We start from the raw sequence: 56,128 nt of genomic DNA, 5'->3' as shown, positions 1-56,128 counted from the left end.
CCGACCTTCCCCTGATCGAAAGACGACACCATGCCCGATGCACTGTCCGCCCGTCGCCTCTCTCGTCGTGGCCTGCTGGCCGCTGGCGGCGCCGCCACGCTGGCCGCGCTGCTCGCCGGATGCGGCAAGGACGATGCCGCCAAGCCCGCTGGCAGCGGAAATGCCGGTGGCCCCTGGTCGTTCACCGACGACCGCAACAAGAAGATCGAGGCGGCGGCCCGCCCGGCGCGCGTGGTGGCCTTCACCGGAGTGGCGGCAGCACTGGTCGATTTCGGTCTCGACAAGCAGCTCGTCGGCGTGTTCGGGGAGACCAAGCGCGCCGACGGCACGGCCGACCCGCAGGCGGGCGACCTGAACGTCGAGGGCGTCGAGATCCTCGGCAACGTGTGGGGCGAGTTCAGCCTGGAGAAGTACGCGGCCCTGCGCCCCGAACTGCTCGTCACCCACATGTACGACCCGGACGCCCTCTGGTACGTGCCGGACGAGAGCAAGGACAAGATCCTGCCGCTCGCGCCCAGCGTGGCGATCACCACCGCCCGGGTGCCGATGACCAAGCCCATCGAGCGGTACGCCGCGCTGGCCCAGTCGCTCGGCGCGGACCTCTCGGCCAAGAAGGTCACCGACGCGAAGACCCGCTTCGACGCCGCCGCCGACGCCGTCCGCCAGGCCGTCAAGGCCAACCCGGGCATCAAGGTGATGGCCTGCTCCGGCAGCCCCGACCTGTTCTACGTCTCCAACCCCAAGGTCAGCACCGACCTCATGTACTTCGCCGAGCTGGGCGTCGACATCGTGGTGCCCACCAAGCTCGAGGCCGGCGACTACTTCGAGGCGCTCAGCTGGGAGAACGCCGGCAAGTTCCCCGCCGACCTGATCCTGCTGGACAACCGCAGCACCGCCCTGCAACCCAAGGACCTCACCGCCAAGCCGACCTGGCAGCAGCTGCCCGCCGTGCGGGCCAACCAGGTGACCCCGTGGGACGCGGTGCCCCGCTTCTCGTACGCCGGCGCCGCGCCGCTGCTGGAGAACCTCGCCACCGCCATCCGGAACGCGAAGAAGGTCAGCTGACGCCATGAGCACCAGCACCCGCGAACCCGTCGCCCTGCAGTACCGCTTCTTCGCCGCGCACGTCCTGCGGGCCCGGCGGGTCGGCGCCTCGCTGATCCGGGTCACCTTCGGCGGCGCGGAGCTGACCGACTTCGCCGGCGGCGGCCGGGACCAGAGCGTCTCGCTGTTCCTGCCGCACCCCGGGCAGGACGCCCCGGTCGTCCCGGTCGAGCGGGGCGAGGACTGGTTCGGCGCCTGGCGGGCCCTTGCGCCGGACGTCCGCGCGGTCATGCGCTCGTACACCATCCGGGCGCACCGCCAGGCGGCCGGCGAGGTGGACATCGACTTCGTCGGCCACGGGGGCACCGGTCCCGCCTCGCGGTGGGCCAGCCTGGCGGGGCTCGGCGACCGGGTGCTGCTGCTCGGCCCGGCGGTGTACGACAACCGCAGCGTCTGCTTCCGCCCGCCGGACGACACCGACCTCGTGGTGCTGGTCGCCGACGAGACCGCGCTGCCGGCCACCGCCGGAATCCTGGCCTGGCTGCCCGCCGGCACCCGGGTCCGCGCCTGGATCGAGGTCCCGGACGCCGCGGACATCACCGAGCTGCCCACCGAGGCCGCCGCGGAGATCCGCTGGATCGTGCGCGGCAGCACCACACCCGGCAGTGACCTGCTGGTCAGCGCGCTCCGCGCCGCCCGGCTGCCCGCCGGTAACCCGTACGCCTGGATCGCCGGCGAGTCCGGCGTGGTGCGGGCGCTGCGCCGGCACCTGGTCGGCGAGCGCGGCTTCGACCGTCGACGGGTGACCTTCGCCGGCTACTGGCGGCGCGGGCTGTCCGAGGAGGACCTGCGCGCCGCGGCGCTGGCCGGCGCCACCGCCTGAGTAGCGACCCACCACACCCGCAGCACGGCCCCCGGCGCGCGGACGCGCCGGGGGAGGGTTCCGGCTGCCCATCGTCGAGAACGTGGAGGACATCCCGTGACCGTGCCGACGTACCCCGTCGAGACCGACCCGCCCGTGCCGACCGGCGCGCAGGCCGCTCCACCACCGGTGTCGACAAGCGCGTTGCCCGCGGCGCGGGCGCAGCTGCTGCACGGCGGCTCGGTCGAGCAGTACCGGCGGGCGATCGCCGACGGTGTCGACCGGGTCGCCCGCCGGGTCGCCACGGTGGACCGGCCCGCCACCGGCGTCGCTCCGGCCGAGCTGGCCCCCCTCGTGAACACCGTCGACCTGGACCGGCCCCTGGGCGACGCCTGCGCGGCCCTGGACGAGCTGGAGGACGTCTACCTGCGCGACGCCGTCTGGTTCCACCACCCCCGCTACCTGGCGCACCTCAACTGCCCGGTGGTCATCCCGGCGCTGCTCGGCGAGGCGGTGCTGAGCGCGGTGAACTCCTCTCTGGACACCTGGGACCAGAGCGCCGGCGCCACGCTCATCGAGCGTCGACTGATCGACTGGACCGCCGCTCGGGTCGGCCTCGGCCCGGACGCCGACGGCGTGTTCACCAGCGGGGGCAGCCAGTCCAACCTCCAGGCGCTGCTGCTGGCCCGGGAGGAGGCGTGCGCCGCGGCGACCACCCCGGCGGCCCGCATGGAGCTGCTGCCCCGGCTGCGCGTGCTCACGTCCGCCGCCGGGCACTTCAGCGTGCAGAAGTCCGCCAAGCTCCTCGGCCTCGCCCCGGACGCCGTGATCGCGGTGCCCACCGACGCGCAGCGGCGGATCCGGCCCGCCGCCGTCCGCGACGAGATCACCCGGTGCCGGCAGGCCGGACTGGTCGTGATGGCGGTCGTCGGCACCGCCGGCACCACGGACTTCGGCTCCATCGACCCGCTCGCGGAGCTGGCCGGGATCTGCGCGGCGGCGGGCGTCTGGCTGCACGTCGACGCCGCGTACGGCTGCGGGCTGCTCGTCTCGCCGACACGCCGGCACCTGCTCGACGGCATCGAGCGGGCCGACTCGGTGACCGTCGACTACCACAAGTCGTTCTTCCAGCCGGTCAGCTCCAGCGCCCTGCTGGTCCGCGACCGGCGGGCACTGCGGCACGCCACGTACCACGCCGACTACCTCAACCCGGCGCGGATGGTGCAGCAGCAGATCCCCAACCAGGTCGACAAGAGCCTGCAGACCACCCGCCGGTTCGACGCGCTGAAGCTCTGGCTGACCCTGCGGGTGATGGGCCCGGACGCGCTCGGTGCGCTCTTCGACGAGGTGGTCGACCGGGCGGCCGAGGCCTGGCAGCTCGTCAGTGAGGACCCGCGTTTCGAGGTGGTGACCCGCTCGCAGTTGAGCACCGTCGTCTTCCGCTACCTGCCCACCGGCCCGGGTCGCGAGCTGGCCGACGCCGCCAACCTGTACGCCCGGGAGGCGCTGGCCGCCTCCGGCCTCGCCGTGGTCGCCGGCACCCGGGTGGACGGCCGGCACTTCCTCAAGTTCACGCTGCTCAACCCCGCCACGACCGGCGACGACGTCGGCCACGTGCTCGAACTGATCGCCGGCCACGCCGGCCGGTACGTGCGCGACAACACCGCCGCCGACCTGACCTGCCCCGTCGGCTGACCCCGAATCCGCGCCTGGAGAAGAAGATGTCCACCCACGACTTCGTCGCCATCGGGCTCGGCCCGTACAACCTGGGTCTGGCCTGCCTCACCGCGCCGATCGACGAGCTGGACGGGGTGTTCCTGGAGGCCCGGCCGAGCCTCGCCTGGCACCCCGGCATGCTGCTGGAGTCGGCCCGGTTGCAGACCCCGTTCATCGCCGACCTGGTGAGCCTCGCCGACCCGACCTCGCCGTACTCGTTCCTCAACTACCTCAAGGAGATCGGCCGGCTCTACCCGTTCTACATCCGGGAGAGCTTCTACCCGCTGCGCAGCGAGTACGACGCGTACTGCCGGTGGGCGGCGGCGAAGCTGCCGAACCTGCGCTTCGGCCAGACGGTGACCACAGTGGAGTACGACAGCGCCGACGAGCGGTACGTGGTGCGGGCCACCACCGGCGGGTCCGAGAGCGTCACCTACCGGGCCCGGCACCTGGTGCTCGGCACCGGCACTCCGCCGCACCTGCCGGCAGCCGTCGCCGGGCTGAGCGGGGACGCCGTGCACAACTCGCGCTACCTGGAGCACCGGGACGCGCTGCGCACCAAGCGCAGCATCACGGTGGTGGGCAGCGGGCAGAGCGCCGCCGAGATCTACCACGATCTGCTCGGCGACCTCGACCGGTACGGCTACCAGCTGAACTGGGTCACCCGCTCGCCCCGGTTCTTTCCGCTCGAATACACCAAGCTGACGCTGGAGATGACCTCACCGGACTACGTGGACTACTTCCACGCGCTGCCCGAGGCGACCCGCTACCGGCTGGAGGCCGAGCAGAAGGGCCTGTTCAAGGGAATCAACGCCGACCTGATCAACGACATCTTCGACCTGCTCTACGCGCACAGCGTCGACGGGCCGGCGCGCACCCGGCTGCTGACCAACACCGAGCTGGTCGACGCCGCGCACCGCGACGGGGCGTACACGCTCGGGTTGCGGCACGTGGAGCAGGAGCGGGACTTCACCCTGCGCACCGAGGGACTCGTGCTGGCCACTGGCTACCACTACCGGGTGCCGGAGTTCCTGGCCCCGGTGCGCGAACGGATCCGCTGGGACGCGCACGGCCGCTTCGACGTGGCCCGCAACTACAGCATCGACCACAGCGGGCGGGGCATCTTCCTGCAGAACGCGGGCACCCACACGCACAGCATCACCTCGCCGGATCTGGGCATGGGCGCGTACCGCAACTCCTGGATCATCCGCGAGCTGCTCGGCCGGGAGCACTACCCGATCGAGAAGAGCATCACCTTCCAGGAGTTCGGGGTGATCTCGTGAGCGTGGTCTTCACCCGCGTCGACGACCGGCTCGGCGCGTTCGCCCTGCGTACCCTCGATCCGGAGGCCGACGCCGCGCTGCTGCACGGCTGGGTGACCCACCCGAAGGCGGCGTTCTGGCTGATGCAGGACGCCGACGAGGCCCAGGTGATCGAGGAGTACCGGCGCATCGCCGCGCACCCGCACCACGACGCGTACCTCGGCCTGTGGCGGGGGGGTCCCGCCTTCCTGGCCGAGCGTTACGATCCGGCCCACGTCGAACTGGTCGGCCTCTACGACCACCAGCCCGGTGACGTGGGCATGCACTTCCTGTGCGCGCCCGCCGGCGCTCCCGTGCACGGTTTCACCCGCGCGGTGATCCGTACCGTCATGGCCTGGCTCTTCGCCGACCCGGCGACCCGGCGGGTGGTGGTCGAGCCGGACGTGCGCAACACCGCCGTGCACGCGCTGAACGCCGCAGTCGGCTTCGAGGTCGTCGGCCCGATCGCCAAGCCGGAGAAGGACGCGCTGCTCAGCGTCTGCACCCGCGCCCAGTTCGAGGCCGCCGCCGAGCACGCCGGACACACCGCCGCCGCCGAGTCCGCTGCCGCCACCCGAACCGAAGGAGCCCCGGCGTGACCACCACCGCCGTCCCCACCCCGCCGACCGTCGCCGGCCAGGCCGCGCCCGGCGACCCGGTCGCGCACCTCACCCCGACGCGCTGGGCGCGGGCCAACCGGATGCTGGTCCGCAAGGCGCTCGCCGAGTTCACCCACGAACGGCTGCTCACCCCGGCGCCCGTGCCCGGCCCCGACGACCGGCAGTGGTACGAGGTCCGCAGCGACGACGGCGCCGTCACGTACCGGTTCGTCGCCCGGGTGCTCGCCCTGGCCCACTGGCAGGTCGACGCCGACAGCATCACCCGGCACCGGGACGGCGTCGCGCTGCCGCCGGACGCCGTGGACCTGATCGTCGAGCTGCGCGGCACCCTCGGGCTGTCCGCGCGGGTGCTCCCGGTCTACCTGGAGGAGATCACCTCCACCCTCGCCGGTACCGCGTACAAGCTGGCCCAGTCCCTGCCGAGCGCCGCCGAGCTGGCCGGGGCGGACTTCCAGACCATCGAGACGTCGATGACCGAGGGCCACCCCTGCTTCGTGGCCAACAACGGCCGGCTCGGCTTCGGCGTCGACGAGTACCACCGCTACGCCCCCGAGGCCGCCACGCCCGTACGCCTGGAGTGGCTGGCCGCGCACCGGGACCACTCGACGTTCAGCAGCGCCACCGACCTGGACTACGACACGCTCATCTCCGGCGAGCTGGACGCCGAGACCCGGGCCCGTTTCGCCGCCACGATGGCCGACCTCGGCCTGGACCTCGCCGACTACCACCTCATCCCGGCGCACCCGTGGCAGTGGTGGAACAAGTTGGCCGTGACGTTCGCGGGGGAGCTGGCCCAGCGTCGGCTGGTGCACCTGGGTCCCGGGCCGGACTCGTACCTCGCGCAGCAGTCCATCCGGACCTTCTTCAACGTCACCGAGCCGGGCCGGCACTACGTCAAGACCGCTCTGTCGGTGCTGAACATGGGCTTCATGCGGGGGCTGTCGGCCGCGTACATGGCCGCGACCCCGGCCATCAACGACTGGCTGGCCGACCTGATCGCCGGCGACGAGGTGTTGACCGGCACCGGGCTGACCGTCATCCGGGAGCGGGCCGCGGTCGGCTACCGGCACCGGCAGTACGAGGCGGCCACCGAGCGCACCTCCCCGTACCGCAAGATGCTGGCCGCGCTGTGGCGGGAGAGCCCGGTGCCCGGCCTGGCCCCGGGGCAGCGACTGTCCACGATGGCCGCGCTGCTGCACGTCGACGACGACGGCGGCTCACTGGCGGCGGCCCTGATCGACCGGTCCGGCCTGGCGCCCGAGGTGTGGCTGCGCCGTTACCTGGACGCCTACCTGACCCCGCTGCTGCACAGCTTCTACGCCCACGACCTGGCCTTCATGCCGCACGGCGAGAACGTCATCCTGGTCCTCGACGAGCACGACACCGTCCAGCGGGTGATCTTCAAGGACATCGCCGAGGAGATCGCGGTGCTGAGCGCCGACGTCGAGCTGCCGGCGGAGGTGCAGCGGATCCGGGTCGAGGTGCCCGACGACACCAAGCTGCTGACCATCTTCACCGACGTGGTCGACTGCTTCCTGCGCCACCTCAACGCGGTGCTCGTCGAGGCCGGCGTGCTCACCGAGGACGCCTTCTGGGGCACGGTCGCGGCCTGCGCCGCCGACTACTTCGAGCGGGTGCCGCACCTGGCCGAGCGGGTCCGCCACTACGACCTGTTCGCCCCCGAGTTCGCGCTGTCCTGCCTCAACCGCCTCCAGTTGCGCGACAACCAGCAGATGATCGACCTGGCCGACCCGTCGGCCGCCCTGCAGTTCGTCGGCACCCTCACCAATCCGCTGGCCGCCCACGCTCCGGCCCGCTGACGCCGTCCGCGTCCCGGCAGGCTCCGAGAGTCCGTCCGCCGGCCGGGACGCGGACGTGCGGCATACCTCAGCGATAGTCGGCGAAGATCCGACGTTCCACACCGTCGACGGTGATCGGGCCGCCGTGGGGGAGGATCCACTGCGGCTTGGTGTGGCCGAACGGGACGCCGACGCAGACGACCGCCTCCGGGTTGTAGCGGTTCATCACGTCGACGACCGTGTCGCGCTGCTGCTCGCGTAGGCGCGCCCTCTCCTCGGCGGCGGGTCGGCGGGTGTGGTCGGAGACCGGCGGACGGGCGACCAGGACCGCGTCGACGGCGTCGAGAAGACCGCGTTCACCCAGCGACCGCACGATCCAACCGACCTCGCGGGCGGGAAGGAGCTTCTCCGACGTCTCGATGATCAGCACGCCGCCGCGCAGAACCTCCGGAGGAAACGGGAAGCGTCCCGCCGTGAGGGTCCACTGGAGGACTTCGAGACACCCACCCCAGCTGGGGCCGGTGACCGTGCGGCGCGGCCCGTACCAGGTCCACGGCGCCGTCGGTTCGCGTTCTCCGAACGACTGCAACGCCCGTGGGTCGGCCCAGTCGACCCCGATGTCCTCGGACTCGCCCGGATCGGTGATCTCCAACCGCTCGCCGGTGCGGAGCGCGGCCCGCAGCGACCGGGCGTGGATGTCGTCCACGGCGGGCCCGGGGCCGAGGTGCACCTGGGAGGACCCGCCGTAGAAGCTCGCGATGCCGAGTCCCCAGAGCCACTGGTGCAGGTTGGTGTTGTCGCTGGTGCCCAGGAAGGGCTTCGGGTCGGCGCGGGCGAGGTCGGCGTCCAGGTGGGGGATGACCGTGATCTGGTCCTCGCCTCCGACGACGGCGAGGATGGCGCGTACCCGGGGATCGGCGAAGGCGGCGTTGATGTCCGCCGCGCGCGCCTGCGCGCTCGCGCCGACCGTGCGGGTGCTCGGGTACTCGACCGGGACGAGGCCGGTCAGGTCGGCGAGCCGCCGCATGGCCTGCTCGTGGATCTCGGGATAGGCGCCGGCCGCGGCGAAGGACGGCGACAGGACCGCGATGTGGTCACCCGGTCGTGCCTTCGGGGGACGCACCAGATCATGCTTCATCCCGAGATTCCACCAGCGGCGCCCGTCGGCGCGCATCCCGTTTTGGGGTGCGCCGACCCGGGACCGATCTTGCAGTATTCCTTCGGTGTTATCGATAACACGAGGTGACACGCCATACCGCATCCCCTTCACCGCGCCGGTTCCCCAAGCTCGCGCACAGGTGTACGGCGTACGAATACAGTTACCATCTTGAATTCGTGGGTCAGTGGGCCGTAACATGCCGGACACGGATGTGAACGCTAACGTTCGGACCCCTGCATCCCACCGAGCCCGTCCCGCCCGGTTGTCGCCCCGTCGCCGGTAGCGCTCATCTGGAGGTCCCATGTCGTCCCTGCCCCTCAGCCGACGCCGCGTGCTGCAGGCGGCCGGCGCCACCGCCGTGCTCTCCGCGACCGGAGCCACGACGCTCGGCGCGGGCCCCGCCGCCGCTGCCGTGGTCCCGCCAGCGCGGTCGGACATCGGCGTCGGTGCCTACCCCTTCGAGTTCGGTCAGGTGCGACTGACCGCCGGCCGCTGGCTGGACAACCAGACCCGCACCCTGAACTACCTGCGCGTCGTCGACGTCGACCGGATGCTCTACAACTTCCGCGCCAACCACCGGCTCTCCACCAACGGCGCCGCCACCAACGGCGGCTGGGACGCGCCGAACTTCCCGTTCCGGACCCACATGCAGGGGCACTTCCTGACCGCGTGGGCCCAGGCGTACGCGGTGCTGGGCGACACCACCTGCCGGGACAAGGCGAACTACATGGTCGCCGAGATGGCCAAGTGCCAGGCGAACAACGGCGCGGCCGGGTTCGGGTCGGGATACCTCTCCGGTTTCCCGGAGTCCGACTTCACCGCGCTCGGGGCACGGACGCTGTCCAACGGCAACGTGCCCTACTACTGCATCCACAAGACGCTCGCCGGTCTGCTCGACGTCTGGCGCTACACCGGCAACACCCAGGCCCGTACGGTGCTGCTGGCCCTCGCCGGCTGGGTCGACACCCGCACGTCCCGGCTCAGCTCCAGCCAGATGCAGTCGATGCTCGGCACCGAGTTCGGTGGCATGAACGAGGTGCTGACCGACATCTACCAGCAGACCGGTGACACCCGGTGGCTCACCACCGCCCAGCGGTTCGACCATGCCGCCGTGTTCAACCCCCTGGCCTCCAACCAGGACCAGCTCAACGGACTGCACGCCAACACGCAGGTGCCCAAGTGGGTGGGCGCCGCCCGCGAGTTCAAGGCCACCGGGACGACCCGCTACCGGGACATCGCCAGCAACGCGTGGAACATCACCGTCGGCGCGCACTCCTACGTCATTGGCGGCAACAGCCAGGCCGAGCACTTCCGGGCGCCCAACGCGATCGCCGGGTACCTCAGCAACGACACCTGCGAGCAGTGCAACACCTACAACATGCTCAAGCTGACGCGGGAGCTGTGGCTGCTCGACCCGAACCGCACCGACTACTTCGACTACTACGAGCGCGCCACGATCAACCACCTGATCGGCGCGCAGAACCCGGCCGACAGCCACGGGCACATCACCTACTTCACCCCGCTCAAGCCGGGTGGCCGGCGGGGCGTGGGCCCGGCGTGGGGCGGCGGCACCTGGAGCACCGACTACAACTCGTTCTGGTGCTGCCAGGGCACCGGCGTGGAGATCAACACGAAGTTGATGGACTCCATCTACTTCTACAGCGGCACGACGCTGACCGTGAACCTGTTCGTGCCCTCGGAGCTGACCTGGTCGCAGCGGGGCATCACGGTCACGCAGAGCACCACGTACCCGGTCAGCGACACCACCACGCTCACCCTCGGCGGCACGATGAGCGGCTCGTGGAGCGTCCGCGTCCGCATTCCGGCGTGGACCAGCGGCGCGACGATCAGCGTCAACGGTGTGGCGCAGTCCGTCGCCACGACGCCCGGCAGCTACGCCACGGTCACGCGTACCTGGGCGGCCGGAGACACCATCACCGTGCGTCTGCCGATGCGTGTCGTCGTGCAGCCGACCAACGACAACCCCAGCGTCGCCGCCGTCACCTACGGCCCGAGCGTGCTCTGCGGCAACTACGGCAACACCACGCTGAGCGCGCCGCCGGCACTCAACGTCTCGTCCATCGCCCGGACCAGCACCAGCTCGCTGGCGTTCACCGCCACCGCGAACGGGTCCACCGTCAACCTCGGGCCGTTCCAGGACGCCCACGGCTTCAACTACACCGTCTACTGGAACACCAGCGGCAGCAGCGGTGGGGGCAGCCACCGGCTGGTCAACGTCGGCAGCGGGATGGTGCTCGGCATCCAGAACATGTCCACCGCCGACGGTGGGCTGGCTCTGCAGTGGGACGACAGCGGCACCGCCGACCACAACTGGGTGGTGGTGACCGACGGCAACGCCGTCCGGTTCCGCAACGTCAACAGCGGGAAGGTCCTCGGTGTGGAGAACATGTCCACCGCCGACAACGCCCGCGTCCTGCAGTGGGCTGACAACGGCACCGCCGACCACCGGTGGACCCTGGTGGACAACGGCGACGGCACCTACAAGATCCGCAACGTCAACAGCGGCAAGCTGCTCGGCATCCTCAACGGCTCCACCGCGCGTGGCGCGCAGGCCGTACAGGACTCCGACAACGGCAGCGCGGACAACCGCTGGCGGCTGGTGGCCAACGCCTAGCGGTGGTCGCCACGTCGAGGGCTCGGCCTCGCTCAGTCGGCCGTTCCCACGCGCCCGACCCTCGACCAGGTCGTGGCCTGGAGCACCGCGCTCGCGCCGCTGCGCCAGGGCTGACCCCCTTCGCGTACGCCTCAAGACGGCCTCGGGAGCCCTTCCCGGGGCCGTCTCACTTCGACCAGACGTGGTGGGCGGCGCCGGTGTGACGGTCAGCATGGCGCTACGAGGGCCACTACCCTCGGCGGGATGAGCCGAGCTGCCAGCCCTCAGCGGGCTCCGCTGTGGCGGGACCGCTCCTTCGGCACGTACTGGATCGCGCAATCGCTCTCCGCGGCCGGTGACGCGTTCGCCTACCTGGCGGTGCCGCTGCTGGTGTTGCAGGCGACCGGGTCGGTGGCGCAGATGGGCCTGCTCACCGCCGTCGCGGGCGCGGCGTCCGTGGTCGCGGGGATCTTCGGCGGGGTGCTGGTCGACCGGTACGACCGCCGTACGCTGATGATCGTCGCGGACCTGGCCCGTCTGGTCCTCTACGCCCTGGTGCCGCTGGCCTGGCTCGCGGGCCCGCAGGTCTGGCTGCTCTTCGTCGTGCTGCCGATCTGCGAGGCGGCCGGGATGCTGTTCCAGGTCGCGGCGGTGACCGCGGTGCGCAACCTCGTCGACTCCGACCGGCTCACCGAGGCCAACGGCCGGCTCCAGGCGACGTTCGCGGCGGCCGCCGTTCTCGGGCCGCTGCTCGCCGGTGTGGTGTCGGCCCGCTTCGGCCCGGCGGTCGCCATCGCCGTCAACGCGGCGAGCTTCGCGCTCTCGGCCGCCGGCCTCCGGCTGGTCCGGCTGCGCCGGGCTCAGGCCGCCGACGTCGCGCCGGTGCCCCGGGAGCGCCCGCTGGCCGAGTTCCTGGCCGGGGCGCGGTTCCTGTGGCGACAGCCCGTGCTCCGCGCGCTGACCGTCCTGCTGTCGGTGTTCATCTTCCTGACCTACGGCTTCACCGATGTGCTGATCTACCACGTGACGCACGACCTCGGCGGCACCGAGCGCACGGTCGGCACGGTGCTCGGCCTGGCGGCGCTGGGCACGGTCGCCGGGGCGCTGCTGGTGGCCCCGCTGCGTCGTCGGCGCGGCTTCGGCGCCACCTGGATCGGCGCGCACGCCGTCTGCGGGTTCGCGGTGGCGGGCGCCGGCATGGCGACGAGCGTGCCGGCGGTCACCGCGCTGACCGCCGTCTACCTGTGCTGTCTCAGCGTCAGCGGGATCTGCTCGATGTCACTGCGCCAGGAGATCACCCCCGACCATCTGCTCGGCCGGGTCACCTCGGCGTTCTGGAGCACGCACTACGCCCTCGGACCGGCCGGCGCCGCCATCCTGACCTGGACCGCCGGCCGGTACGGCGTCGCGGCTGTCGCGTTCGTGGCCGGAGCGGGCTGCCTGCTGGTCGCGGTCGGCGGGCTGTTCACCCCGATCCGCACAGCTGGCGCGCAGCCCTGTCTGTCGCCTCCGGCCGTCCCGGTGGGTCAGGCCGGCTGACCACCGGCGGGGCGGTCAGAACTCCTGGTACATGACGTGCAGGCCGACCCGGCCGAGGGTGGGGTGGCGGAACGCGCCCGGCACCGTGCCGACCACGTCGAAGCCCTCCCTGCGGTACAGCTCGACCGCCGATCGGTTGGTCTCCACCACGGCGTTGAACTGCATGCCGGCGTACCCCCGTCGCCGTGCCCAGGTCAGGGCGTCGCGGCACAGCGCGGTGCCCACGCCCCGGCCGCGCGCGTCGGCGGCGACCAGGAAACTGGCGGTGGACACGTGGGCGCCCGGCCCGGGCCGGTTGGTGCCCATCTTCGCGGTGCCGAGGACCCGCTCGCCGTCGACCGCGACGACGGTCCGCCCGGGCGGGGCCTCCACCCAGATGCGGTACGCCGTGTCCGCCGTCATGTCCGGGTCGTAGGGGAAGGTCTCCTGTGCCCGGACCACCTCCTCGATGATCGGCCACACCTGCGACCAGTCCTGGTCGTCGAACTCGCGGATCAGCACCGGCGCAGGCTACGCGCGGCGCTCCGGGTGGGGACAGCGGATTTCGACTGTCGAACTTTCCCGGCGGTGGCTGCATCCGGGCGGTGTGCAGGCCGCGAAGCATGTGTCGTGACGAGACGTCACGGATCCGTCGCTTCGACGAAAGGCCCGTTGATGAAGATCGCACGATTCGCCGCCCGGATGGCGGTGGGCGCCGTGGCCACCGCGCTGGCCACCACCGCCGTGGCCGTGCCGGCCCAGGCGACCGGTAAGGCCAAGCCGCTCGGCACGAAGTCGCTCGCCCAGGTGCTCACGAAGGACACGAGCGGCTTCGACCGCAACTCGCGGGACTTCGACGTACTGACCGCGGCCGTGCTGGCGGTGCTCGAGGCCAAGCCGAACTCGCCGGTGAAGGTGCTCACGGACGGCACCGTCGCACTGACCGCGTTCCTGCCCAACGACGCCGCGTTCCAGCAGCTGGTGCGCGAGCTGACCCACGCCCGGAAGCTGCCCGGTGAGAGCGCCGCGTTCGCGGCGGTCGCCGGTCTGGGCATCGACACCGTGGAGACGGTGCTGCTCTACCACGTCGTGCCGGGCGCGACCATCGACCGCCGGGCGGCCCTCAAGGCCGACGGCGCGGAGCTGACCACCGCCCTCGGCCCGACCGTCGAGGTCGACGTCCGCACCTACTGGCACATCTTCCGCCAGCTGCGGCTGGTCGACGCCGACACCAACGACCGTGACGCACGCGTGGTCGCGTTCGACGTCAACAAGGGCAACCGGCAGATCGCGCACACCGTGGACCGGGTGCTGCGCCCGATCGACCTGCCCTGACCCACCCGGGTGGCGGCCGACCCCGCGTCGGCCGCCACCCGCGCGGCCCGCGCCGTGCGTGGTCAGTTCCGGCCGAGCGCGGTGATCTCCTCGTCGAGCAGCGCCGCCGGGTGCTCCCGCTCGTCCTCCATCCGCGGACCGGTACGCCCCGTCGACCGTCGTGACGGGACGCCGCGGGGCTGACCCGGGTCACGAGGCGGCGTCGGCCCGCCGGGCGCGGGGCGCCGACCCTGCCGTCTCGCGCCGATGCTCCGGCGCCGGCCCGGACGTGTCGCGGCGGATCAGCTCGGCGGGGAGCACCTCGACCCGGGGCGCCGGCGCCTCCGCGCCAAGCACCAGGGACATCGCCCGGACTCCCATGTCGACAAGTGGCAGCCGGACGGTGGTCAGCGCGGGTGTCACGTCCCGGGCGATCGGCATGTCGTCGAAGCCGACCACGGAGACCTGCTGCGGCACCGCCAGCGAGCGGGCCCGCAGGGTGGCGAGGGCGCCGATGGCCATCGAGTCGTTGAGGGCCACGATCGCGGTCAGCCCGGGGTCGGCGTCGAGCAGCCGGGCGGTGGCCTCGGCGCCGCCGTCGCGGTCGAACTCGGCGTACCGGATGCGGCGCTCGGGCAGCTCGCGGCCCTGCTCGGCGAGGGCCTCTTTGAGCCCGGCCAGCCGATCGGTGGTGGTGGTGAGGATGCGGGGGCCCGCGACCACGCCGATCGCCCGGTGCCCCAGCTCGCACAGTTCGCGACCGGCGAGGTGACCGCCGGCCCGGTTGTCCGGCATGACGGCGTCGCCGGAGTGCTCGTGGCGGCCGATGACCGCGACCCGCCCGCCGGTCGCCTCGTACGCGGCGAGCTTCTCGTTGAGGTGCCGGGTGAACGCCTCGTCGTGGTAGCCGGAGCCGGCCAGGATCAGCGCCGCCACCTGGTGGCCGCGCAGCAGCTCTACGTACTCCAGCTCGCGATCCGGGTCGCGGTAGCTGTTGCAGATCATCAGCAGCCGGCCCTGGTCCGTGGCGACCCGTTGCAGCCCTCGGGTGATCTCGGCGAAGTACGGGTCGGAGACGTCGTGCACGATCACGCCGACCGCGCTGCGGTGCGAGCGGGCCAGCAGTTGGGCGTGCGCGTTGGGCACGTACTGCAACTCGGCGACGGCGGCGAGCACCCGTTCGCGCAGCTCGTCGGTGACCGGTTTGCTGCTGCCGTTGATGACGCGGGAGGCGGTGGCGGGTGAGACGCCCGCGCGCCGCGCCACGTCGGACAGGGTCGCCATGGCCCGCCCCCTCGGTCTGTTGACGGCGTTTCGCCGCGCCGGCTAGCGTCACCGTACCGCAGAGAAAGCCCTTTCCCGCAGGGAGGCCCGGCCATGTCCGATCGCTTCGCGGCGCTTCCCGGCGGGATCGGCGTCTCCCGGCTGCGCGTCTACGACACGGTCGCGCCGGACGGCGTGGTCGGTGGCACCCCGCACGTGCACCTGTGCTGCACCGAGGGGTACGTGGTGACCGACGGCGAGGGCGCGGTGCAGACCCTGACCACGGCCGGCTTCCGGGAGACGCCGCTGCGGCCGGGGGTGGTGGTCTGGTTCGAGCCGGGCACCGTGCACCGCCTGGTGAACGGGGGCGGGCTGAGCATCGTGGTGCTCATGCAGAACAGCGGACTGCCCGAGGCCGGCGACGCGGTGCTGACCTTCCCACCCGAGGTGCTGGCCGATCCGGCGGCGTACGCCGCGGCGGCGGCGCTGCCCGGCGGGGGAGCGCCGGGCGCGGACGTGCGCGCCGCGTACCGGCGGCGGGATCTGGCGGTGACCGGCTTCTCGGCGCTGCGGTCCGGCGGGCCGGCGGCGCTGGCCGCGTTCCACGCCGCCGCGATCGCGCTGCGCCGGCCGTTGCTGACGCGCTGGCGGCAGCGGTGGGAGTCCGGCGCCGGCCGTGCCGCCGCCGACACCGCCGTGCAGCTCGACGCCCTGGGGCGGGGGGATCCCGGGCACCTGGGCGACGCCGGGGTGTACGCGGTGACCGAGCCGGTCGAGCGGGGCCGGCTCGGAATGTGCGGCCTCCTCGACACCTACCCGGCTGGCGGCTGACGGCGCCGTCGGTCCAGGTTGGACTGTTCTGATCTCCTCGAACACTGACGTCGGGGTGTCCCGACAGCCGTCTTCGGGAGGTCGAGGTGATCTCGAAGTGGCCCGGCGCGTGCGGCGCCGGGCCGATCGACGAATAGATCGAGGAAAGGCCTTGCCCGGCGTGAGGGGGCCGCCTACGCTCCAGGAAAGCGTTTGCCTGATCCGCCGACCGGCCCGCTCCACGAGTGCCGTGCCGGGCCCCCGAGGAGGTTCCGCGTGACCGAGAACTCTTTGGACACGGCGGGCCGGCCGGCCGCCGCCGACCAGGCGAGCGGTGCGCGGGCAGCCGCCTCCGAGCCCGCTTCCGGGCCCGGAAGCGTCGGTGCGCCGGCGGTCGTCGACGGCCCGACGTCGTCCACGGTGGTGCCACCGCCGCCTGGCGGTGGCCGTCCACCACGCCCGACGCTCGGTCGGCGCGCGGCCGCCCTCGCCGACTCGCTGTGGCGACCGGCGCTGGTGCTGGTCGCCTTCTTCGCCGCCTGGTGGTTCGTCGCCGCCCGGGAGTACGTGCCGAACTACCTGGTGCCCACTCCCGGTCAGGTCTGGACCACGATGACCGACCAGTGGTCCGAGTTGGCCCGGCACACCATGGTCACGCTCTACGAGACGGTGCTCGGCTTCGTGCTGGCCGCCGCGCTGGGGCTGGCCACCGCTGTCGCCATCGCCTACTCGCGCACCCTGGACAAGGCGCTCTACCCGATCGTCCTGTTCGCACAGGTCATCCCGAAGATCGCCATCGCGCCGCTGCTGGTGGTCTGGTTCGGTCTCGGCCTCACCCCGAAGATCATCCTGGCCGTGCTCATCGCGTTCTTCCCGGTGGTCATCTCCGGGGTGGCCGGCCTGCGGTCCACCGACCCGGAGCTGCTCGACCTCTCCGCCACCATGGGCGCCGGGCCGTGGCGCACCTTCCGCAAGATCCGCTTTCCGAACGCGTTGCCGCACCTGATGGCCGGCCTCAAGGTGGCCGTCACCCTCGCCGTGGTCGGTGCCGTGGTCGGCGAGTTCGTCGGCGCCAGCGAAGGGCTCGGCTACGTCCTCTTGCTGGCCAACGGCAACCTCGACGCCCCACTGCTGTTCGCCGACCTGATCCTGATGTCCGCCATCGGCATCGTCCTGTTCGTCCTGGTCGAGATCGCCGAGGCACTGCTCATCCCGTGGCACGCCAGCCGTCGCGCCGGCGTGTCCCTCACCACCTCCTGACCGACCCCATCACGGAGGCACCGATGAAACGCACCGCCACCACCATCCTGGCCACCGCCGCCCTGCTCCTTTCCGCCACCGGCTGCGGTGCGGACGACTCCACGGGCAAGACCGGCGCCGACGGCAGCAAACAGGTCACCCTCACCCTCAACTGGGTGCCGTACGGCGAGCACGCTCCCTTCTACTACGGCCTGCAGAAGGGCTACTACTCCGCCGAGGGCATCGACCTGAAGATCCTGCCCGGCAACGGCTCCGGCAACACGGTCAAGCAGGTCGCCCAGAAGCAGACCGACTTCGGCTGGGCCGACAGCCCGGTGCTGCTCAAGTCCGTGGCCAGCGGAATGCCGGTGCGCAGCCTCGGCGCGTACCTGGAAAAGGGCCCCTCCTCGGTCGAGTTCTTCACCGAGAAGAACATCAAGACCCCGGCCGACCTGAAGGGCAAGACCGTCGGCGGCACCCCCGGCGACGCCCTCTACGCGACCTTCCCAGCCTGGCTGGAGAAGAACGGCCTCAAGAAGGACGACGTCAAGGTGGTCAACGTGGACGCCGCCGGCAAGATCGCCGCGCTCGCCGAGGGCAAGGTCGACGCCATCATGGGCTTCTTCCACGACCAGGCCCCGACCATCGAGAGCAAGACCGGCAAGAAGGTCGACGTGCTGCTCTTCGCCGACTACGGGATGAACCTGCTCGGCACCGGCCTGATCGCCAACACGCAGACCCTGCAGAAGGACCCGGAGTTGGCCCGCAAGTTCGTCCGGGCCACCCAGAAGTCCTGGGCCGACGCCGCCCGCGACCCCGCCGGCGCGGTGAGCGCCATGGTCGCGCTCGCCGAGAACGAGCCCGCCCCGGAGGTGCTCACCAAACAGCTCACCCTCAACCTGCCGCTGCTCGGCCCGGACGGCCCGCCCGGGGTCAACACCGAGGCCCAGTGGTCCGAGACCATCGACCTGATGTCGCGCTACGCCGAGCTGAAGGACCCGGGGGCGCCCAACGCGTACTGGGACTCCTCGTACGCGGCGCAGGGGTGACCCGGTGAGCGCCGCGCCGGCAGCGACCGGCACCGCCATCGGGATGTCCGGGGTGACCGTCCGGTTCACCACCCGGCGGTCGCAGACCACCGCCCTCGACGACGTGTCCCTCGACATCGAGCCGGGGGAGTTCGTCACCATCGTCGGCCCGTCCGGCTGCGGCAAGTCCACCCTCCTGAAGATCGTCGCCGGGCTGGTCAAGCCCACCAGCGGCGAGGTGTCGCTGCTGGAGCGCCCGGTACGCGGCCCGCAGAAGGAGATCGGCTTCGTCTTCCAGAAGGCCGCGCTGCTCGAGTGGCGCGGCGCGCGGGCCAACATCCTGCTCCAGGCCGAGATGCGGGGCATGGACCGGGCACGGGCGGCCCGCCGCGCCGACGAGCTGATCGAGATGACCGGCCTGACCGGCTTCGAGAAGGCGTTGCCGCACGAGCTGTCCGGCGGCATGCAGCAGCGGGTGGCGCTGTGCCGCGCGCTGCTGCACGCCCCGCCGGTGCTGCTCATGGACGAGCCCTTCGGCGCCCTGGACGCGCTGACCCGGGAGCAGATGAACGCCGAGCTGCACCGCATCTGGCGGGAGACCGGCACCACTGTGGTGCTGGTCACCCACTCCATCGCCGAGGCGGTCTTCCTCGGCACCCGGGTCGTGGTGATGAGTGCCCGGCCCGGCCGGATCATCCGCACCTTCCCGGTCGAGCTGCCGGCGCACCGCGACTACGCGCAGGTGATGTCGGACCCCCGCTTCGACCGGCTCGCCACCGAACTGCGCGGGTTGCTCGGCAGCGCGGCCGCCAACCACTGAACGCGGATCGGCATGACCAGCACGACGGAAGGAACACCATGACCCGCAGGTCCATCGGCATCATCGTCAACGGCGTGACCGGACGGATGGGCTACCGCCAGCACCTCGTCCGGTCCCTGCTTGCCATCCGCGAGTCCGGCGGCGTGCCAATGGCCGACGGCACGACCATCTGGCCGGAACCGGTCCTGGTCGGGCGTAACGAGACGAAGCTGCGCGAGCTCGCCGAACGGCACGGCCTCACCGACTGGACCACCGACCTGACCTCGGCGCTGGCCCGTGACGACGTCGAGATCTACTTCGACGCCCAGGTCACCCAGCAGCGCGAGAAGGCGATCCGCCAGGCGATCGAGGCCGGCAAGCACATCTACACCGAGAAGCCCCTGGCCGAGGACACTGCCAGCGCGCTCGACCTGGCCCGGGCCGCCGAGGCGGCCGGCGTCCGCACCGGCGTCGTGCAGGACAAGCTGTTCCTGCCCGGTCTGCGCAAGCTCAAGCGGCTCATCGACGGCGGCTTCTTCGGCCGGATCCTCTCGGTGCGGGGCGAGTTCGGCTACTGGGTCTTCGAGGGCGACTGGCAGCCGGCCCAGCGCCCGTCCTGGAACTACCGGGCCGAGGACGGCGGCGGGATCACGTCCGACATGTTCCCGCACTGGCACTACGTGCTGGAGGAGCTGTTCGGCCGGGTCAACGCGGTCTCCTGCGTGACCGCCACCCACGTGCCCGAGCGGGTCGACGAGGACGGCCGCACCTACGCGGCCACCGCCGACGACGCCGCGTACGCCATCTTCGAACTCGACGGCGGGATCATCGCGCAGATCAACTCGTCCTGGGGCGTGCGGGTGTACCGCGACGAGCTGGTGGAGTTCCAGGTCGACGGCACCGAGGGCAGCGCCGTCGCCGGACTGCGCAACTGCCGGGTGCAGCACCGGGCGGTCACCCCGAAACCGGTGTGGAACCCGGACCTGCCGGTCACCGAGGACTTCCGCGCCCAGTGGGCCGAGGTGCCCGACAACGAGGAGTTCGACAACGGCTTCCGGGTGCAGTGGGAGGCGTTCCTGCGGCACGTCGTGGCCGGCGAGCCGTTCCAGTGGGACTTCCTGGCCGGCGCGCGCGGCGTTCAGCTCGCCGAGCTGGGGCTGCGCGCGGCCCGCGAGGGCGTCCGCGTCCAGGTTCCGGAGCTGCGCGCATGAGCGCCGCCGACGTGGTGCTGCCGGGCGGGCGGCGACACCGGCTGGCCGGGGGGAGCGGCTTCGCCGGCCCGGCCGCCCCGGCGACCGGCCGGATCGCGTACGCCGCCGCGCACGTGGTCGCCGACCCGGGCGCGGAGAACGTGCCGGGGGCCGCGGCGGCGGTGGACTGGGACACCACCCTCGCGTTCCGGCGGCACCTCTGGTCGTACGGGCTGGGGGTCGCCGAGGCGATGGACACCGCCCAGCGGGGGATGGGCCTGGACTATCCGGCGACCCGGGAGCTGATCCGGCGCAGCGCCGCCGAGGCCCGCGCCGTGGGCGGCCGGATCGTCGCGGGTGTCGGCACCGACCAGCTGCCGGCCGGCCCGGCGACCCTGGCGGCGGTCGCCGCCGCGTACCGCGAACAGCTCGACGACGTCCGCGCGGCCGGCGCCCGGCCGGTGCTGATGTGCAGCCGGCACCTGGCCGCCGCCGCCCGCGGCCCCGAGGACTACCTGCGGGTGTACGACGAGCTGCTGACCGCCGCCGGGGAACCGGTGGTGCTGCACTGGCTCGGGCCGATGTTCGACCCGGCGCTGACCGGTTACTGGGGATCTGTCGATCTGGATCTGGCCGCCGACACGGTCATCGAGCTGATCAAGGCGCACCAGTCCACGGTGGACGGTGTCAAGGTGTCGCTGCTCGACGCCGGCCGGGAGGTCGCGCTGCGCCGCCGGCTACCGGCGGGGGTACGCCTCTACACCGGCGACGACTTCCACTACCCGGAGCTGATCCGGGGTGACGAGGTGGGCCACTCTGACGCGCTGCTCGGGGTGTTCGCGGCGATCGCGCCGGCCGCCGCCGCCGCGCTGGCGGCCCTCGACCGGGGCGACCTGGCGGCGTACGACGAGATCTTCGCGCCGACCGTGCCGTTGGCCCGGCACCTGTTCGCGGCGCCGACCTGGCACTACAAGACGGGGATCGTGTTCCTGGCCTGGCTGGCCGGTCACCAGGACCACTTCACCATGGTCGGCGGCGCGCAGTCCGGGCGGTCCCCGGCGCACCTGGCGACCCTGCTCACCCTGGCCGACGCGGCCGGGCTGCTGCCCGACGCCGACCTGGCCGCCGCCCGCGCGCGGTCGTTCTTCACCGTGGCGGGTGTGGAGCAATGAGTTTGGAGCGGTTCTCGTTCAACCAGGCGACCGCCCAGCACTGGCCGTTGCCCGAGGTGGTCGCCGGCTGTGTGGCGGCCAACGTGCCGGGCATCGGGCTGTGGCGGGAGCCGGTGACGCAGTACGGGCTGGCCCGCTCGGCGAAGCTGGTCCGGGACGCGGGTCTCGCCGTCACCTCGCTGTGCCGGGGCGGCTTCTTCTCCGGCGACGACTGGCGTGCGGAGAACCTGCGGGCCATCGAGGAGGCGGCCGTCCTGGGCGCGCCCGAGCTGGTGCTGGTCTCCGGCGGGTTGCCGCCCGGCAGTCGGGACATCGACGGCACTCGGGCCCGGGTCGCCGACGCGATCGGCGAGCTGGCACCGTACGCGGCGGCTGCCGGGGTGCGGCTGGCGATCGAGCCGCTGCACCCGATGTTCAGCGCCGACCGGTGCGTGATCGCGACCCTCGGCCAGGCGCTGGCCATCGCCGAGCGGTTCGACCCGGCGGTGGTCGGCGTGGTCGTGGACGCGTACCACGTCTGGTGGGACGACACGGTGTACGCGCAGATCGCCCGCGCGGGGGCCCGGATCGCCGCCTTCCAGGTCTGCGACTGGGTGACTCCGCTGCCGGAGGGCGTGTTGCTGGGTCGGGCGCTGCCCGGTGACGGCTGCATCGAGCTGCGTCGGCTGCGCGAGGCCGTGGACGCGGCCGGTTACGTCGGCCCGATCGAGGTGGAGGTCTTCTCCGCAGAGGTGTGGGCGCGTCCGGGCGCGGAGGTGCTGGACGCGGCGATCACCGGCTACCTGCGCCACGTTGTCTGAGGCTCCCGAACGGCGGTGGCCGGCGGCGGTCGGCGCCTGGCTGGGCATCGGCACCGCGCCGGCCACCCTCGTGCTCGGTGCGGCGATGGCCGCCCGGCACGGTGGCCCGGTGCCGGTGACCGGCCTGCTGGTCGGCGGGGTGCTGATGGCGGCGCTGCTGTGGGGGCAGGGCCGGATCGGCCTGCGCCGGCCGCTCGGCGACGGCGGAACGCTTACCGCGGTGCTGCCCGCCTACCTGGGCGACACCTCGCGGCTGCTGCTGGCGGCCGTGCTGACTGTGTCCATGATCGGCTGGAACGGTTTCAACGTCGGGCTCGGCGGCGCCTCCCTCGCCGCTCTGACGCACCTGCCGGGCTGGGCCGGGCCGGCGCTGCTGGAGGTGGCGGTCCTCGCCGTCTCCTGGGCGCCGGCCCGGCTCGGCAACCGGGTCGCGGTCGTCACCACCCTCAGCGCGGTGGTGCTGGTCGGCTGGTGCCTGACCGTGCTGCCGCCACCGGGTGCTCCGGTCCGTGTCGCCGCCGGCGGGCTCGCCGACGCCGCTGCGCTGATCGGGTACGCCGCGGTGTTCGCGCTGCGCGCCCCGGACTTCAGCGTCGACCTCGCCCGACGGCGGGACCTGGCCTGGTGCGTGGGCCTGCTGATCGGGCCCGCGCTGCTCGGGGTGCTCGCGGGCGCCGGCCTGTGGCTGCGAACCGGCTCGGCGGACGTGGTCGCGCTGCTCGCCGCCGGTTCGGGACTGGCGGCGTACGCGAATCTGTTCGTCGCGGTGGCGGTCTTCGCGGCGGCGCTGACCACGACGTACTCCGGTGCTCTGGCGGTGCGCGGCCTGGCGCCGCGGGTGCCGGCCCGCCCCGCGATGGTCGCCGTCGCGCTGCTCGGCGGGCTGCTGGCGGTGGCGCGCTTCGACCGTCTCGTGCTGCCCTGGTTGACCCTGTTGGCCGCCGCGCTGCCGGTGCTGGTGGTGCCGATGGCGACCGAGGCCGCGGCCCGCCGGCGCGGCCGGACCGCGCGGACCGTGCCGGCCTGGTGCTGGATGCCGCCGGCGCTGGTCGCGGTCGCCTGCACGCTCGCCGGGATCGGCGTCGCCCCGCTGCTCGGCCTGGCTCTCGCCGGAATGCTCACCCTGCTCTGGAGGCGTCTTCCGTGACGCTGGCGAGGCGATGCGGGCCGTGCGGCAACGTCGACCGGCGGTAGAGTCGCCCGGTGGATGTGGACGACACCGCCGCCCGGCTCGGGGTGCCCGTCGAGGCGGTCGAGCGCGTGCACCGCCTCGCCGGCGACCGGCCGTCGGCTCCGCTGCCCGCCAAGGCCGACGCGCTCGCGATCCTCGACCGGCTCGCGGTCCCCCCGGACGACGCCGCCGAGATCATGGCCGGCTGGCCCGACCTCGACTCGCCACTGTGGACTCCGGAGCTACGCTGGCTCCTCGACCGCTCGATCGCCCTGGTCCGCGCCGATCTCGGCGGCTACGTCTGGCTGCCGCCCGGCCCGGAGCTGCCGCGCGAACGGGGCCCCGCCTGGCGGCATCTCTACGTGTACGCGTACCTCGCCCTCGTCGGTGTCGTCCGGGGGTACCACCGCGACCACGACGTCCCCGAGGCCGTGTCCTGGGCGACCCTCGCCGACCTGGGCCGCAACCTCGCCATCGACCGGCGCATGCGCGGCGAGGGGTGGCCGGTCATGCAGAGCTGGTTGACGCTGCACGTGCGTGGCGCCGTATACGAGCTGGGCCGGTTGCAGCACCACCGCGGCGACGGCGCCATCGGCCTGCACATCCCCGACTCGGGGCCGCTGACCCCGCAAGCGGTCTCGGCGTCGCTCGACGAGGCCCGCGCCTTCTTCCCGCGCCACTTTCCCGACGAGCACTACACGGCGTTCTCCTGCGGCTCGTGGCTGCTCGACCCGCAGTTGCGGGAATACCTCCCCGAGGAATCCAACATCATCCGCTTCCAGCGACGGTTCGAGCTGGAGCCCTACGAGGAGCCCGAGGGGCTGGACGCCGACGTCGAGGTGCTGCGGTTCGTGTTCCGTACCCTGAGCACGCCGCTCGACCAACTGCCGCGCCGCACCGTTCTGCAACGGGCGATCGTCGACCACCTGACGGCCGGCCGCCACTGGCAGTGGCGGCAGGGCCGCTTCGCGATCTGACCGGGCCCATAGGCACAGCGGCGTTTCGTACCTACCCTGTTCCGGTGCTAGCCGCCGAAGTTCCGAAGATCACGGACTGGATGCAGGCCTGGGGGAGCCTGGCCGGGCTGGTCATGTCGACCTTCGCCGTCATCTTCACCGGTCTGCTGTTCCGTCACGAGACCCGGGTCCGTCGAGAGGAACAGGAGAGCCGCGAGGGGGCTCAGGCCCGCCTGGTCATTCCCGTGCTGACCCTCGAGGGCGACGACAGTACGGGCGTCAGGGTCTACGACTCGACGAACCCGGCGACGGTGACGCTCGTCAACCACAGTTCCGCCCCGATCTTCGACGTCCATGTCGACGTCGCCTGGGAGGAGACCCACCGCTGGCCAGGCCGTCGGCGGGAAGCGGTGGGCATGGTGACGGCACGCGGGGGGCGGCGCTTCGCCGTCGTGGAGAAGTCCGAGACCGTGAGCTTCGAGCTGACCGGTCACGCGGCACACGTCGGGCGGGCGAGGATCCGGTTCACGGACGCGGCCGGGCTGGTCTGGGAGCGGTCGGGCCTGCAGGCCCCCGTCCGTTACACCCCACCGGAAAGCCCTATGGCCAGGGCGTTCCGGCTGCTGCCGTGGGTGCTTCTGGTGATCTACGTGGTGCTGCCCGCGATCGTCATCGCCGGTGTCATCGCCGTGGTGCGGTTTTGGCCATAGCGGGTGGGCCTTCGGACCACACCACCAAGCCGGTCAAGCCCGGTCCCGCCACCGGCGCGGGCACCGTGATCGGCGTCCTGGACACCGGCATCTGGCCGGAGAGCGCCTCGTTCGCCAAGAAGATGCCCGTGCCCCCGACCTGGCACGGCACGTGCCAGACCGGCGTGGCCTTCGTGGCCGAGCACTTCAACGGCAGGATCAGCCCGAGCACCGGTGGCGCTCGGGGCCTCTACCCGAGCAGTTCCCTACGACGAGCCGGCGGAAACGATCAGCGCCGCCGGGGCCGCCTCGAACGGGCGGGCCCGCGAAGATCACGTGCCGCACACCCGCCAGGGCACGTCAGCGCCCCAGCGTGCGCACCGCGGTAGACGACATGGCGGCCAGTTCGGGCTGCGCGGGCAGGAACACCGTGGGAACACCCAGCGACTGGTTCATCGCGGCGAGTTGGTGCTCGTATCGAAAATCGGTGGTGTTGCGCACGCCTCGGACGATCACTCCCACGTCGTGGCGGCGGCAGTAGGTGGAGGTCAACCCGTTCCAGGCCACAACGGTGACGGACGTCCACTCGACCGGCAGGATGGCCCGTACAGCGCCCGCCCGCCGCACTTCGTCGGTGCCCGGACGCTTGCTGCTGTTGACCGCGACGAGCACGACCACTTCGTCGAAGAGCTCGCGTGCCCGGTTCACCACGCTCACATGCCCGGGGGTGAAGGGATCGAAGGTGCCGGGGTAGACGGCTCGCACGCGTACGCGTCCGGGTGTCACGCCCCCAGGACCCGCTGCGCATCGTGGATGACCGGTGCGGAGGCCGCCGGGGCCCAGGAGGCGAACAGTGCCCGGAAGTAGGCGCCGTGCCGCTCGGCCACCGCGCGATCGTGCTCGATGACGTCCAGTTCGTTGACGATGCTCAGGTCGATGAGCGACCGACGTCGAGCCCCACTCGTCGTTATCACCTGACCCACGAATCGGTCGAACACCTGGCCGGTCGCGGCCAGCTCCCGCCAACTGCGTTCCCGATCGCAGGCGCCGTACAGATAGACAAGCTCCTCGCCGTCGGCGCCGATCAGATCCCGCAGGACCGCACGATCGGCCCGATCGAGCAGGGTGAGGTCGAACCCGTCGGTGCCGTAGACGGCGTGGGTGAGGCCTGCGGCCTGTACGTCGCTGTCGCAGCCGAGCGCGGCGAGTCGATCGCTGACGCGACACAGGTGGGCGTACAGATTGCCCCCGGGATGCGCGATCTGCTCAGCGCCCCGGTCGGGGAGCCAGACCCGCGCGGCGGTGTCGGTGCTCATGGCCCGACTGTAGGTATCGGCTGCCGGACCCGCTGCCCCCGGGTGTGGGCAATATGTCACAGCACCGTGGCTGCGTTGCGGTTCGCTCAGGTGGGTTTCGCCGATACGAAGATCCCTCTACCGGCCCTGCCGATCAGTTCACCACTCTCGATCATGGTGTCGATGGCCCGCCTGACGGTCATGTGCGAGGTGTCGTACTCGTCCGCCAACAGACGCACAGAAGGCAGCTTGGATCCAGCGGGATAGATCCCTGCCTTGATCTTGGCTCTCAGATCATCCCGGATCTGTCGCCACAGCGGCTGCTCGTACGGCACCGGGTCAGCAAAACACCGAGATTGCGCAAGGTGTCTGGCTACCCCTTTCTATATTTACAGGCTTTACAGGAATGACAGGTTGACGTTCGGAACGGCGGTCGAGGCCAGGAGGACGACATGGCAGGTCATCAAGATGCGGAGTTGCGGCTGACTCGCAGACCGTCGATGCAGGAGATTCCAACGGTTGTTGTGGCGGAGGTGCCGCAGGTCTTCATCCTCATCCGCGGCGAGGTGACCGTCGGGTACCTGTTCGACCTGCCATCCGGAGCAGTGGCCATTCTGGATCGCTCCGGGGAGATCCTCCGATCGGACTCTCTGGAGGACTTCGCCAGATTCTTCGGTCGCCGACTGGAGTTGAGCATCGCGAAAGTCCGGCAAGACGACCTCCAGCCGGCGGTTGGAGGCCCTGACGCTGTCGACGGTGGCGGGCGGGCGGGATGACCCCCCCGCCACCGGCTCGTGGTCAGGTGACCGTGACGGTCAGGTTGAGCGAGCGGGTCTCGCCACTGGTGTAGGTGACCGTCACCCGGGCGGTGAAGGTCCCCTTGCGCGTGTAGCTGTGACTCGTCGACCGCAGGGTCGCGCCGTGCGTGACGGCGCTGTTGTCGCCGAAGTCCCAGGCGTAGTCGGTGATGCTCTGCCCCGACGGTGCCGTCGCGGTGGCGGTCAGCGTGGTGGTCAGCGGCGCGGTGCCGCTGGCCGGGTTGGCCGCGAGCGACAGCGTCCCGCCCGGTTCCTGCTTGACGCCGGCCCCGTTGAACCGCAGCCAGTCGAGTGAGAGCAGGTCCGGTGTGCCGCCGACCTGTGCGGCGTTGACGAACTTCACGTACAGGACTGTGGTGCCGGTGGGTTTGTTGGTCAGCGTGACGGTGGGCGAGACCAGGTTGTCCCACCCGCCGGTCGAGCCGATGGTGGCCGAGCCGATCAGGGTGCCGGTGGGGGAGCCGGTGCGCAGCTCGATGACGCCGCCGAGCCCGCCGTTGGTCACCCCGAGCGTCACCGAGCCGATGTTGCGCAGGTCCACCGGCCCGTACGCCGCCCAGTCGTTGTGGTCGACGTCGCCGAGCCGCTTGCCGGCGCGGGCGGTGGTCCGGTCGTTAACGGTGAGGCCGGACTGGCCGCTGAAGTGCTCGGCCTCCTTGCTCTTGGGTTGCAGCTGCGCCCGGGTCGAGCCGGTCAGCGCCGGTACGCCGCCGGCCGCGCCGCCGTCGGTGTACTGCGCGGTGACGACGGTGTAGAGGTTCTGCCCCGGCCCGTGGCCGTCACCGGCGTCCGCCTCGGTCGCGAGCAGTCCCGAGCAGCCGGTGTAGACGTCCAGCGGGTGGGCGTGCGTGTCGTGGCCGAGTTGGGTCTGGACGGTCACCTTGGCGCAGTCGATGGTGGTGTCCTCCGGGTCGGTGACAATCACCGTGTAGGGGATCTTGTCGCCGAAGTCGAAGAACCCGCCGTCGGGCACGGTGATGGTCACCGTGGGTCGGGTGTTGCCGACCACCACGTCGGTGACGGCGCTGGCGGTCAACCCGTTGCCGCTGTTGCGCACGGTCAGCCGGGCGGTGAACTTCCCGGCCGTCGAGTAGGTGAAGCTCGGGTTGGCGGCGGTGGAGTCGGTGGTGCCGTCGTTGGAGAAGTCCCAGGCGTAGCTGAGCGCCGAGCCGTCACCGGCCGCCGTACCGGCCGAGGAGAAGCTGACCGCGAGCGGCGCGCGTCCGCTGTCCGGGGTGGCGGCGATCTTCGCGGTCGGCGGTCGGCCGTTGGCCACGTAGTCGATCCGGTAGATGCCGGCGCCGGCGTTGCTGCCGCCACGACCGCTGCCGGTGCCCTCGCCGAAGTCGATGACGTAGAGCGAGCCGTCCGGGCCGAACTCCGCCTCGAAGGGCTGGATCCAGCTCATGTTGTCGAAGATTCCGTTGATCGACTGGAGGTCGCCGACCGCGGTGGGACCGAAGCGCGAGTTGGTGAAGGTCTGCGCGGTCCGGTGGATCGAGAGCGTCTTGAACCACTTGCGGGTGAACTCGTACGTGATCCACTTGCCGTCGAAGTACTCCGGGAACTTCGTGGTGCGGGTGTTGGCCGGGTCGTAGTCGTAGACCGGCCCGCTCATCGGGCCGCCGCCCCCGGTGCCCACCTCCGGGAACTGGCTGGAGGCGGAGTACGCGTACCAGACCAGCGCCGACTTCGCCGCCGGCAGGGTGGTCAGGCCGGTGTTGTTGGGGGAGTTGTTCGTCAGCGCCGCGCAGGTGAACTTCGCCCCGGAGGTGCTGGTGGCGAAGTTGTAGTCGTTGAACGGGATGTTGTTGCCGACGCAGTACGGCCAGCCGTAGTTGCCGGCGGCGGTGATGCGGTTGAACTCGACAGTCCCCTCCGGACCTCGGTTGGGGTCGGCGGCGCGGGCGTCCGGGCCGTAGTCACCGACCAGCACCGCGTTCGTCTGCGGCTCGATGGTGATCCGGAACGGGTTGCGCATACCCATCGCGTAGATCTCCGGCCGGGTCTTCGCCGTGCCGGCCGGGAAGAGGTTGCCGCTCGGCACGGTGTACGTACCGTCGGCCTGCGGGGTGATCCGCAGGATCTTGCCGCGCAGGTCGTTGGTGTTGCCGGCGGTGCCCTGCGCGTCCCAGGCGGCCCGGCCGGCCTGCTCGTCGATGGGGGTGTAACCGCTGGAGGCGAACGGGTCGGTGTTGTCGCCGATCGCTGCGTACAGGCGACCGGCCGCGTCCATGGCCAGCGAGCCGCCCATGTGCGAGTTGGCCCGGCCCACGCCGCGGTACGTCGGAACGGTCAGCAGCCGCTTCTCCGAGGACAGCGCGACGCTGTTGTTCGCCACCGTGAACCGGGACAGGTTGAGCTGTTTGAGGGTCTTGTCGGACCAGAGCAGGTAGACCCAGCCGTTGCTGGCGAAGTTGCGGTCCAGGGTCATCCCGAGCAGCCCGTCGGACTGGTCGGTCATCGCCGAGGTGTAGGCGAAGTCCAGCAGCGTGGTGACCTGGAGCGTGTTCGAGTCGACCACCTTCAGCGCGCCGGTGCGCTGGATGTAGTAGACCTTCCGGTCCGGGGCGACGGCCAGCTCGAAGGGGTCGGCGAGGTTCTCGGTGACCAGGCCCACCCGCTCGAAGTTTCCGGTCCTGGTGGCGGAGCAGTCGCCGGCGACCGCGCCGGCGGCCCACTCGATGCCGTAGCGCAGATGCTCCAGGAACGCCGGCTCGCTGAACCGGGAGCTGGCGTGCCCGCCGGCGGTGAACCACGACCGGCCGCCGTCGTAGCGCTGACACCAGGAGTACGCGTGGTCGACGCCCTCGTCCAGACCGCTGATCCCGTCGCGCACCTTGATCTGCGCGAGGGTGTGCACGTTGCCGGTCGGGTTGGTCCGCCAGTTGTACCACTCCTCGCTCTGCTCCCACAGCTCCGGCAGGTTGCGGGTGGAGGGGTGGGCGCGGTCGAGGACCTTGACCCGGCCCGGGTACGTGCCGCCGGTGGCCGAGAAGTCGGGGTGGTAGTCGAAGATGGTGCCGACCAGGCCCTCGTACCACGGCCAGTCGCGTTCGCTGGCCGAGGCGGCGTGCAGGCCGGCCCAGCCGCCGCCGTTGCGGATGAACGTCTGCAACGCCGCGCGCTGGCTGGCGTTGAGCAGGTCACCCGAGGCGGGGGTGGAGTTGGTGTTGTTGAAGACCAGGGCGTCGAAGGTGGCGAGGTTGGCGTCGGTGAAGGCGCCCGCGTCGGTGGTGGCGACGACCTCGAAGTTGTGAGTGGCGCCGAGCTGCTGGATCGCGGCGACGCCGGCCGGGATCGAGTCGTGGTAGAAGTTGGTGATCTTCGAGAAGACCAGCACCCGGAAGCGCGGGGCGGCCTCGGCGGGCAGGGCGGTGGTGGTGCTCAGCACGGTGGCGACGGTGAGCAGGGCGAGGCAGATCGCGCGCAGGTGTTTGGGCATGGGGGCGCTCCCTGTCGGACGGTGAGGGTCGGAAAGCGCTTTCTTGCTGCCCGCATCACGGTACTGACAGCCAGTGACGACCGTCAATAGCCTCGGGTAAGCGGTTTCCTGACGCGGCAGCGGGACACCGCGCCCGCGCGGCGGCGCTTACGATGTCCCCTGGACACGCTCCGTGACATCGTGAATGCGGCGCTCGGCAGCGTCGTCGCCACCGGCGCGGCGTTCGAGCAGATCGTCATCGCCGTGTTCCGGGTCCGGGACGGTCAGATCCTGTCGTACCGCGACTACATCAACCCGCTCCCGCTGCTCGACGCGTTGGTCAGCATCACCGGCGGCACTCACGCGTAGGCCGCCGGCCGCCGACCTGCGTCACCGAGAGGCGGGCCACAGGTGCCCCTCGGGCAGCGACCTTCCTTGGCCGACGTCGAGCTGGCCGGGCGGGACCTGAGGGTTTCTCTTTGACGTGATCAAGCGCGTGTGTCTGCCGCGATCCGTGTCGAAAGGCGTCCCGGATGGACTGAGACATTGATGCGTGTCACTCTGACTCTGGACCGAGTCAGCTTTCGGTCCGCTCTTTCAACGCCGTTCCGGGAAGGACGCTCATGCGCACATTCGCCCACCGGACCGCGGCGGGTTTCGCCGCCGTCCTGATCGCCGCGCTGGCCGTGACGCTGCCGGGGTCGCCCGCGGTGGCCGGCGAACCGTTTCAGAGCCCGGACCAGGGCCTGGTCTTCTACTCGAGCTACCCGACCGAAGTGGCCGGCAGGCTGGCCACACCCGACGGCATCTGCCACCAGGTCCCGGCCGACGCGGCCTGGATGCTCACCTGGAGCGGTGGCTTCGGTTCGGTGCCCGGCTACCGGACCCCCGACTGCAGCGGTCCGGCAACCGAGCTCAACAACTTCCACAGCTGGCCGGAGGGCCGCTACCTCACCTACCGGGCCAGCTGACAGCTGGCCGGCCGTCGCGGCGTACGACGATCACCGGTCGCCAGCGCTGCCGTTCGGCCTGTCGCTCCGTCGTCGATCGGCGCTCTCCGTTCCCGTCGGCGCGAGCCGACCGTTGGGCATGTGGACGACCCGGAGGAACGCGGGCAGCCGCCACGGCCGTGGCCCGCCGATGACGACGTCGCGCCGCAGCATCGCCTGCGCGATGCTGATCCGGCCGAACATCATCAGGTTGAACCGGGCGGGCTGGAACCTCACGCGCACGTCGAACGGGGCGTCGGGCGGTGCGATCCACACCCTGCGGTCGCCCAGCGTCAGCGTCGTGGTCGGCGTGAACGCCGATCGGAACTGCACCGACACGTGGTGGCGAGGCATCGGCAGCTCGGTGTTGAGCAGCACCCCGTACGAGTCGCGCAGCATGTCGAACATGAACAGGTCCCAGTAGAGCGCGGCGTGTTCGTCCGGTATCGGCCACGGTCGGCGCAGCGCCCGCGCGATGTCCCAGCCGTGCACGAGCAGCTCGTTGGTCAGATGGGCGAACAGGCCGCCGGCGGTCACCCGCGCGTTGCCCAGCCAACTCACCGTCGACCGCGGATCCGCGGTCGTGACCAGGAGGCGGGCGACCGCGGTGTTCAACTGCGGCAGCAGGACTTCCGGCTCCCGCTCGGTGAAGTGGGCGAGCACGTGGCTGTTGACGTCGGCCACCGTGTCGACGTTCGTGACGGCGAGCATGTCCTCCAGGCCCGGCACCCGGATGGTGACCTCGGTGCCCTCCAGTCTGGCCACGTACAGCACCGCGATCGACACCACGTGCGCGACGGTGTCGGCGAGGGTCCAGTCGTCGGTGACCAGGACCGTGGGCGAGGGCGCGGCGGCCACCATCTCGGTGAACCGGTCGGCAGCCGCCCGCAGGGCCGTGTTCGCCACATTCCAGCGGTCCGGGCCTGCCGTTTCACTCACGTCCAGCAGTATCGGGCATTCGCTCACACCGGACTTCTCCGAACGTGCGCTCATTCGCCAGTTCCGGGCCGCCGTCACGAGCTACCTCACCCGCTTCGGTGGTGTGGCTATCGTTCTGACATGCTTCGCGACTCATCCCGCGCCGTCGGTGCCGCCTTCCTCGCGGACGGCCCGGCCGATGGCGTCGACCTCAGCCTGTTCGGACAGTTCACGGGCTCCTGGGCACTGGACTGCACCGAGTACGACCCAGATGGGTCCTCGTCCGTCCGCCGGGGCGAGTGGCACTTCGGGTACGCGTTGGGCGGTCGGGCGACCACCGATGTCTGGATCCTGCCCGGCGTCGAACACGGCGTCAGCGTGCGTTTCCCCGATTCCACGGCGGGTCCGGGAATCTGGCGCTCGACGTGGGTGGGGCCGGGCCGGCATCGGACGCACACCTTCCGGGCCGCCCGCGTCGGCGAGCAGATCGTGCTCGACGGCGGTGATTTGCGGTGGACCTTCTCCGACATCGGCGCCGACGAGTTCCGCTGGCGCAACGAGGCACAGCAGCCCGACGGAACGTGGCGAGTTCAGCAGACCTTCCAGGTGTGGCGACAGGTCTGACCGTTGCCGCGACCGGCCACGCTCCGCCGATGACCCGCCGGGGAGCAGCTCCCGCCGGCCGCGACGATCCTGTCAGCCGGAGGTGGTGAAGGTGATAAAGGTGTCGGGGGGCCGCGTTTCGGCAGTCGCACCGTCGTGGACCTCCCACGCGTCCCCGACGACCTGTTCTGCCACCCGCGACCAGAACGCTTCGACACCGGTGTTGTAACGCTGGAAGCCGATACTCCACCTTCCGGGGCACAGTGCGATGACCTGAACGGCAGCGGTACGGCCGACGCCTGTGCGACGCAGCGCGCGGACGACGAAGAAACTGGTGACGGACCTGCCGCCGTCCTCGGTCGGCGTGGTCATCACGAACCCTGCCGTACGGCCGGCCGCGGTAATCAACCATGCCCGGCGCTGGGGGTCGACGCCGGCGAGAAACCGGTCGAGTGGCCGGTCGTTGAACGTGCCATCGTCGTTGGGGACGTGACCGTACGCCTCTGACAGGTCATGGCGATACAACTGACCCAGATTGCCGAGCACCGCCCGGTGCGACCGGTCGACCGGTATCAGCGCGACGGGGTTCGAGGGCGGGCGAGGCGGCATCGCAGCTTCCCAGGGCACCGCGGCAGTCTTGCATGCCGATCGGTGCGCTCTGACCGGGTGCGCACGGCCAGCAGTGGAAGGGCGCACAACGGCTCTGCGGGCCGGCGCCCCCGGCGCCGACCCGCAGAGCTGGCCTACGTCAGCTTCCGGTGCAGGTGGCGGTGGTGCCGCTGCCGTTGCCGGTGCCCTGGAACCCAAAACTGGTGGTCTGACCTGCCGCCAGTCGTCCGTTGTAGCTCTGGTTGGCGACGGTGATGGTGCCGCTGGTACCGCTGGCGACGCCGTTCCACACCGAGCTGACCGAAGCTCCGCTCGGCAGGGTGAGGGTGACCCGCCAGCCGGTGAGCGCGGACGTCCCCGCGGTGACGGTCACGGTGGCGACGAATCCGCCGTTCCACTGGTCCTGGACTGAGTAGACGGCGGTGCAGGCCGGGGTGCCGGTGGGCGGCGGCGTGGTCGGCGGAGGTGTGCTGGGCGGAGGTGTGCTGGGCGGGGGCGTCGTGGGCGGAGGTGTCGTGGGTGGCGGCGTGGTGGGCGGCGTGCCGCCGTCGAGCGTCAGGTTCTTCTGCTGGACGGTCCACTGGCTGCGGCACAGGCCGCAGTCGGGGCCGACGAAGTTGGCGCCTGCGGTGGTGTCACCCTTGAGGCGCCACTTGAGGTAGAGCACCGCGACGCGGCCGAACTCGCCGCCGTTGGCCTGGTCGTAGGTGCCGCCGTGACCGACGTTGAGATTGCCCATGAAGGCGGGCAGCCCGGTCGGCAGCTTGCCCCAGTCGTCCATGGCGTTGGGGTAGGCGATGTCGCTGGGCCCGCCGATGAAGTAGGCGATCGGCTTGGTCAGCCTCCTGAGCTGGTAGTCGTCGGCGTCGTTCAGCAGGCCGCTGCTGAAGATCCCGGTCGTGGTGACGCGCGGGTCGGCCGAGACGGCGTACGCCTCCAGCCCTCCGCAGGAGAAGCCCGCGACGGCGACCTTGGTGGTGTCGAGCTTGTTGAAGTATTTGCTGCCCTGCCGGGAGTTCTCCGCCACTGCCCAGTCGATGGACTGGGTGAGCATCTGGGAGGTGGTGGAGCCGGACCCGTTCGGGGCTCCGTTGGCGATGGCGAGGAAACCGTGGGAGGCGATCTCGCGCAGGAAGTTGCCCTGGGAGAGGCCGTTGGCCGAGCACCCGCCGTTGCCCCAGACGAAGATGGGGAGGCGTTCGGACGGGAGGGTCTGGGGCCGGAAGATGGTGTGGTTGGCCAGGCTGGCCGACGTCTCGTAGTCGGCGGGATAGGGCCCGGAACCGCCGACGGCGGCATCGGCCGGTGTCGCGCCGAGCATCATGATCACCGAGGCAACCGGGACGATGACGGTCACCAGCCCCGCGTAGATCTTCGATCTCCTTCTCATGCACCCCTCCAACGGATGTCACGGTGGGCTCCCGGCGGCGGCGGTGGCGGCTGTTCGTTCACGCTGCGACCGCAGCGGTCAGCGCAGGCCACGGGCCAGGTCGAGGCGAACGCGTCGACCACCCGGCGGGGTCCCCACAGGCGATCCGATGGGAGCGGTATGCAGTTACTATCACTGCCGTAACGAAAAGTGTCAATCTATGGTCGGTCCCGGGCTCGCTGACTCCGACGCCTTGCGCAGCAGCACCGAGCGTTCACGCTGGTTGGCGCACAGCCGGGCGGCCAGCTCCAGCTCGGCGCGCGCTTCCGCTCGCCGTCCGAGCCGGGCCAGCAGCTCCCCGCGTACGGTCGGGACCAGGTGCGATCCGGGGAGCCGGTTCGCGGCGATCAGCTCGTCCACGATGGCCAGGGCGTGCGCCGGGCCCGAGGCCATGGCCACGGCGACGGCCCGGTTGAGGTCGACCACCGGTGAGGGGGCGACCCGGCCGAGCGCTTCGTAGAGCACGACGATCCGCTCCCAGTCGGTCGCCTCGACGGAGGGCGCCGACGCGTGGGTGGCGGCGATCGCGGCCTGCAGGCCGTAGGGGCCGAGCCCGCGAGCCGACGCCCTGGCCAGCGCGGTCAGCCCGCGACGGATCGCGGACACGTCCCACCGCCGTCGGTCCTGGTCCTCCAGCAGGACCGGCGAGCCGTCCGGGCCGGTCCGGGCCGGAAAGCGTGCGGCCGTCAGCTCGCACAACGCGAGAAGGCCGTGCACCTCCGGCTCGTCCGGTTGCAGCGCGGCCAGCGTACGGGCCAGCCGGATCGCCTCGTACGCGACGTCGGGGCGCAGCAACCGGTCGCCCGACGTGGCCGTCGACCCCTCGGTGAAGATCACGTACAGGACGCTGAGCACGCCGCCGAGCCGTTCCCGGCGCTCGGCGGCCGGCGGCAGCTCGAACGGCACCCGGGCCGCCGCGATCGTCTTCTTGGCGCGGGTGATGCGGGCCTGCACGGTCGGCACGGACACGAGGAACGCGCGGGCGATCTCCTCGCTGGACAGGCCGCCAACCACGCGCAGGGTCAGCGCCACCCGGGCCTCGTGGGAGAGCACCGGGTGGCAGCTGACGAACATCAGCGCCAGCACGTCATCGTCGATCCGGTCAGGGTCGATGTCCTCGTCAACGAGGCAGGCCGCCGCGTCGACCGCCAGCAGGGCGTACCGCTGCTGGAGCGCGCTTCGGCGGCGGATCGCGTCGATGGCCCGCCGTCGGGCCGTGGCCATCAGCCAACCGGCCGGATTGACCGGGGCGGCACGCCGCCATGACACCAGCGCCTCGGCCACCGCCTCCTGGGCGGCGTCCTCGGCCAGCTCGAAATCGCCCGTGAACCGGGTCAGCGCGGCGACGATCCGCGCCGACTCGATCCGCCAGACGGCCTCGACGTCGGCCGTACCCATCAGAGGTGGCCGTTGCTCGCGCTGTCCGCCGGGACCTCGTCGGCCTCGGCCACCCGCCGGACCTCGATCTTGGAGCCGCGGACCGCGGGGAACCTCCTGGCCCACTGCACCGCCTCCTCCTTCGAGGCGACATCGAGCAGGAAGTAGCCCCCGAACAGTTCCTTGGTCTCGCCGTACGGCCCGTCCGTGACCACCGGGGCCTCGCCGCCGAAGTCGACCACGACGCCCTGGGCCGGATCGTCCAGCCCCTCGGCCGCGAGGAGGACACCGGCCTTGACCATCTCCTCGATGAACGTGCGGGTCGCGACCATCGCCTCGTCGATCGAGGCCATCATGGCGGCGTTCGACTCGTCGGTGCCTCGCATGATCAGCATGTACGTCGACAACTTGTTCTCCTCGTCCGGCGGGGCCGCCCCTCGGCCCTCACTCCACACGTCGAACGAACGGCCGGTGGATCGACGCGGCCCCCAAAAGAAACCCTCGTCGCAGTCCGGTCGCCCTCGACATCCGTTCATCCTGCTCGGGCGCGACCGCGGCGAGTGCGGTCGGCCGGCGGGGTGCTGCGGGCTCGCGGCCATCAGCTTCCGGGAATGCCGCCCGGTTTCGCTGCCCAGGACGGGCGCCACGTCGTCGCCGGCAGTGGTGCCAGGCTCGCGACGTGGTCGATGACCGCCTGGAGCCCCGGGTGCGGGTTCACTTGCGGCAGGATGAGCGAGAGCGGGTACGCGAGCGTCGGGCGCGCGATCGGGATGCGGCGCAGGTCGTGGTTCGTCGGCCAGAGGTACCGGTCGCGCGCGCCGACGAGTGTCGCCACGTCGGCGGAGTCCGCGAGGATGTCGAGCAGCACCTCGTTGCCGAAGTTCGGGCCGGCGGCGTCGATGCGCAGGTCGAAGTCGGTGGCGAGCTGGTCGTAGAAGTCCGACCATTCGCTTCCCGGCGCGATGCCGGGGACCCAGATCCGGTGCCCGCGCAGCTGGGCCGGTGTCAGTGTGCGCGCGGAGGCGAGCGGGTGCCGCGGGCCGACGAGCAGTTCCAGGGGTGAGTCGAACGCGTGGATCATCCGCACGTCGCGCGGCAGCGTGGCCGGGTCGGTGACCGAGCGGAACGAGGCGTCGATGTCGCCCGCCTGGACGGCGGCGACCGCCGCGCGCGGGTCGTTGACCCGCAGGGTCACCACGTCGAGCTTGGTTTCCGGATGTGACCGCCAGTAGTCGTGCAGGACGACGGCCTGCGCGGACCGCAGGCCGAGAACGTCGATCCGCAGGGCCCGCGAGCCCGGTCTGATCGCGGTGAGGGCGCGGTCCACCCCGGCCACGATGCCCCGGGCGTGCGGGAGGAATGCCTGGCCGTCGAGCGTCAGCTCGACCCCTCGGGGAGTACGGGTGAACAGCCGGACGTCGAGGGCGCGTTCAAGGGCCGCGATCCGCTTCGACACGGCCTGCTGCGTCACGCCCAGCTCCTCGGCCGCGTGCTGCAGCTGCCCGAACTCCGCCGCCCGGACGAACGATCGCACTGCCTCGGTATCCACCGGGCCATCATCCACCCGTACAACCGTTGGTTGTGACACGCCCGGACGTTGGTTGTTTGCGCCGACGTCGGCGGCGCTGGTGTGCTGCCCGGACCCGAACGTCGGTTGTCACGAGGGGGGCGGATGGGCGCGCGGTTGGGGTCCAGTTTCGGTTGGCTGTGGTCGGCGTACGCGGTCAGCACGTACGGCACGTGGATCGCCTTCGGCGCGTTCCCGCTGATCGCGGTTCGCGTCCTGCACTCGCCGGCGTTCGCCGTGTCGATCCTGGCGGCGGCCGGACCGGCCGTCGCGGCGGTCGTGGCGTTCTCGCTCGGGCCGTGGGTCGAGCGCCGGGCGAAGCGTCCGGTGCTGGTCGCCATGGACCTGCTCCGGTTCGTGGCCATGGCGAGTGTCCCGCTCGCGTACGCCTACGGTCTGCTGTCCTACGGCCAGTTGCTGGTCGTCTCGGTCCTCTCCGGGACCGCGAGCATCGCCTTCGCCGCCGCGTCCGGCGCGTACCTCAAGTATCTCGTCCAGGGCGATCACCTGCTGGTGGCGAACGGTCGGTTCGAGGCCACGAGCTGGGCGGCGACGGCGGTGGGCCCGCCCCTCGGTGGCGCGCTCGTCGGGCTGCTCGGCCCGGTCGTCAGTGTCGCGGCCGACGCCCTCAGCTACCTGCTGTCGGCGCTCGCGGTCCTGCGCATTCGCGGCGGCGACGTCGCGTCGCCCCAGGACCGTGCCGGCCGGCTGCGCGGCGCCGATCTTCTGGTCGGCTGGCGGTTCATCCTGCACGACCGTGCCCTGCGAGGGCTGTTCCTCAACTCCATCCTGGTCGGCGGCCTCATCATGGCCACCGCCCCGCTCCTGGCTGTCCTCCTGCTGGGCGAGTACCACCTCCCGGCCTGGCAGTACGGCCTCGCCTTCGGCGTCCCGGCGCTCGGCGGCCTGGTGGGCGCCCGCCTGTCCGCGCGCCTCGTGGCCCGCCACGGCCGGCACCGCGTCATGATCGTGTCCGGGTGGCTGCGCTCGGTCTTCCCACTCGGTCTCGCGTTCGTCCAGCCGGGCATCCCCGGACTGGTCACCGTGATCGTCGTCGAGGGCCTGCTGATCACCTGCATGGGCGTCTTCAACCCGATCTACGCGACCGAACGACTGCACCGCACCCCGCTCGGCCACACCGCCCGCGTCCTCAGCACGTGGAGTGCCGTCAGCAGACTCGTCCAGGCGGCCCTGGTGGTGATCTGGGGCGTCCTCGCGACCCTCACCAGCCCTCTCGCGGCGATCACCATCTCCGGCGTTCTCCTGCTCGCCACCCCGCTCCTGCTGCCCAGGCGGACACCGTCGGTGGCCACCGAGCCCGCCGCGTCCGGGAGAGACGTTCAGGTCGGATGAACGGGTGGCGCACCCTCCGTGTCCGCCACCTTTATATTCTCGGTCATCGATGTTAACGTTCACTTAACGTCGTCGTCTGCCGGTCGACATCATCTTCGGCAGCGGCCCGGTGGGATCGGAGAACGCTTATGACCACGTCCGGCAGGGTTCTTCGCGTGCGCTCGGTGGCGGTGGTGACGGTGTGCGCTCTCGCCGCCGCAGTCTCGATGGCTTCTGCCGCGTCCGCGTCCGCGACCATCACCGTGGCCGCCGACGGCAGCGGCAACTACACGACCGTGCAGGCGGCGATCGACAGTGTCGCGGCGAACAACGGCGCTCCGGTCACCATCACCATCAAACCCGGCACCTACCGGGGCGTGGTCACCATTCCCGCCAACAAGCCCCACCTCACGTTGGCCGGCGCCGGCAGCTCCGCCGCCCAGGTGCTGATCGTCGAAGGGCACGCGGCCGGCCAGACCAAGCCCGGTGGCGGCACGTACGGCACGTCCGGCAGTGCCTCGGTCTTCGTCAACGCCAACGACACCACGATCAGCAATCTGACCATGTCGAACGACTTCAACGAGGCCGCCAACACCCTCGACGCCGAGCAGGCCGTCGCCGTCAACACCTCCGGCGACCGGGTGCAGTTCGACAACGTCCGCATCCTCGGCAACCAGGACACCCTGCTGGTCAACGCACCCAGTGTCAGCTCGGTCCGGCGTCTCTACGTCCGAAACTCCTACGTGGAGGGTGACGTCGACTTCATCTTCGGGCGGGGCACCATGGTCTTCCAGAACGGCACCGTGCACTCGCTCACCCGGGGCTCGTCGTCGAACAACGGCTACATCACCGCGGCGGCCACCGACATCAACAACAAGTTCGGCTTCCTGTTCTGGGGAACCACACTGACCAGCAACGCCCCCGCCAGAACCGTCTATCTGGGCCGGCCCTGGCACCCCAGCGGCGACGTCAACGCCCGCGGTCAGGTCCTCTACCGGGGCGTCGCGATGGGCGCACACATCCGCACCGACCCCTGGACCGACATGTCCGGCTTCTCGTGGCGGACCGCCCGGTTCGCCGAGTACAGCAGCACCGGGGCTGGCGCCGTCATCAACGCCGACCGGCCCCAGATGAGCGCCTCCACCGCCACCCAGTACACACCCACCGCCTACCTGGCGGGTAACGACGGCTGGAACCCCATCCGATGACGAAGATTCGTTCCCTGCGGACCGCGGCCCTCATCGCAGTCGCCGCCGGGGTGCTCGCCGCAGGTCTGCCGGTCCTCAGCGCCGAGGCTGCGGTCGGTGACGGCACGCCGGCCGACTCGAACATCAGCTTCGTCGGCCGGTGGAACAAGACGAACGCCTCGGCCTACGTGCCCTACTGGGCCGGCGCGTACCTGCGGGTCGGGTTCACCGGCAGAACGGTGAAGCTCCGGCAGCGCAACACCATCCAGCTGTGGGCCAGCATCGACGGTAGGGCGTTCACGTCCTTCACGGGCTCCGGCACGATCAACCTGACGCCGACCGCGCTGGCGGCCGGCAACCACACGTTGATCGTCAGTTACCGGCAGGTGGCCGGCTCCTACACGGGTGACGCGGTCTTCCAGGGGCTGATCCTGGAGTCGGGCGCGGGCACATTCGCGCCACCGGCCCGCCCCAAGCTGGTCGAGTTCGTCGGTGACTCGATCACCGCAGGGGCCGCGAGCAGTCAGCTTGCCGTGACCGACTACGGCTTCAAGGTCGGTGAGAGGCTCGGCTACGACCACACCCAGATCGCGATCGGTGGCATGTGTCTGGCCGAGACGACCGATGGATGCTGGGCGCAGGAGACACGCTACTGGATGTCGTCCGGTGGCCAGGCCGGCACCGACCCGTGGGACTTCTCCCGCTACACGGCCGACGGCGTGGTGATCAACCTGGGGACCAACGACAAGAGCCATGGCGTGAGCGCCGCGGCCTTCCAGGCGACGTACACCACCTTCCTCACGAGGATCCGGGCCAGGTTCCCGAACGCCAAGCTCTTCGCGATGCGGACGTTCATCGGTCGTTATGCGACGGAGACGGAGGCGGCGGTGCGGGCACGCAACGCCGCGGGTGACGCCAACGTATTCTACGTGGACACCACCGGCTGGCTGCCGTCCGGCGGCCTGAGCGACTCGGTGCACCCGAACGACGCGGGCCATCAGGCCATCACCGACAGGCTGGCCCCGGTCCTCAGCGCACGACTGACCACGACCCCGGACCCGACGACCCCGCCCCCCACGACTGCGCCGACCACCCCTGCGCCGACCGCTCCTGCGGGGGCCTGCGCGGTCACCTACCGCAAGACCGGTGACTGGGGTACGGGCGCCCAGTTCGACGTGACGCTCGGCAACACCTCCACCGTCCCGGTCAACGGTTGGACACTGACCTGGTCCCTGCCAGGCAGTCAGCGGATCACGCAGTCCTGGAATTCCACCGTCACGCAGTCCGGCGCTGCGGCCACGGCGGTGAACGCCTCCTGGAACGCGGTGATCCCGGCCGCCGGTTCGGTCAGCTTCGGATTCGTCACCGACAGCCCGCTCGGCGGAGCGACCGGTTTCGCCCTCAACGGCTCCCCGTGCGCCGCCGCCACGTGATGGCGAGCGTCTCCGATCAAGGCAGGAGTGACCCGATGACGGTTCGTCGATGGCGTCTCGTGGTCCTGGCAGCAACGGTCCTGACCGTCGTGGCCGGCGGGCTCGGCATCGCCACCGCCCACGCCGCCACCCCGGCGTGCGGTGTCGCCTATCGGGTCACCAGCGAGTGGACCGGCGGGTTCGGGGCCGATGTCGTCGTCACCAACCTCGGTGACGCGGTGACCAGCTGGGCCGTGGGGTGGAGTCTCGCCCCCGGGCAGGGCGTGACGCAGGCGTGGAACGCCGCCGTCACGGTCACCGGCACGGCGGTGACCGCCACCAACGTGAGCTACAACGGTGCCGTCGGCTCCGGCGCATCGGTCAACTTCGGCTTCACCGGCTCGTGGAGCGGCAGCAACCCGGTGCCGTCGTCGTTCTCGTTCAACGGCATCACCTGTGCCGGCCCACCGGCAGCGACCCCCACCGCGCAGACGCCCACGCCGGGGCCAACGCCCTGCCCCGAGCCGAGCACGCCGCAGGCGACCCCTTCCACGTCATCGGCACCCGCGCCGATCAAGGTGTGGATGGCCGGCGATTCCACGATGATGAACGCCAGTTCCTGTCCGATCGGCTGGGGCAGCCAGTTCGCGTCCTACTTCACGTCGAACGTCACCGTGCAGAACAGTGCCGTCGGCGGTCGCAGCATCCAGACGTGGCTCTACGAGGGCAATGTGACCTCCACCAAGAACTCGGCCGGCGAGTGCACGCTCAGCTCGACTGCTTACAGCGCGCGGTGGTCGGCGATGCTGGACACCGGCAGCGGCTTCAAGAACGGTGACTATCTGATCATCCAGTTCGGCATCAACGACGGTGACTCGGCCTGCCCGCGACACGTTGGCACCAATCGCTACAAGGAACTGCTCGGCGTCATGGCGACGGCTGCCAAAGCCAGAGGGGTGAAGCCAATCTTCGTCACCCCGGTCGCGGCAATCACCTGCAGCGGCGGCTCCGCCGTCGGCAATCGCGGTTTCGTCGCCGAGACGACGGCTGCGGCCGCCGCCAACGGCGTACCGGTCATCGACCTGCACGCCAAGAGCGTGGCGCTCTACAACACGCTCAGGCTGTGCCCGAACAACGGCGACTACTCGACGGGCGCGGTCGGCGCGTTCTTCTGCAACGACCACACCCACTTCGAGGCGGCCGGCGCCAGACAGATCGCCGGCCTGATCGCCACCGCCCTCCGGGCGCAGAACATCCCGCTCGCCGCCCACCTGAAGTGACAGCCACCCCTTTGGCGGTGTGACCCGGTCGCGCTCGCAGACGACAGGAGCCAGGCTGCTGGAGGCGTGCGCCGCTAGCCGCTAGCCGCTAGCTGCTCGTCGTACGTCTTGCGTCGGCGGCGATCCGGACGTCACGGAAGTCGACAACTGCCTCGCGAGCAACCGTGATCAGGACGGCGAGGTCACCTCCTGCCAGCAACAGGACATCGTCGAGCACGGAAGGCGGAACCTCCAGTTCCTCGGGGCCGTAGCAGTCGTGCCACGCCATGTCCATCAGGTGCAGGAGGTCGAGCGCGGCTTCAATCTGCCCACCGGCGAACAGCCCTTCGACGCGCGGCTTGCGTTCACCACGACGTTGCTCGCTGCCAAGTGCCACGGGTAACTCCTTCACCGGGTCTGCTGCCGACTCCACGTAATCAACTCACGGCGACTGCCGTGCCGCGATCCCGCAGCACCTCGATCGTTGGCGGAGTCCTGCGCCGCCGACCGAGCGCGACGACTCGGGCCACGCGCCCCAGCGCGGGATGAGGGACGATGCGCCGGTGCGTCACGAGCATCATGTCTTCCACAACCCGCCACCATCGACACCGGATGAGGTACGCGCCGCGCTCGACCGCGGCGACCTGTCGGCCGCGCTGGACGCCATGGTCGGCACCGCCCTGTACGGCGACGGGGACTGGAGAGAGCTGCAGGAACTGCACCTTCGGTTGCTCGAACACGACGATCGCCAGGTCAGTGCGCTCGCCGCGACGTGCCTGGGGCATCTCGCGAGGGTCCACCGTCAACTGGATGAACGCCGGGTGGTCGCCGCTCTGCGCCGAGCCCGGGCGCTGCCACACGTCACCGGTACCGCCGCCAACGCGCTGGAGGACATCGAGGTCTTCCTCCATCCGAGGCGCGCACGGATGCGCGGACGTGTGTGGAGGGCGATCCGCCCGTGGACGTGGTTCTGAACCGAACGCGGACGTGCCACCGACCCGTGGTGGAGCCCCTTCGGCCCTCAGCTCCGCTGGTAGTGGACAGTGCGGCCTGGCAGCCGAATGAGGGTGCCGGTAACCCGCTGCTCGATCGACTTGATCCGGATGACGGTCGTCGGCTGCTGGCCCTGACGTGCCAATTGGTCTGGGCTACGACGTGGATGGTCGAGGCGAACGAGGTGGTCTCGCCACGGCTTGGGCTTCCGGCCCTGCCGGTCATCGACTGGCCGGACGACGACGAGGATCCTGCGCCCCGTCTGCACTGGAAGACGGTGTTCCTGACACAGTGGGCGGCCGGCCGCCCGTTCGTCTGGATAGACGACGAGACGACCGATGCCGACCGGCGATGGGTCGAGGCTCATCATCCGGCGCCGGCGCTTCTGCACCGCGTTGACCCGTACAGGGGCCTGACCGACGCGGACCTCTCAGTCATTCGCCGATGGCTCACGCAACTCGGCGTAGGGCCTGACGGAGCCCACTTCAACCGCTGACAGGCGCATCGACTCCGGTGCCCTGAGCCTGTCGTCGTGACGACTGCAACGCTGGGAAGATCGGTGGCAGGCCCATGACGAGTCGCCGTCCACATCGGCTTCGTTCGGCGACAGCCCGGCTGTTACCGTCCAGGTCCGAAATGACGATCATGGTGAATGCTGGGGGAGTTGACGCGAATGCGTAGGAAGCCGAGTACGCGGCTGGCCGGTGCTCTGATCATGGTGCCGGCGACCGTGGCCCTCGTCCTGGTCGGCACCGCCTCGGCGGCGTCGGCGGCGACGGGCACGCCGAGCGGTGCGCCGCCGGCGGCCAACGGTGTCGACGTGTGGTGCGTGTCGACCACCGGCGCCAAGGCGTGCTTCGCCGCGTACGGGGATCGGGTCTGGGTGAAGGACACCAAGGCGAACGGCGCGTCCGCCGCCGGCACGATCCAGGGACCGGACTGGAGCCGGCAGTGCTTCAACAGCAGCGGCGCGGACGCCGGCTGGGTCATGTGCAACTTCGACGTGCCGGAGTACGACGAGGGTCTGCTGTGGGCGGTCAACAACCCGTTCATCGGCAACGAGAGCAGCACGGAGATCTACACCAGCGGCCCGATCTGACGCCGGCGTTGCCGTAACGAGCCCCGGTCCGTCAGACCAGCGGCGCCTGCGCGGGTCTGCCGCCGTCGCCGGCCGCGCGGGTGCCCTCGGAAGCGGTGATCGGGGCGGTGATGATCCGGCTGGGCAGCACCGGCGCGTCGCGGCCCGTGCCCCGCCGACCGCCGCCGCCGGTCGACTGCTCGTGGTAGTCCTGCTCCACGTTGACCGACCAGACGTCGTGCGTGGCGCCGGTGGCGATGTTCTCGACGGTCAGCATCGCGGTGAGCATCGAGTGGTCCTGGTTGTTGTAGCGGTGCATGCCGTTGCGCCCCACCGGGTGCACGTTCGGCACGGCCTCGGCCAGCCAGGCCCGGATCACGTCCACGTTGTGCTGGTAGCGCTCGTCGTACACCGGGTATGCCTTGGGCATCCGCACCACGTGACCGGCCTCCACGACACCGGGGCGGACCAACCCCAACCGCTCCAGCTCCGCGGTGGCCAGGGCCACGAGGTCGGCATCCGGGGTACGCCACATCTCGTCGTCCTCGAAGACGAAGTACTCCAGGCCCAGGCAGGTGCGCCCGTCCTTCACGAGGTAGGGCGACCAGGAGCCGAAGTTCTGGATCCGGCCCACCCGTACCGCCGGGTCGTGCACGTAGATCCAGTTGTCGGGGAACGAGAACTCGGCCGGCACCACGAGGGCGACCGTCAGGAAGTCGCGGTAGCGCAGGTCGGCGGCGCAGGCCAACACCTCCGGGGGCGCCGGCGGGCGTAGCGCGGCGACCAGCTCCGAGATCGGCATCGACGAGATCACGTCGTCGGCCGGCTCGGTGCGCTGCCCGCCGGCGCCGTTGAGCGTCACAGTTATCGCCCGCCGTCGTTTCGGGTCGCGGTGCACGGCGGTCACCCAGGTGCCGGTCGACACCTCCCCGCCGCGCTGGCGTACCTCCTCGGCGCAGCGCTCCCACATCATCCCCGGCCCGTACTTCGGGTACTGGAACTCCTCGATCAGGCTGGTCACGTCGGTGCGGCGGCGCCGGGGCAGCACCGCGTTGCGGATCGCCGTGGCCAGCGACAGGTTCTTGATCCGCTGCGCGGCCCAGTCGGCCTGCAAACGGTCCGCCGGCATGCCCCAGACCTTCTCGGTGTACGTCTTGAAGAAGATCGAGTACAGCCGCCAGCCGAACCGGGCCGACACCCAGCCCTCGAAGTGCGACTGGTCCTTCGGCGGGCGCAGGCGGGCCCGGGCGTACGAGCCCAGGCAGCGCACCGCCTCCGGCAGCCCCAGGTTGCGCAGCGCGTTCGTCGCGCTCAGCGGGTAGTTGAACAGGGCGCCCCGGTAGAAGATCCGGCTCATCCGGGGCCGGGTCAGGAAGTCCTCGTCGGGGAGGATCTCGTGCCAGAACGCCTCCACCCGGGGCACCTTGGTGAAGAACCGGTGTCCGCCGATGTCGAAGCGCCACCCGTCGCGCTCCACGGTCCGGCTGATCCCGCCGACCACCTCGTCGGCCTCGAAGACCCGGACCGGCCGCCCGTGCCGGAGCAACTCGTATGCCGCTGTGAGCCCCGCCGGTCCCGCGCCGATGACCACCGTGCCGTGCTGCTCGCTCATGCCGCTCGTACTCCCTGCCGATGGTTGAGGCGCGGCGCGTACCCGTTATGCCTGGGATGTCACCTGCTGGTCGTGGTCGTTTCGCTCCGGCGGGGCGCATCGGGGCGTACAACGAAAGGGGCGGCACCCCCACGCGGCGGGTGGGTCGGCGGACCGGGGGAGCGGGGCGGATGCACCGGTGGCGAAGCGGCCGGCGGCACGCGACGGCGTGGGCGGTCCGGCTGGCCGGGGCGGCCGGAGCGGGCGCGCGGCTGGCCCGCCGCGTGCCGGCGCCCTGGCCGTACCTCATCGGGCTCTTTATCGGCGCGAAGCTGCTGCTGACCCTGCTCGGCCTGCTGGTCCTGCACGCCTGGGACGGCATTCCGGGCGCGCCGCCGCCGGACGAGGCGATGATGTGGGCGCAGCAGCGGGAGGTCTCCGGCCACCGGTGGATCTCCTTCTGGTTCGCCTGGGACGCGCTGCTCTACCTGCGGCTGAGCGAGCTGCCGCTGACCGGGCGGCCGTGGGGGGACTTCGGCTTCCCGCTGCTCTACCCCTTCCTCGCCCGGCCGGTCGGCGCGCTGCTCGGCGGCGACAACGCGCTGGCCCTGCTGCTGATCAGCAACGTCGCGTTCCTCGGGGCCCTCGCGTACGGCTACCGGCTGGCCGAGCTGCTGCTCGGCGACGCGGACGCGGCCCGTCGGTTCACCCGCTACCTGGTGCTGCTGCCGACGGCCTTCCTGTTCCAGGCCGCGCTGACCGAGTCGCTGTTCGTGTGCCTCGCGCTCGCCGCGTTCTACTACGCCGAGCGACGTCGGTGGCTGCTGGTCGGCGTGCTCGGCTACTTCCTGGCGATGAGCCGGTCGGTCGGGCTGCTCGTCGCGTTGCCGCTGGCGCTGGTGCTGCTGCGCCAGCACGACTGGCGGCTCGGCCCACGCGCCCTGCTCGGGTACCTGCGGATCGGCTGGCCGTTGCTGCTGCTGCCCGCCGGATGGTTCACCTTCATGGCGTTCTGCCGGTGGCGCGGCGGGGACTGGTTCGCCTACCAGCACGCCCAACAGGTCGGCTGGGGGATCAGGGTGCAGAACCCGGTGCCGGTGGTGTGGGACGCTCTGGCCGGAGAGCCGCGCGACGCCGGACGGGTCCTCTTCGCCATGGCCGTGCTGGCCGTGCTGGTCGCCGGGTTCCGTCGCCGGGAGCTGCCGTATCTGGTCTACGGCGTGCTCATGGTGCTGGTGCCGCTGTCGATGGGCCCGCCGGTCTACAAGAGCCTGCTGCGCTACCTGCTGGCCGCGTTCCCGGTGGCCCTGGTGCTGGCCCGCTGGGCCCGTCGCGCCGGTGTCGACGTGTGGCTGACGGCGGCCCTCGCCGTGGTGCAGGGTGCGCTGTTCGTGCTCTGGCTCACCTACTGGACCCATATGATCATCTGATTGGGTGGCCGCCGGTCGGGGCAGGATGAGGCGATGACCGAGCCACGGGTGCGCCTCGACGATCTCGGCGCCTGGCTGATCAAGGGCAACGCGGACGCCGTCGACCTCACCGCCCGGTTCGCCCGCGAGCCGCTGGTGACGAACTGGTGCGTACGCCCTGGCTACCGGGCCCGGTTGATGCGCGCCGGGCAGCCGGTGGTGTTCTGGGCCAGCGGCAGCCGCGCTCGCCTGCCGTACGGGGTGTGGGGCATCGGACGGGTCACCGGGGTGGCCGAGCCCGCGCCACCGGGGCGACCCTGGTCGGTGCCCCTGGAGCTGCCCATCCTCCCCGAGCGGGACCGGGTGCCCCGGCAGGCGTTGCGCGCCGACGACCGGCTCGCCGCCCTGGAGGTGTTCCGCCAGCCGCAGGCGGCCAACCCCTCGTACCTGACCGTGGCCCAGTTCGCCGCCCTGCGGACGCACCTGCCGGTCTGAGGATTCAGCCGGCTTGTGCAAAGCTGCTACCCGTCGTCGCCAACTTCGGGGGAGGTCCGGTGTTCGCCCTGCCGCTGACCGACGAGGTCGAGCTGCGCCCGCTGGAACCCTGGCGGGCCGAGGAGTTCCTCGCCAACCTCGACCGGTCGCGCGAGCACATCCGGCCCTGGGTGTCGCCGTCCTTCGTCGCCACCGACCTGCCGTCGGCCCGCGCGGTGTTGCAGCGCTACGCCGACCGCTGGGCCAGCGACAGCGGCGGCATCTGGGGGCTGTGGTGGCGCGGCACCCTGGTCGGTGGGGTCATGTTCGTGTCGTTCGACGTCACGCTCGGCGTCTGCGAGGTCGGCTGCTGGCTGGAACCGGCGGCGCAGGGCCGGGGCATGATGGCCCCCGCGATCCGCCGGATCATCGACTGGGCGGTCCGCGAGCGCGGCATCCAGCGGGTCGAGTGGCGCACCGACGCGGCCAACACCCGCAGCATCGCCCTGGCCCGCCGGCTCGGCCTGCGCCACGACGGCACCCTGCGCCAGCTCTACCCGAGCCCGCGCGGGCGCATCGACCTGGAGGTCTGGTCGGTGCTGGCCGACGAGTGGCTGGCCCGGCCCACACCGTCACCGCCCACCGTCCACTGACGACGGCGGATTCCTGTCGTACCCGGGCGGCACCATGCATTCATGGCCGTCCCCGCGCTCACCCCGCATTCCGACCCGCCGCGTTCCGTGCCGCTGCGTGAGGCGCGCACCCGGTTCAGTCAGCTCGTCGCGCTGGCCGAGCTGACCGACGCCGTCACCGTCGTCACCCGCGACGGCGATCCCCGCCCGGTCGCCGCGATCGTTCCCGCCGCCGCCGCCCGCAGTGGCGCGCAGGCCCGCGCCGACGCCGACCGGCTCGCCGCGGTCACCGCCGGTTGGGCCCGCCGCCTCGACGAGCAGCACCGTCGCAGCAGCCAGCGGCACGCCGCCGAGCTGGGGGCGGTCCGCGCGGCGCTGGCCGAGGTGTGGGCCGAGCTGGACCGCCGCGTCGTCCCGGGCAGCGACCCAGGACTGTCCCGGCTGCGCGCCGCGCACGCCGACCTGCTCGCCGACTGACCGCCGCTCGTCGAGGGGCCGTCACCGGCCCCGGCGTCGCGCAGGCGTCAGGTCGTGGCCGGGTAGGCGTTGGTCTCGGTCGCCTTGACCGCGACCCAGACCCGCTGGCCGGGGATCAGCCGCAGGTACGCCGCGGCGGCCGGCGTGACGTCGGCGGCCACGCCGATCGGCCCGTCCACCTGCACGCGGACGTTGTCGCCGTGGCGCTGCACTCCGGTCACGGTGCCCGCCCAGGTGTTGCGGGGGCTGCCGTCCGGCCGGGCCGGGTGCAGGGCCACCGCCGCCGGGCGGAACGCGACGAACGCGTCCCCGTCGAGCCGGTCGGCCACGCTGAGGGTCAGCTCCGGCGCGACACGTACCGCGTGGCCCTCCGCCCGGCCCCGATAGAGGTTCAACCCGACCAGGTGGGCCACGTAGTCGGTGCGCGGGCGGGCGGTGACGCTCGGGCCGTCGCCCTCCTGCACCACGCGCCCACCCTCGACGATGATCAGGCGGTCGGCCAGCGCCAACGCGTCCAGCGGATCGTGGGTGACCAGCACCGTGGCGCCCGGGTGCGCGGCCAGGTGGCGGTGCAGCTCCGCGCGGGTGTCCAGGCGGGTGCGGGCGTCCAGGGCGGCGAGCGGCTCGTCGAGCAGCAGCAGCGACGGCCCGACGGCCAGCGCGCGGGCCAGCGCCACCCGCTGCGCCTGCCCGCCGGAGAGCTGCCGGGGCCGGCGGTGCGCCTGGCCGGCCAGGCCCACCCGGTCGAGCCAGTCCCGGGCGGTGGCCCGCGCCGCCCGCCGGTCGACGCCGTGCCGGCGCGGCCCGAAGGCCACGTTGTCCAGCGCGTTGAGGTGCGGAAAGAGCAGGTAGTCCTGGAAGACCACGCCGATCGGCCGGCGTTCGGTGGGCACCCAGCCCCGGCTCGCCGGCCGATCCAGGTCGACGCCGCCGAGGGTGACGTGCCCGGCCGTGAGCGGGTGCAGCCCGGCCAGCGCGCGCAACGCGGTGGTCTTGCCGGCGCCGTTCGGCCCGAGCAGCGCGACGACCTCGCCCGACGCGACCCGCAGCGGTACGTCCAACCGGAAGGCGCCCCGGTCGACGACGAGCCGGGCGTCGAGCAGCGGGTTTCCGGCCTCGTCGTGCAGCGGCGCGGTCACGGGCTGGCCAGCCAGCGGTCCCGCAGCGCGGCCAGGATGCCCACCGAGACGATCAGCAGCACCAGGCTGAGCACGATCGCGGACTCCAGGTCGGTCTCCAACGCCAGGTAGACGGCCAGCGGCATCGTCTGCGTACGCCCGGGATAGTTGCCGGCGAAGGTGATGGTGGCGCCGAACTCGCCGAGCGCCCGCGCCCAGCACAGCACCGCGCCGGCGGCCAGACCCGGTGCCACCAGGGGCAGCGTGACGTGGGTGAAAGTGGTCCACCGCCCGGCGCCGAGCGTCGCGGCGGCCTCCTCGTAGCGGTGGTCGGCGGCGCGCAGCGCACCCTCCACGGCGATGACGAGGAACGGCATGGCGACGAACGCCTCGGCCAGCACCACGCCCGCGGTCGTGAACGGCAGCGTGACGCCGAACGTGGCGTCGAGCCAGCCGCCGAGCAGCCCCCGCCGGCCGAAGACCAGCAGCAGCGCCACGCCGCCGACGACCGGTGGCAGCACCAGCGGCACGGTGACCAGGGCGCGGACCAGCCGGCGGCCGGGAAACTCGACCCGGGCCAGCAGCCAGGCCAGCGGCACCCCGAGCAGCAGGCAGAACAGGGTGGCCAGGGTCGCCGTCTGCACCGACAGCCGCAGTGCCGTCAGCGCCCCCGGCGCGGTGAGCCGTTGCGGCAGCGTCGTCCACGGCGCCCGGACCACCAGCCCGGCCAGCGGCAGGACGAGGAAGAGCAGCCCCAGCCCCGCCGGGATCAGCAGCGCCGCCGGCACCCGCCCCCGTCGGCGCGGCGCGGCGTCGGGAAGCCGCCTCGCGCTGCCGGGAAGGGTCTGTCGCCCGGCGCTGGAAAGGGTCCGCCTCACGGTGCGGGGAAGGCCCGTCTCATGGCGCCTGGAAGCCGGCCGCGGCGAGGACCGTCTGTGCCGGCGTCGAGCGGACGTACGCGACGAAGGCCCGCGCGCCGGCCGGATTCGGCGCGTCCTTCAGCGCGACGATCGGATAGTCGTTGATCGCCCGCGCCGACTCGGGAAACTCGACACCGGTCACGTCGCTGCTCGCGGCGCGGGCGTCCGTACGGTAGACGAGGGCCGCGTCGACCTCGCCGAGCTTGACCTTCGCCAGCGCTCCCTTGACGTCCTGTTCCAGGGTGACGGGGGTCAGCGCGACACCCGCCGCGGTCAGGGCGGTACGCGCCGCCGCGCCGCAGGGCACCTGCTCGGCGCAGAGCGCCACCTTCACTCCTGGGCGGGTCAGGTCGGCGAGACCGGTCACGCCCTTGGGGTTGCCGCTGGGCACCGCGATCACCAGTTGGTTGCGGGCGAAGACGAGCGGCGTGCCCTCGGCGTCGCCGGCCTCGGTCACGGTCGCCATGTTCTTCGGCGCGGCCGACGCGAAGACGTCCGCCGGAGCGCCCTGGGTGATCTGGTTGGCCAGGGCGGAGCTGCCGGCCAGGTTGAGGGTGACGGTGACGCCCGGGTTGGCGGCCTCGAAGTCCCTGGCGATGCGGGTGAACGACTCGGTCAGCGAGGCGGCGGCGAACACGGTCACCGTGCCCGATGCCCGACCGTCCCGGGCGTCGCCCGGGACGCCGGCGCGGTCGCAGCCGGCCGTCGCCAGCACGGTCACCGCCAGCGCCACCGCGACGAAGCTGGTCCGCCGACTCATCCGACCGCCCTTGCTCCGGCCGGGGTGGTGGGCGCGGCGCGCTCCACCACCACGGTGGTCGACTTGATGACGGCGACGGCGACCGAACCGACCCTCAGGTCGAGGTCGTCGACGGCCTCCCGGCTCATCAGCGACACGACCCGGAAGGGGCCGGCCTGGATGTCGACCTGGGCCATCACCGTGTCCTTGCGGACGTCGACGACGATGCCGCGCAACCGGTTGCGGGCCGAGGAGAATTCGGCGCCCGCGTCCGGGTCGGCGGCCTGCGCGCGGGCGAACGCCGCGAGGTCGACGCCGTCAATGATCCGGTGGTCGTGCTCGTCACGCCCGGCGGGCAGCCGCCCGGCGTCCACCCAGCGGCGGATCGTGTCGGCGCTGACGCCGAGCAGTTCGGCCGCCGCGCCGATCCGGAACGTCGTCACCGCCTCACCCTAGCGGGCCGCATCCGCGAGGGTATAGACCCCATGCCACCCGCATTCGCATGGGCCTTCCGCTCGATACGCCAGCATCTGCTATCCGCCAGGCCGGCGACGTGGCGGTATTGCGCAGCCGGTCAGTGGCGGCGGGGGTGGCCCTTGAGGTGTCGGCCCAGCTCCCGGGCGATCTCGCGGTTGGCGTCGCGTTCGGCGAGGGTCTGCCGCTTGTCGTACGCGCGCTTGCCCTTGGCCAGGGCCAGCTCGACCTTGGCCCAGCCGTTGTCGAAGTACATCGACAACGGCACCAGCGTCACCCCGCCCTCGCGAACCTTCTCCAGGATCCGGCCGATCTCGGAGCGGTGCAGCAGCAGCTTGCGGTTGCGGCGCGGCGCGTGGTTGGTCCACGTGCCGTAGCTGTACTCGGCGATGTGCAGCCCGTACAGCACGATCTCGCCGTCGCGTTCGTGCGCGAACGCGTCCACCAGCGACGCCCGTCCCTCGCGCAGCGACTTCACCTCGGTGCCGACCAGCACGATGCCCGCCTCGTACGTGCGCAGCACGGTGTACTCGTGCCGGGCCTTCTTGTTCGAGGCGATCAGTCGGCGCTCGGGCTGCTTGGACGGGCTCACCCGGCGACGATATCCGGCCGTCCCCTCAGTCGGTCGTCCGGAGCTGGGCGCGCAGCCGCGCGGCCAGCTCTCGCACCGCCTGCGTGAACTCGTCCTGCGACTCGCACGGCGAGTGGCCCAGGATCGGCGGCGGCACGCTGTCGCTGGGCGGGGGCACCACGCCCTGCGGGTCCTTCAACCGGCGGTCCACCGCCGCCTCCGGCCCGGCCAGCGTCGCGCTGTCCCCGGGCCGGTGCGGAGAGAACATCCACCCACCGATGGGGTCGGTGTCGCGCCACAGGTTCACCCAGCGCCAGCCGACGCGCTCGCCGATCTCCCGCAGCGTCGACTCGTCGACGTAGGCGGGGAACAGTCGCGAGTACAACCGGTTCAGCGGCGACAGGTAGGTGAGCAGGGCGACCCGGTCGGTGACCCGCGGCGGCAGTTGCAGCAGCGTGGCCGCGAGCAGCACCGAGCCGTGGCTGTGCCCCGCCAGCAGCACCCCCTCGCCCTGGTCCACGAGGTAGGTGATCCGCTTCGTCAGCTCCGGCACCGCCCGTTCGGCGTAGCAGGGCGGCGCGAAGGGGTGCGCCGCCCGGGGCCAGAAGGTGCCCAGATCCCACAGGACGCCCACGTACCTACGGAACCCGGCTGTCCGGTACGCGAAGATGCCGCCGATCACGAGCCCCACCAGGATCGCGCCGATCGCGTAGCTGCCCGCCCCGATGAGGAAGTTGACGAGGCTGTCGGGCACGCCGACGTACTGCTCGAACACGTCCCCGGGATAGAGCTGGAGCAGACCGAGCAGGCTGGTGGCCAGTCCGAGCGCGGCGGACCCGGCGTAGACCACGGCGAGGGGTTCCAGCCGTTCGGTGAACCGGGCCCGCGCCACCGCCTGCTCGACCCGGCGCAGCCGCGCCGCCGCCTCCGGCGGGGCGTGCGGGAAGTCGGCGGCCACGATCGCCCGCGCCGCCCGCCACCGGCTGGGACGGGTCGCCACGGTGACCACCACGCCCACCAGCAGCGCGGCCAGCACTGCGAGGAAAAACCCGAAGATCGCCCACTTGTACGCCAGCGGCGGGCCGAACGCGAACCGTTCCCGGTACCCGCTGTTGCGGTCCAACACGTCGGCCACCCGGTAGACCAACTCGGCGGAGAACGCCACCGCGAGCCCGGCGCCGACCGTGACGAAGACCGGAGCGCCCAGCGCGCGCAGCCGGGGGAGCCGCTGTCCGCCGGCGCGTCGCCCGCTGCCGCGCGCCCAGATCACCACCGCTGCGAGGATCACCAGCAGGACGGTCTGGCTGACGAACAACCAGGCCACCGTGGCGCTGTACCCGGGCAGCATCCTGCTCTGCGGCCACGACGCGCGGCTGGTCAGGGTGTACGCGATCACCAGGATCGTCAGGCCGCAGGCGATCGTGCGCAGCCCTCGCGTGACCGCCTCCAGCCGGGGCACCGGGCTGGGCCGGTCCATGCCCCGTACCCTCGTCAGCAGGACCACGCAGGCGAGCAGCACGGCCCCGGTCGCCACCGCCAGCGTCGCCCGCACCGTCGACTCGTTCTGGCTGTCCCAGGCGGCCAGCAGGCTGACGTCCAGCGTGGCGAACGCGGCCGCGACGTGCACCGAGCGCAGCCGTCCCACCACCGGGGTCCCGTCCCACTGGCCGACCGCGCTCAACTGCTGGACGGAGGTCTCCTCGGTCGCGCCGGTGCGAAAGGCGTCGTACGAGTGGCTCGGCCGCGCGCCGAGCCACCACACGATCCCGATGGCGGCGACCGGCGCCAGGGCCAACACACCCAGCCGTACTCCGGGCGGACGCTCGCCGAGCCAGGACAGCCAGCTCCGGCCGGCCGTGCAGGTCGGGGAGCCCATGCAGCGCCAGGCGACGAGGTCCAGCGCCATCCCGACGATGGAGAGCACGTAGAGCATCGTGAGGGTGAGCGCGAGCACCCGGCACAGCGCGACGATGACGTGTTTCCCCGAGAGGCTCGCCGGGCGCATCCAGAGCGCCACGTTGCAGAGCATGAACGGCAACAGGAACACCAGCGACAGCGTCCGTACGGCCGTGCCGGACGGCAGGTCGCTCCAGCGGTACGCCTCCAGCGTCACCCCGTCCGTGCCGGTCGAGTCCGGGTAGCCCGGGCGGGGGCGGAAGAACCCGCCGCTGCGGTCTCCGGCGACCTGGTGCACGTGCGGCCGGTTGAGGACCTGGTCGGCGCCCGCCCCGGAGACGCCGTGCACCCGCAGCTCCACTACTCGACCCGACGTCGTCGGGTCGGTCGGCGACGCGTCCGTCATGGGCCCCCCGAGGTGTGAGTCAGACCGCGGGTCGGCGCTCCCCACCCACCCGCGGCGGTCCCGCGTA

General features: G+C 71.6%; 55 protein-coding genes. 33 read left to right on the top strand and 22 right to left on the bottom strand.

Annotated features, from left to right (window positions below; translation table 11 throughout):
* Positions 1 to 30: 30 nt before the first annotated feature.
* The 6 genes from ABZU46_RS10075 to ABZU46_RS10050 all read left to right on the top strand — a co-directional run bounded on the left by ABZU46_RS10075 (position 31) and on the right by ABZU46_RS10050 (position 7,363).
* Complete coding sequence (locus ABZU46_RS10075) at positions 31 to 1,065, top strand: ABC transporter substrate-binding protein (protein ID WP_354856099.1); 1,035 nt, start codon at positions 31 to 33, stop codon at positions 1,063 to 1,065.
* A gap of 4 nt (positions 1,066 to 1,069) precedes the next feature.
* On the top strand, positions 1,070 to 1,927 hold the full coding sequence (locus ABZU46_RS10070; protein WP_354856098.1) for a siderophore-interacting protein: 858 nt from the start codon (positions 1,070 to 1,072) through the stop codon (positions 1,925 to 1,927).
* Between the two features lie 135 nt (positions 1,928 to 2,062).
* Positions 2,063 to 3,601 (top strand): aspartate aminotransferase family protein, encoded by a 1,539-nt coding sequence (locus tag ABZU46_RS10065; protein ID WP_354856118.1) that lies wholly within the window; start codon positions 2,063 to 2,065, stop codon positions 3,599 to 3,601.
* Between the two features lie 26 nt (positions 3,602 to 3,627).
* Positions 3,628 to 4,905: a SidA/IucD/PvdA family monooxygenase gene (locus ABZU46_RS10060; RefSeq protein ID WP_354856097.1), complete on the top strand. Its 1,278-nt coding sequence runs from the start codon at positions 3,628 to 3,630 to the stop codon at positions 4,903 to 4,905.
* Positions 4,902 to 5,522, top strand: a complete 621-nt coding sequence (locus ABZU46_RS10055) for a GNAT family N-acetyltransferase (RefSeq protein ID WP_354856096.1) — start codon at positions 4,902 to 4,904, stop codon at positions 5,520 to 5,522. Before ABZU46_RS10060 ends, ABZU46_RS10055 begins: the two co-directional genes overlap by 4 nt.
* Before the next feature lie 101 nt (positions 5,523 to 5,623).
* Complete coding sequence (locus tag ABZU46_RS10050; protein ID WP_354856117.1) at positions 5,624 to 7,363, top strand: IucA/IucC family siderophore biosynthesis protein; 1,740 nt, start codon at positions 5,624 to 5,626, stop codon at positions 7,361 to 7,363.
* 67 nt (positions 7,364 to 7,430) lie between these two features.
* Here the strand turns inward: ABZU46_RS10050 and ABZU46_RS10045 are convergent, their stop codons facing one another.
* On the bottom strand, positions 7,431 to 8,480 hold the full coding sequence (locus tag ABZU46_RS10045) for a S66 peptidase family protein (protein ID WP_354856095.1): 1,050 nt from the start codon (positions 8,478 to 8,480) through the stop codon (positions 7,431 to 7,433).
* 322 nt (positions 8,481 to 8,802) lie between these two features.
* Between ABZU46_RS10045 and ABZU46_RS10040 the strand changes: the two genes are divergently transcribed.
* Positions 8,803 to 11,136, top strand: coding sequence for a beta-L-arabinofuranosidase domain-containing protein (locus ABZU46_RS10040; RefSeq protein ID WP_354856094.1), 2,334 nt, complete (start codon positions 8,803 to 8,805; stop codon positions 11,134 to 11,136).
* A 243-nt stretch (positions 11,137 to 11,379) separates the two neighbouring features.
* Positions 11,380 to 12,654 carry an MFS transporter gene (locus ABZU46_RS10035; protein WP_354856093.1) on the top strand — a complete coding sequence of 425 codons (1,275 nt, stop codon included), beginning with the start codon at positions 11,380 to 11,382 and terminating at the stop codon, positions 12,652 to 12,654.
* A gap of 15 nt (positions 12,655 to 12,669) precedes the next feature.
* On the opposite strand, the gene ABZU46_RS10030 is transcribed toward ABZU46_RS10035, so the two are convergent.
* Positions 12,670 to 13,155, bottom strand: coding sequence for a GNAT family N-acetyltransferase (locus ABZU46_RS10030; RefSeq protein ID WP_354856092.1), 486 nt, complete (start codon positions 13,153 to 13,155; stop codon positions 12,670 to 12,672).
* A 153-nt stretch (positions 13,156 to 13,308) separates the two neighbouring features.
* Between ABZU46_RS10030 and ABZU46_RS10025 the strand changes: the two genes are divergently transcribed.
* A complete protein-coding gene (locus tag ABZU46_RS10025; protein ID WP_354856091.1) occupies positions 13,309 to 13,968 on the top strand; it encodes a fasciclin domain-containing protein in 660 nt (219 codons plus the stop codon).
* A gap of 189 nt (positions 13,969 to 14,157) precedes the next feature.
* On the opposite strand, the gene ABZU46_RS10020 is transcribed toward ABZU46_RS10025, so the two are convergent.
* Complete coding sequence (locus tag ABZU46_RS10020; protein WP_354856090.1) at positions 14,158 to 15,231, bottom strand: LacI family DNA-binding transcriptional regulator; 1,074 nt, start codon at positions 15,229 to 15,231, stop codon at positions 14,158 to 14,160.
* 93 nt (positions 15,232 to 15,324) lie between these two features.
* Between ABZU46_RS10020 and ABZU46_RS10015 the strand changes: the two genes are divergently transcribed.
* From ABZU46_RS10015 to ABZU46_RS09970, 10 genes are all read left to right on the top strand, one after another.
* On the top strand, positions 15,325 to 16,041 hold the full coding sequence (locus ABZU46_RS10015) for a cupin (RefSeq protein WP_354856089.1): 717 nt from the start codon (positions 15,325 to 15,327) through the stop codon (positions 16,039 to 16,041).
* Between the two features lie 255 nt (positions 16,042 to 16,296).
* Entirely contained in the window at positions 16,297 to 17,280 is a 984-nt protein-coding gene (locus tag ABZU46_RS10010; RefSeq protein WP_354856088.1) for an ABC transporter permease, read from the top strand.
* 23 nt (positions 17,281 to 17,303) lie between these two features.
* Positions 17,304 to 18,308, top strand: a complete 1,005-nt coding sequence (locus tag ABZU46_RS10005) for an ABC transporter substrate-binding protein (RefSeq protein WP_354856087.1) — start codon at positions 17,304 to 17,306, stop codon at positions 18,306 to 18,308.
* Positions 18,309 to 18,312: 4 nt separating this feature from the next.
* Positions 18,313 to 19,107, top strand: coding sequence for an ABC transporter ATP-binding protein (locus ABZU46_RS10000; protein ID WP_354856086.1), 795 nt, complete (start codon positions 18,313 to 18,315; stop codon positions 19,105 to 19,107).
* A gap of 38 nt (positions 19,108 to 19,145) precedes the next feature.
* Positions 19,146 to 20,297 carry a Gfo/Idh/MocA family oxidoreductase gene (locus ABZU46_RS09995; protein ID WP_354856085.1) on the top strand — a complete coding sequence of 384 codons (1,152 nt, stop codon included), beginning with the start codon at positions 19,146 to 19,148 and terminating at the stop codon, positions 20,295 to 20,297.
* The gene (locus tag ABZU46_RS09990) at positions 20,294 to 21,448 is read left to right on the top strand and encodes a dihydrodipicolinate synthase family protein (protein WP_354856084.1); all 1,155 of its coding nucleotides are present in this window, start codon (positions 20,294 to 20,296) and stop codon (positions 21,446 to 21,448) included. Before ABZU46_RS09995 ends, ABZU46_RS09990 begins: the two co-directional genes overlap by 4 nt.
* Complete coding sequence (locus ABZU46_RS09985; RefSeq protein WP_354856083.1) at positions 21,445 to 22,248, top strand: sugar phosphate isomerase/epimerase family protein; 804 nt, start codon at positions 21,445 to 21,447, stop codon at positions 22,246 to 22,248. The genes ABZU46_RS09990 and ABZU46_RS09985 overlap by 4 nt, the downstream gene beginning before the upstream one ends.
* A complete protein-coding gene (locus tag ABZU46_RS09980; protein WP_354856082.1) occupies positions 22,241 to 23,395 on the top strand; it encodes a hypothetical protein in 1,155 nt (384 codons plus the stop codon). The genes ABZU46_RS09985 and ABZU46_RS09980 overlap by 8 nt, the downstream gene beginning before the upstream one ends.
* 56 nt (positions 23,396 to 23,451) lie before the next feature.
* On the top strand, positions 23,452 to 24,396 hold the full coding sequence (locus ABZU46_RS09975) for an acyltransferase domain-containing protein (RefSeq protein ID WP_354856081.1): 945 nt from the start codon (positions 23,452 to 23,454) through the stop codon (positions 24,394 to 24,396).
* A gap of 44 nt (positions 24,397 to 24,440) precedes the next feature.
* Entirely contained in the window at positions 24,441 to 25,085 is a 645-nt protein-coding gene (locus ABZU46_RS09970) for a hypothetical protein (RefSeq protein ID WP_354856080.1), read from the top strand.
* Between the two features lie 339 nt (positions 25,086 to 25,424).
* On the opposite strand, the gene coaD is transcribed toward ABZU46_RS09970, so the two are convergent.
* The 3 genes from coaD to ABZU46_RS09955 all read right to left on the bottom strand — a co-directional run bounded on the left by coaD (position 25,425) and on the right by ABZU46_RS09955 (position 26,694).
* Positions 25,425 to 25,829, bottom strand: a complete 405-nt coding sequence (gene coaD, locus ABZU46_RS09965; RefSeq protein ID WP_354856079.1) for a pantetheine-phosphate adenylyltransferase — start codon at positions 25,827 to 25,829, stop codon at positions 25,425 to 25,427.
* 17 nt (positions 25,830 to 25,846) lie between these two features.
* Complete coding sequence (locus ABZU46_RS09960; protein WP_354856078.1) at positions 25,847 to 26,380, bottom strand: DUF6817 domain-containing protein; 534 nt, start codon at positions 26,378 to 26,380, stop codon at positions 25,847 to 25,849.
* A gap of 86 nt (positions 26,381 to 26,466) precedes the next feature.
* Positions 26,467 to 26,694, bottom strand: coding sequence for a GntR family transcriptional regulator (locus ABZU46_RS09955; RefSeq protein WP_354856077.1), 228 nt, complete (start codon positions 26,692 to 26,694; stop codon positions 26,467 to 26,469).
* Between the two features lie 165 nt (positions 26,695 to 26,859).
* Here ABZU46_RS09955 and ABZU46_RS09950 point away from each other — a divergent pair, with 165 nt between their 5' ends.
* Positions 26,860 to 27,135, top strand: a complete 276-nt coding sequence (locus ABZU46_RS09950) for a hypothetical protein (protein WP_354856076.1) — start codon at positions 26,860 to 26,862, stop codon at positions 27,133 to 27,135.
* A 22-nt stretch (positions 27,136 to 27,157) separates the two neighbouring features.
* Here the strand turns inward: ABZU46_RS09950 and ABZU46_RS09945 are convergent, their stop codons facing one another.
* Complete coding sequence (locus ABZU46_RS09945; protein WP_354856075.1) at positions 27,158 to 30,622, bottom strand: ThuA domain-containing protein; 3,465 nt, start codon at positions 30,620 to 30,622, stop codon at positions 27,158 to 27,160.
* A 180-nt stretch (positions 30,623 to 30,802) separates the two neighbouring features.
* Here ABZU46_RS09945 and ABZU46_RS09940 point away from each other — a divergent pair, with 180 nt between their 5' ends.
* Both ABZU46_RS09940 and ABZU46_RS09935 read left to right on the top strand, forming a co-directional pair.
* Entirely contained in the window at positions 30,803 to 30,970 is a 168-nt protein-coding gene (locus ABZU46_RS09940) for a hypothetical protein (RefSeq protein ID WP_354856074.1), read from the top strand.
* A gap of 254 nt (positions 30,971 to 31,224) precedes the next feature.
* A complete protein-coding gene (locus tag ABZU46_RS09935) occupies positions 31,225 to 31,572 on the top strand; it encodes a hypothetical protein (RefSeq protein WP_354856073.1) in 348 nt (115 codons plus the stop codon).
* A 30-nt stretch (positions 31,573 to 31,602) separates the two neighbouring features.
* Here the strand turns inward: ABZU46_RS09935 and ABZU46_RS09930 are convergent, their stop codons facing one another.
* A complete protein-coding gene (locus tag ABZU46_RS09930; protein WP_354856072.1) occupies positions 31,603 to 32,529 on the bottom strand; it encodes a maleylpyruvate isomerase N-terminal domain-containing protein in 927 nt (308 codons plus the stop codon).
* 120 nt (positions 32,530 to 32,649) lie between these two features.
* Between ABZU46_RS09930 and ABZU46_RS09925 the strand changes: the two genes are divergently transcribed.
* Positions 32,650 to 33,132 (top strand): hypothetical protein, encoded by a 483-nt coding sequence (locus ABZU46_RS09925; protein ID WP_354856071.1) that lies wholly within the window; start codon positions 32,650 to 32,652, stop codon positions 33,130 to 33,132.
* 72 nt (positions 33,133 to 33,204) lie between these two features.
* On the opposite strand, the gene ABZU46_RS09920 is transcribed toward ABZU46_RS09925, so the two are convergent.
* From ABZU46_RS09920 to ABZU46_RS09900, 5 genes are all read right to left on the bottom strand, one after another.
* On the bottom strand, positions 33,205 to 33,738 hold the full coding sequence (locus ABZU46_RS09920; RefSeq protein ID WP_354856070.1) for a GNAT family N-acetyltransferase: 534 nt from the start codon (positions 33,736 to 33,738) through the stop codon (positions 33,205 to 33,207).
* 121 nt (positions 33,739 to 33,859) lie between these two features.
* Positions 33,860 to 35,110 carry a cellulose binding domain-containing protein gene (locus ABZU46_RS09915; RefSeq protein WP_354856069.1) on the bottom strand — a complete coding sequence of 417 codons (1,251 nt, stop codon included), beginning with the start codon at positions 35,108 to 35,110 and terminating at the stop codon, positions 33,860 to 33,862.
* A 192-nt stretch (positions 35,111 to 35,302) separates the two neighbouring features.
* A complete protein-coding gene (locus ABZU46_RS09910; RefSeq protein WP_354856068.1) occupies positions 35,303 to 36,547 on the bottom strand; it encodes a sigma-70 family RNA polymerase sigma factor in 1,245 nt (414 codons plus the stop codon).
* A complete protein-coding gene (locus tag ABZU46_RS09905) occupies positions 36,547 to 36,933 on the bottom strand; it encodes a YciI family protein (protein WP_354856067.1) in 387 nt (128 codons plus the stop codon). Before ABZU46_RS09905 ends, ABZU46_RS09910 begins: the two co-directional genes overlap by 1 nt.
* Before the next feature lie 191 nt (positions 36,934 to 37,124).
* The gene (locus ABZU46_RS09900) at positions 37,125 to 38,075 is read right to left on the bottom strand and encodes a LysR family transcriptional regulator (RefSeq protein ID WP_354856066.1); all 951 of its coding nucleotides are present in this window, start codon (positions 38,073 to 38,075) and stop codon (positions 37,125 to 37,127) included.
* Between the two features lie 123 nt (positions 38,076 to 38,198).
* On the opposite strand from ABZU46_RS09900, the gene ABZU46_RS09895 reads away from it, so the two are divergent.
* From ABZU46_RS09895 to ABZU46_RS09880, 4 genes are all read left to right on the top strand, one after another.
* The gene (locus tag ABZU46_RS09895; protein WP_354856065.1) at positions 38,199 to 39,446 is read left to right on the top strand and encodes an MFS transporter; all 1,248 of its coding nucleotides are present in this window, start codon (positions 38,199 to 38,201) and stop codon (positions 39,444 to 39,446) included.
* Positions 39,447 to 39,652: 206 nt separating this feature from the next.
* The gene (locus tag ABZU46_RS09890) at positions 39,653 to 40,633 is read left to right on the top strand and encodes a pectinesterase family protein (protein WP_354856064.1); all 981 of its coding nucleotides are present in this window, start codon (positions 39,653 to 39,655) and stop codon (positions 40,631 to 40,633) included.
* Positions 40,630 to 42,045 carry a cellulose binding domain-containing protein gene (locus ABZU46_RS09885; RefSeq protein ID WP_354856063.1) on the top strand — a complete coding sequence of 472 codons (1,416 nt, stop codon included), beginning with the start codon at positions 40,630 to 40,632 and terminating at the stop codon, positions 42,043 to 42,045. Before ABZU46_RS09890 ends, ABZU46_RS09885 begins: the two co-directional genes overlap by 4 nt.
* Positions 42,046 to 42,080: 35 nt before the next feature.
* Entirely contained in the window at positions 42,081 to 43,304 is a 1,224-nt protein-coding gene (locus ABZU46_RS09880; protein ID WP_354856062.1) for a cellulose binding domain-containing protein, read from the top strand.
* An 88-nt stretch (positions 43,305 to 43,392) separates the two neighbouring features.
* Here ABZU46_RS09880 and ABZU46_RS09875 read toward each other — a convergent pair whose 3' ends face one another.
* A complete protein-coding gene (locus tag ABZU46_RS09875; protein WP_354856061.1) occupies positions 43,393 to 43,680 on the bottom strand; it encodes a hypothetical protein in 288 nt (95 codons plus the stop codon).
* Between the two features lie 40 nt (positions 43,681 to 43,720).
* Positions 43,721 to 44,194: a hypothetical protein gene (locus ABZU46_RS09870; protein WP_354856060.1), complete on the bottom strand. Its 474-nt coding sequence runs from the start codon at positions 44,192 to 44,194 to the stop codon at positions 43,721 to 43,723.
* Between the two features lie 125 nt (positions 44,195 to 44,319).
* Here ABZU46_RS09870 and ABZU46_RS09865 point away from each other — a divergent pair, with 125 nt between their 5' ends.
* Positions 44,320 to 44,772: an HAD domain-containing protein gene (locus ABZU46_RS09865; RefSeq protein WP_354856059.1), complete on the top strand. Its 453-nt coding sequence runs from the start codon at positions 44,320 to 44,322 to the stop codon at positions 44,770 to 44,772.
* Between the two features lie 177 nt (positions 44,773 to 44,949).
* The gene (locus ABZU46_RS09860) at positions 44,950 to 45,375 is read left to right on the top strand and encodes a hypothetical protein (protein WP_354856058.1); all 426 of its coding nucleotides are present in this window, start codon (positions 44,950 to 44,952) and stop codon (positions 45,373 to 45,375) included.
* A 31-nt stretch (positions 45,376 to 45,406) separates the two neighbouring features.
* Here the strand turns inward: ABZU46_RS09860 and ABZU46_RS09855 are convergent, their stop codons facing one another.
* Positions 45,407 to 46,966, bottom strand: coding sequence for an NAD(P)/FAD-dependent oxidoreductase (locus ABZU46_RS09855; RefSeq protein WP_354856057.1), 1,560 nt, complete (start codon positions 46,964 to 46,966; stop codon positions 45,407 to 45,409).
* Between the two features lie 170 nt (positions 46,967 to 47,136).
* On the opposite strand from ABZU46_RS09855, the gene ABZU46_RS09850 reads away from it, so the two are divergent.
* Genes ABZU46_RS09850 through ABZU46_RS09835 form a run of 4 tightly spaced genes read left to right on the top strand, consistent with a single transcriptional unit; the run spans position 47,137 to position 49,937 of the window.
* A complete protein-coding gene (locus ABZU46_RS09850) occupies positions 47,137 to 48,375 on the top strand; it encodes a hypothetical protein (RefSeq protein WP_354856056.1) in 1,239 nt (412 codons plus the stop codon).
* A 33-nt stretch (positions 48,376 to 48,408) separates the two neighbouring features.
* On the top strand, positions 48,409 to 48,849 hold the full coding sequence (locus ABZU46_RS09845; protein WP_354856055.1) for a hypothetical protein: 441 nt from the start codon (positions 48,409 to 48,411) through the stop codon (positions 48,847 to 48,849).
* Between the two features lie 59 nt (positions 48,850 to 48,908).
* Positions 48,909 to 49,481, top strand: a complete 573-nt coding sequence (locus ABZU46_RS09840) for a GNAT family protein (protein ID WP_354856054.1) — start codon at positions 48,909 to 48,911, stop codon at positions 49,479 to 49,481.
* Positions 49,482 to 49,523: 42 nt separating this feature from the next.
* On the top strand, positions 49,524 to 49,937 hold the full coding sequence (locus tag ABZU46_RS09835; protein WP_354856053.1) for a type II toxin-antitoxin system Phd/YefM family antitoxin: 414 nt from the start codon (positions 49,524 to 49,526) through the stop codon (positions 49,935 to 49,937).
* Positions 49,938 to 49,984: 47 nt separating this feature from the next.
* On the opposite strand, the gene ABZU46_RS09830 is transcribed toward ABZU46_RS09835, so the two are convergent.
* The 6 genes from ABZU46_RS09830 to ABZU46_RS09805 all read right to left on the bottom strand — a co-directional run bounded on the left by ABZU46_RS09830 (position 49,985) and on the right by ABZU46_RS09805 (position 56,061).
* The gene (locus tag ABZU46_RS09830) at positions 49,985 to 51,076 is read right to left on the bottom strand and encodes an ABC transporter ATP-binding protein (RefSeq protein WP_354856052.1); all 1,092 of its coding nucleotides are present in this window, start codon (positions 51,074 to 51,076) and stop codon (positions 49,985 to 49,987) included.
* Entirely contained in the window at positions 51,073 to 51,843 is a 771-nt protein-coding gene (locus ABZU46_RS09825) for an ABC transporter permease (protein WP_354856051.1), read from the bottom strand. Before ABZU46_RS09825 ends, ABZU46_RS09830 begins: the two co-directional genes overlap by 4 nt.
* A gap of 109 nt (positions 51,844 to 51,952) precedes the next feature.
* A complete protein-coding gene (gene modA / locus ABZU46_RS09820; protein ID WP_354856050.1) occupies positions 51,953 to 52,735 on the bottom strand; it encodes a molybdate ABC transporter substrate-binding protein in 783 nt (260 codons plus the stop codon).
* A complete protein-coding gene (locus ABZU46_RS09815; protein ID WP_354856049.1) occupies positions 52,732 to 53,157 on the bottom strand; it encodes a TOBE domain-containing protein in 426 nt (141 codons plus the stop codon). The genes modA and ABZU46_RS09815 overlap by 4 nt, the downstream gene beginning before the upstream one ends.
* Positions 53,158 to 53,288: 131 nt before the next feature.
* The gene (gene smpB / locus ABZU46_RS09810; protein WP_354856048.1) at positions 53,289 to 53,780 is read right to left on the bottom strand and encodes an SsrA-binding protein SmpB; all 492 of its coding nucleotides are present in this window, start codon (positions 53,778 to 53,780) and stop codon (positions 53,289 to 53,291) included.
* 25 nt (positions 53,781 to 53,805) lie between these two features.
* Positions 53,806 to 56,061, bottom strand: a complete 2,256-nt coding sequence (locus ABZU46_RS09805) for a hypothetical protein (protein WP_354856047.1) — start codon at positions 56,059 to 56,061, stop codon at positions 53,806 to 53,808.
* Positions 56,062 to 56,128 lie beyond the last annotated feature (67 nt).

The sequence above is a fragment of the Micromonospora sp. NPDC005197 genome (genome assembly GCF_040608295.1).
GTDB lineage: Bacteria > Actinomycetota > Actinomycetes > Mycobacteriales > Micromonosporaceae > Micromonospora.
This window is presented reverse-complemented; position numbering and strand designations above follow the sequence as displayed.

Excerpts from the sequence above, each read along its gene's own strand:
- ABZU46_RS10075 (WP_354856099.1), top strand. The coding sequence starts at position 31 with ATGCCCGATGCACTGTCCGCCCGTCGCCTCTCTCGTCGTGGCCTGCTG.
- ABZU46_RS10070 (WP_354856098.1), top strand. The coding sequence starts at position 1,070 with ATGAGCACCAGCACCCGCGAACCCGTCGCCCTGCAGTACCGCTTCTTC.
- ABZU46_RS10060 (WP_354856097.1), top strand. The coding sequence starts at position 3,628 with ATGTCCACCCACGACTTCGTCGCCATCGGGCTCGGCCCGTACAACCTG.
- ABZU46_RS10050 (WP_354856117.1), top strand. The coding sequence starts at position 5,624 with ATGCTGGTCCGCAAGGCGCTCGCCGAGTTCACCCACGAACGGCTGCTC.
- ABZU46_RS10045 (WP_354856095.1), bottom strand. The coding sequence starts at position 8,480 with ATGAAGCATGATCTGGTGCGTCCCCCGAAGGCACGACCGGGTGACCAC.
- ABZU46_RS10040 (WP_354856094.1), top strand. The coding sequence starts at position 8,803 with ATGTCGTCCCTGCCCCTCAGCCGACGCCGCGTGCTGCAGGCGGCCGGC.
- ABZU46_RS10035 (WP_354856093.1), top strand. The coding sequence starts at position 11,380 with ATGAGCCGAGCTGCCAGCCCTCAGCGGGCTCCGCTGTGGCGGGACCGC.
- ABZU46_RS10025 (WP_354856091.1), top strand. The coding sequence starts at position 13,309 with ATGAAGATCGCACGATTCGCCGCCCGGATGGCGGTGGGCGCCGTGGCC.
- ABZU46_RS10020 (WP_354856090.1), bottom strand. The coding sequence starts at position 15,231 with ATGGCGACCCTGTCCGACGTGGCGCGGCGCGCGGGCGTCTCACCCGCC.
- ABZU46_RS10015 (WP_354856089.1), top strand. The coding sequence starts at position 15,325 with ATGTCCGATCGCTTCGCGGCGCTTCCCGGCGGGATCGGCGTCTCCCGG.
- ABZU46_RS10005 (WP_354856087.1), top strand. The coding sequence starts at position 17,304 with ATGAAACGCACCGCCACCACCATCCTGGCCACCGCCGCCCTGCTCCTT.
- ABZU46_RS09995 (WP_354856085.1), top strand. The coding sequence starts at position 19,146 with ATGACCCGCAGGTCCATCGGCATCATCGTCAACGGCGTGACCGGACGG.
- ABZU46_RS09990 (WP_354856084.1), top strand. The coding sequence starts at position 20,294 with ATGAGCGCCGCCGACGTGGTGCTGCCGGGCGGGCGGCGACACCGGCTG.
- ABZU46_RS09985 (WP_354856083.1), top strand. The coding sequence starts at position 21,445 with ATGAGTTTGGAGCGGTTCTCGTTCAACCAGGCGACCGCCCAGCACTGG.
- ABZU46_RS09960 (WP_354856078.1), bottom strand. The coding sequence starts at position 26,380 with ATGAGCACCGACACCGCCGCGCGGGTCTGGCTCCCCGACCGGGGCGCT.
- ABZU46_RS09950 (WP_354856076.1), top strand. The coding sequence starts at position 26,860 with ATGCAGGAGATTCCAACGGTTGTTGTGGCGGAGGTGCCGCAGGTCTTC.
- ABZU46_RS09945 (WP_354856075.1), bottom strand. The coding sequence starts at position 30,622 with ATGCCCAAACACCTGCGCGCGATCTGCCTCGCCCTGCTCACCGTCGCC.
- ABZU46_RS09935 (WP_354856073.1), top strand. The coding sequence starts at position 31,225 with ATGCGCACATTCGCCCACCGGACCGCGGCGGGTTTCGCCGCCGTCCTG.
- ABZU46_RS09925 (WP_354856071.1), top strand. The coding sequence starts at position 32,650 with ATGCTTCGCGACTCATCCCGCGCCGTCGGTGCCGCCTTCCTCGCGGAC.
- ABZU46_RS09915 (WP_354856069.1), bottom strand. The coding sequence starts at position 35,110 with ATGAGAAGGAGATCGAAGATCTACGCGGGGCTGGTGACCGTCATCGTC.
- ABZU46_RS09910 (WP_354856068.1), bottom strand. The coding sequence starts at position 36,547 with ATGGGTACGGCCGACGTCGAGGCCGTCTGGCGGATCGAGTCGGCGCGG.
- ABZU46_RS09895 (WP_354856065.1), top strand. The coding sequence starts at position 38,199 with ATGGGCGCGCGGTTGGGGTCCAGTTTCGGTTGGCTGTGGTCGGCGTAC.
- ABZU46_RS09890 (WP_354856064.1), top strand. The coding sequence starts at position 39,653 with ATGGCTTCTGCCGCGTCCGCGTCCGCGACCATCACCGTGGCCGCCGAC.
- ABZU46_RS09885 (WP_354856063.1), top strand. The coding sequence starts at position 40,630 with ATGACGAAGATTCGTTCCCTGCGGACCGCGGCCCTCATCGCAGTCGCC.
- ABZU46_RS09880 (WP_354856062.1), top strand. The coding sequence starts at position 42,081 with ATGACGGTTCGTCGATGGCGTCTCGTGGTCCTGGCAGCAACGGTCCTG.
- ABZU46_RS09870 (WP_354856060.1), bottom strand. The coding sequence starts at position 44,194 with ATGGAGGAAGACCTCGATGTCCTCCAGCGCGTTGGCGGCGGTACCGGT.
- ABZU46_RS09860 (WP_354856058.1), top strand. The coding sequence starts at position 44,950 with ATGCGTAGGAAGCCGAGTACGCGGCTGGCCGGTGCTCTGATCATGGTG.
- ABZU46_RS09855 (WP_354856057.1), bottom strand. The coding sequence starts at position 46,966 with ATGAGCGAGCAGCACGGCACGGTGGTCATCGGCGCGGGACCGGCGGGG.
- ABZU46_RS09850 (WP_354856056.1), top strand. The coding sequence starts at position 47,137 with ATGCACCGGTGGCGAAGCGGCCGGCGGCACGCGACGGCGTGGGCGGTC.
- ABZU46_RS09845 (WP_354856055.1), top strand. The coding sequence starts at position 48,409 with ATGACCGAGCCACGGGTGCGCCTCGACGATCTCGGCGCCTGGCTGATC.
- ABZU46_RS09835 (WP_354856053.1), top strand. The coding sequence starts at position 49,524 with ATGGCCGTCCCCGCGCTCACCCCGCATTCCGACCCGCCGCGTTCCGTG.
- modA (WP_354856050.1), bottom strand. The coding sequence starts at position 52,735 with ATGAGTCGGCGGACCAGCTTCGTCGCGGTGGCGCTGGCGGTGACCGTG.
- ABZU46_RS09805 (WP_354856047.1), bottom strand. The coding sequence starts at position 56,061 with ATGACGGACGCGTCGCCGACCGACCCGACGACGTCGGGTCGAGTAGTG.